Genomic DNA, 57,671 nt, shown 5'->3' on the forward strand with positions numbered 1-57,671 from the left:
GACAAAAAGCAAGCAATGGAGCGGAATCCTCGATGGATTCCGCTCCATTCAACATCTGTTCAAACCGGAGATTCTTCGCTTCGCTCAGAATAACAAATAGTTCTTTGCTTGCGGTAGAACGACTTTTTCGACAGTCTGAAACAGCCTTTTTAAGGCTGTTTTTTTAATACAAATAATCTCTTGGCGAACAATGAAATTCTTTTTGAAATGCTCTGTAAAAGGTGCGAACAGAATTAAATCCGCTTTCAAATGCACAGTAAGTTACGCTGTATTTTTTTGTTTTCAGTAAAAGCAACGCATTCTTTAAGCGGATTGTATTTAAATACTGTGTAAATCCGATGTGGAATACCGATTTGAAATGTCTCGAAATATGGCTTGCGGTATAGCCAAACTCAGAAGCCAGACATGATAATGAGAGATCGGATTTGAAATTTTCGTTTACATAAAACAATATTTTGGATGTTAGGTCGGCATCTATTGGCTCACTGACTGTTTGCAAATCAATGCATTCGAAAACCAACCCCAAAATGTTGTAAATAGCACCTTTTTTCCGCAACTCGTTATTTGTTTTTTGTAATTCACTGATGTTATCCTTGATTTTTCGTACAATTACTTTGTTATAAATAAACGGAGTTGTATTTCGTTTGTGCTCTGTCAAAGAAACAAATTCCTCACACCAATGGGTTGGTATAATTAAAACTGAAGATTTTGAATGGTCAGGGGTAGAATAGGTGTGTGCATCGTAGCTTAAAGCAACCGACATTTCGCCGGCACACAGAACAGTACGTTTATCGTTTATACAAACATCCATTTCGCCTTCATCTATAAAATACAGTTCGATTTGAGAGTGAAAGTGAAAAACGTCTGCATCATTTTCGTATTCTATATATGTAAGTTGATTTTGTTTTTCGCGTTCAATTCCAAAATTTGCTTTCACAGCAACCTCCTGATGTCAAAAAATAGCACAAAACTATATGTTTTTGACAAGTAAATGTCATATTTTTATGTTAGTATTTATCTTAACATATCTAAAAAATTTGTCAATACAGTTTTTGACAGGAAAGGTGCAAAAAATGAAACAGAAAATTTTAAAGGGCTTAACAGATTATTTGTATATTGCAGTGGGTTCGTTTTTATTTTCATTTGCTACAAGTTTTTTCTTGGTACCATTCAAAATATCAACAGGTGGAGTGAGCGGCATCTCAACCGTTTTATATCACTCGATTGGAATACCTATGTCGATTACATCTTTTGTTATAAATGGTATATTATTTCTTTTTGCTTTTCGGATACTAAAAAAATCATCCATTTTAAAAACATTGGTTGCGATTGTGTTGTTTTCGTTATTTTTAGAGGTTACGGCATTTTTGGGATGCTATACCGAAGATGTACTTATTGCATCTTTGTTTGGCGGTGTGCTAGTGGGTTTAGGTATCGGTATTACGATTTTGCGTGACGCATCTACCGGTGGAACTGATTTTGCAGCATTGATGCTTAGAAAATTCTTTCCGCACATTTCGGTTGCGAATTTTATTTTAATGATTGATCTTGTGGTTATTGCAAGTTCAGGCGTTGTTTTTAAAGATTACACCTGTATGTTTTATTCGGCGATTTCTTTATACATAAGTACAAAAGTTACCGATTTTATATTGGTGCGCGGAGACAAAGCGAAATCCGTATATATTGTTTCTAAGCAAAGTAATATTATCGCGGAAGCAATCATAAAAAATATGCAGCGTGGTGTAACCGGTGTGTACAGTAAAGGTTTTTATGACGATAAGGATGGCATGATGTTGATGTGCATTGTACGCAGTAAAGAAATTCCGACACTTTTAAGGATTGTAAAACAAAAGGATAGAAGCGCATTTACTGTTGTTTCCGAGGTTTTAAAAGTAAAAGGAGAAGGATTTTCTGAATTTTAAAAAAGGCAGAAACGGTTTATTCCGTTTCTGCCTGTATTTTTACAGATATTTAAGTAGATGTGCCGTGTCGTAAAAACCGCATTCCTGCGCCACAAAGCTTTTGGAGTTTTTGCCCTCCTGCAGCATTTTTTTAGCATGGCTGAGTCTTAAGTTTCTGAGATACTCAATGGGCGTAGCTGAGAAAAAATGCTTGAAATAGCGGATGTATGAAGAGCGGGACATGTGTGCAACGTTGGACAAATCATCCACCGTGATTTTGTCCGAGAAATTTTCCTTCATAAAATAAATGCTTTCCATAATTGCGGCAAAATTATTGTTTTCATCTTTTTTTACCCATTTTTCATATTGTCTGGAATAAAGATAGCTTAAATAAGACAATATTTTCAATGCTAAAATATTTTTCAGGTTCTCCTGCCATTTTGTATTCATATTGTCATACTCAACCATTAAATCCAGATCGTTCTTCACAATTACCATTTCTGAAGAAGAGAGGTGGAATGAAAATCCGCTCGACTGTAAAGGGGAGTGCAGATACGGGATTCCTTCAATCATTTCGGAAATAGGCGGAATCTGTTCGATTTCGCGTCGGTATTGCTTAAAAAAGTCCTGATGTATGCAAAAGTTATAAATGTAAAAATCGGTATTTTTAAGATAGCCGTGATACGCATCGGGTTGCACAATGAAAACATCACCGACCTTAGCATTGCAGTTGGAATCACCGCGAAAATATTTGCCGTTACCGTGCATAACAAAGTTGATTTCATAAAAATCATGGGTATGCATTTTGGCTTCACAAAAATAGTGCATGTGCGCTCTGACGAGAGAATCTTTGTTCTTCTGACGCAGAAATGAATTGGTCCAACGCTCGGTTTTATCCATGGGAAGACTGTTTTTATTCATGCTTTCACCTCTTTTTTTGGAACTGATTTACAATTTTTTGAAACAGATTTACTATAATTATAACACGTTTTGCGTTATAATGCAAGTAGAAATACTATACAAAAGGAGAGATAGGATATGAAAAAAATAAGCATACTGCTTGTTTTGGTAATGCTTGCCAATGTTTTGGTTGCGGTTCCTTCGTTTGCACAGCCTGCAAATGATAAAATAACCGTACTGTTCAATGGCGAGAAAATGGTGTTTGATGTAGACCCTGTGCTCATCAATGACCGTACAATGGTACCTATGCGTGCTATTTTTGAAGCGCTTGGATGTGTGGTTTCCTGGGATGATGCCTCACAGCAGGCTATCGGCTTTAAAAACGGCAAAAAAGTAGTTGTTGCCATCGGTAACAACACTGCATTTGTAAACGGTGAATTCAAAGAGATTGATCAACCGCCCGTTTTAATGAATGACAGAACTCTGGTTCCGCTTCGTTTTGTCTCCGAAGCATATGATTGTAAAGTAGACTGGGATGATGCAACACAAACAGTTACTATCACGGAAGACAACAACACTCTGGTGCATAACTTAGATGCGCTTTCTTTTGGTGAAACAGGTGACTGGGCGCGTGACGGTTCTGCTTTAAAGGGCAGAACAACCAGAGATGCATTTTGGGAACAGGGAATCACCGATATCCCTGTGGACGAAAGTGCAATTGCAAAAGCCAATGTTCAGTTTACCAGATCCGGCAAATATCGCATCTGGGTTTTGGCGCGCGACTATAAAACAAATCAGCAGGGTAGTCGATTCTTTACCATCAGCGTGGATGATCAGGTTTCTGAAAAAACCTTCGGTCAGCATGGTCAGGAAGGCTTTGTTTGGGAAGATGCCGGCGTTTTTGATGTTTCTGAAGGTAAACACCAGATTAAACTGATTGATACTTCCGCGTTCTTTGCAAGATGCAACGGTGTGTTTATTACCTCGGATTTGAATTTCAATCCTGCAGATTATGGGGATGCACTTGCTGAACAGTATCCGACAAATCCGTCAGTACCGACAGCGCCCATTTCGATTTATCCGACCTGGACAAAGCAGGAAATGCCTGTTTCCAAAACCGATTCGATTGAAAACGATGCATATAAAATTGAATTTTATCAGGGGGAAAGTGTGAACGGTCCCTTGGTTCAGACTGCAATTTATACAAAAGATAATGGCGCATGGGTCAAAGTAAAAGACCGCAGCGACGATTTCGTATACATTCTGCAATATGCAAAGTCCAGTAAATACAGCACGACCGTAAATTATGAATATGTAGCAAGTACAGTTATTGATTACAGCGGTGAAACTGTAAACGTATCTACAGACCATCTGTATGATATGGCACCTATCAGCTGGTGTATTCCTGTGGATTACAAAGTAATTGATGATAAGAAGGTAGAGGTATATTTTACAAACGAGTTCGCAGATTTAAAAGCAACCTTTGCTTTCGACGAGGTTGAAGTTGAACCGCAGGTTACAGCCGATGCAACCTTCAAAAAAGATGGTGCATACTCGTTTATTTTCCATAACGGTGACGGTGTAGCTTATGAAGATTTCGATACCGTTACAGCACCGCTTCTGTTTGTAAAACACGGTTTGCCTTCTAAACCGCTTGTAATTACAGAACCGTTTATGTTCACACCTATGAACACGTTATATTATAAAGCAGAACGTAACAAGGCGGGTAACGGCAAAGAATTTACCAGTGGTCTTGTGGTAGATCCGACGGTTGTTCGTCAGGGCTTTTCATATCCTGAAACCGCAGAATACGCAACAACCTTCTACACCTTCGACAATCAGATTCGTCCGCATTTGATTGCGCCTGTTTTAGGTGACAACAGCAATTTCAAAGCAGGAGATACCTATAGCTTTAAATTCAGACTTTTAAACGATTTTAAGTATTGGTACGATACCTTTACGCATATTGCTACCGATATGTATGATGTTGCGGATATCCGTGACAATTATTACACCTCTTATAACGAAGCGATTTATAATGCAACAGAACTGTGGCTGGATGATTTGTACGGTGGCTGGGATGATAAGGCTATGTCTTATTACAATATGGAAGCCAAAGACGTTACTACCCAGGCTGACCCGTTAGAAGCCGCACAGCGTTATATGCTTACAGATGATTTGACTATTCTGGAGGAAAGAACGGTTCCGACTATTGCATATATGCTTTCCAGAAAGAACATGAGCTTCCAGTATACTGCAGAGGCAGGCGGTTTGACAAGCTCATATATCAAAACCGAAATTCCGTCTCCGATTGGCTCGCCTGTAGATTACAGTGCAGGTGTATACGGCGGTTTATATGAAATGACTCAAGGCAGAATGCCGTTCCTTTTAGAGCATGCAATCAATGGTGCAAACGGTTCAGAAATTGCAAGCTTGTCCGCACTTTATAAGTACACAGGTGATGAAGGCTATTACAATCTGTTGCTTATGAAAGCAGATGACTATCTGGAAAAAACCAGCTGTATGTCCGGTGACAATTACAATAAGATGTTCACAACCGGTTTTGTATATACGGATTATGCCCGACTTTTGAACACACTTTTGCTGGCATATGAATACACCGGTGAACAAAAATACTTAGATGCCGCAGACAAAGCAGGTCAGCTTACCATGACCAGCACATGGTCTACAGGCTATCACAACGGCAATGACTTTAATACATTCCATATTGACAATGAAACAATGGGGCAGAGACCCCATCCGCATGACGGAAACAAGAGCTTCTTCTGGCATGGCAGTCAGCAGTGGCGTTTAGGTAATGTTTATGGCGAATCCAAAGCTGCAAGCGAATTGGGCCTTGAAATTCCGGAAGAAGATGTCCCCGGTTGGTTGCCTGCGCAGGCAGGTCTCGGCACAGAGCATCCGTACACCCCGAAATTCGGTGCAATCAACCAGCTGAACGTATGGGCAGGCTCTATTATGCGTCTTGCAAGATATACCGGTGATGATTACTATGTGACACAAGCGAGAAATGCCATGATTGGTCGATTCGGTAACTATTCCGGTTACGGCAGAGAGCGTTACATTGTTCACAATCAGCACCCTGACTTCCCGTACAAGGGACCTGACTATGTAACACTTTACTATCATCATATCCCTGTATTTATGGGCATGCTTGAAGATTATCTTATTAATGATATCTGGTACCGTTCGGATGCAAATATTGAATTTCCGATGGTATTCCAGCAGGGCTATGCGTACTTTGATATGAACCGTTACGGTCAGGAACCCGGTAAATTCTACGACGAACAGGATATGTGGCTGTGGATTACACCGGATGTAGTTTCGCCTGATAACAGAAGTGTTGACTATATTGCCGCCAGAAAAGAAGGAACACTCGGTGTTGCACTTGTTAACGAAAAAACAGAGCCTGTTACAACAACTGTAACGCTCGGAAGCAAAGTGGAAAATGCAAGTGCCATCAACGGAACCGCAACCTTGTACGATGCTAAAGGCAACAAGAGCGAGGTACAAGTTACAAATGGTGTGTTTACGGTAACAATTCCTGCTAAAGGTATTCAGAGTGTTGTGATTAAAACCGATGGCGTACATAATCCTTCTTATGCACGTGAGTACAAATATTCAACACAGCTCGGACAGACGGTTTCCGAGCATACCAACGGTAAAGGCTATGTAATTCAGCTTAGCGATGAAATGTATCACGCATACACTTATGTAACCGATAAAGATTTGAAACAGCTTGAAATTACATACACAGCTGATGGTCAAACTGTTACCAAAACCTGCGATTCTTATCCTTTTGAATTTATTGTAAAGGTAAATAATGTAAATTCGGATTTCACATACAGTTTAAAGGCAACCAAAGCCGACGGCACGGTTGTAGATATGGGAAGCGGTTTGCTGCGTACGATAGACAATTCCGAAGGCGTTGATCCGAATGCAGGTGTTGTTGTGACTTCAGGAAGCTACTACAGCTCTGACGGAACAAGTGTATATACCCGAGAAGAGACAAATGCGCCCGATTTTGCGCCGACACAGGCAAAAATCAACCGTATCGGCAGAGCGTCCGAGGGTTGGAAATTTATCGTTGAAAAAGATACATTCCCGTTTGAAATCACACAGGCTAATGTAGGCGATTTGGTAAACATCGGTGTTGTTATGCATTGGTCGCACAAGCGCGAAGGAAAGATTATTGATGCAGCAAGCTATGTTGTAAAAGCCGAACTTGCAGATGATGGCAAACGCGTTGCACTTTGTGTAACCCCGACCTTTGCGTTGCCTTCTGCGGTATACTCTTTTGATAACGCTGATTATAACATCACGATGGATGTATACCATGATTCTCCGACAGATGCTAAAATCGGCATCACAACCTATGAATTTGTAGAAGAAAAGCTTGAGTTTGAACCCACCGAAATCAAAATCAATACAAGAGGACGTGACGGTACAAACTGGCGCTTTGTTGCATCGAATGATGCATTCCCGTTTGAAGTGAAGGCGGATAACATGATTGGTTTGAAGGTCTATGCGATTTTCACGCACAAAAACGGCGAGGATGTTCGAGTTCTTGAAAGCACAGTAAAGACGAATGATATCCGTGCTGACGGTGCTTCTACCACATTGGTTGTGCCTGCAACCGATATTGTACCCATGAAAACGGCAAACGGCACCGTATTTGATGATGCACCATACGATGTGAAATTTATTCTCGCTCCGAAAGATTATGCAGGTAAAATTGATTTGCCGGAAAACGCGGCTACAACTCCGCCTGCCGGTGAACAAAAGAAGCCCGAAGCGGCTGTGCCCGAGCTGAAATTTGACGCTTTCGAAGCGGAAATCACCACACGCGGACGTGACAGTGAAAACTGGCGCTTTGTAATTGCAAACGACCAATTTCCGTTCGACGTGACCGAAGGATGCATGGCAGGCTTAGCAGTTAAAGCAGTTTATACGCACAAAAATACAAAGGAAAAGCTTGTACTTTTAAACAATGTGAAAACAAACCAGATGCGTGATGACGGCGTTTCAACAACTTTAGTTGTACCTGCAACAAAAGAAGTGCCGATTCGTACTCCAGATGGTGAGGTTTTTGACGATGCACCGTATACGGTTAAGCTTTACATTGCACCTGTTGGACATCAATTCAAGTAAAAATGAAACAAACGCAAGTAAAGTGCTTGCGTTTGTTTTTTGCATATTCTGTCCGGACTGCACATAGATATGAACAAATATATATGGAATGGCGGGAGAGGGTTGCTTGAAATTGCTGTGCTTTTTCGTTCGGAAACCAAAAAACTTGAAACGGAAACCATGCAACTGCCGATTTTGGATGTGAAAATTGCAGTTTTTAAAATTCCTTTCAGAAAAAGAATTAAAAGAAAGCACAAGAAACAACTGCAATGCATATACAATGATTTTTCGCATATTCTAACTTCAGTTCCTGCATTTTTTCCATATAAGAAAGGGATATGCGAAAAGAATATAATGTACTTTTATCCTAAATCCTGCATAGATGTTCTTACACGAAGCAAATCACACGTCGATATTGCGTTTTGGATTGAGAGTCCCGATAATTACGCGATGGAAGTCTTGAAAGAATTTGGTAAAACTTTTCCGTATATTACACTCTATACCGATAAAACGGACAAAATGTCAGAGTTTGCAGAATCTTTTTTTGACACATACGGTATACCGCTCAGATTGAAAGAGTACATTCCGGACAGTTCGCTGAAAGAACGGTATATTGTTATTATCGGAAAAAAGGTGATGCTGTACAAAACGGCGGAAAAAACAACCGTTGGGGATGTTATGCTTTCGTTTATGACACCACTTAAACAGTATACGCATCTACCAATTTCTGAAATTTGGAAAACAGCAGAAGAAAATGGATACAAAACGGATTTGATAAAGATGCATAAAGTAAAAATAGTGGGGGAAATATCAAAATAAAAGGTATTGACAAAAAACTTTTAAGTGTTATAATAAAGAAGATGTTTTTGAAAAGGAGAAGCTTGATATGAGTCAAACCAAACAAATCAAATTGACAGCCGAGGGCCTCAAGAAAATGGAACAGGAGCTCGAATATTTAAAGGTTGTCAAAAGAAAAGAGGTTTCTGCGCGTATTAAGGAAGCTATGTCTTATGGCGATTTATCCGAGAATTCCGAGTACGACGAAGCAAAAGACGAGCAGGCACGCGTTGAAGCCAAAATTGCCGAAATGGAAAATGACTTGAAACACGCCGTAGTAATTGACGTTTCCAATGCAGATAACAGTACAGTATATATCGGTTGCAAGGTTAAAATTTTCGATTACGAATTTGACGAAGAAGTGGAATACTGTATAGTAGGTTCCAAAGAAGCGGATGTTCGTAACGGCAAGATTTCCGATTCTTCACCAATCGGTAAAGCCTTAATCGGCAGAGCGGTAGATGAAGAGTTTGAAATTACTGTCGGTGATGAAAAATTCAAGTACAAAGTGCTTGAAATTTCCATGGCATAACATTAAAAGCAAAGCAAGAGTGTTCTTGTTTTGCTTTTTTGTTGTCCAAAATTTTCTGAAATATTAAAATATTGTCTTTTTTATATAAAAAATGAAAATAACTATTGACTTTTAAAACTAAATTATATATAATTTAACTGTAAATGCATGTATTACTTTGCTTTAAATTTTTTATAAAAGGAGAGGGAAAAATGGCAAAAAGTAATAACGATGCTATGCTCGACTTTGATGTTGCAGCCGGTGCTGCTTCGGTTGACGCAAGCAAAAAATTAAGAATTGGTATTATCGGTACAGGCTGGATTGCAGATTCTCACATCGTAAACTACAAGAAAATGCCTGATGTTGAAATCGTTGCAGGTGCCGACCTTGTTCCCGGCAAAGCTGAAGCATTCTTCAAAAAGCATGAAATCGAAGGTGCAAAATGCTACTTAAGCCACAAAGAAATGCTTGATGACGAAAGCTTAAAGCTCGACGGTGTAAGTGTATGTACATATAACATGACCCATGCAGAATGTACAATTTACGCTTTGGATAAGGGTGTTAACGTACTTTTGGAAAAACCCATGTGCGTAACCTTAGAAGAAGGTGTCGAAATCTTAAAGGCTGAAAAGAGAAGCGGTAAGATTCTTTCTATCGGCTTTCAGCCCAGATTTGACCCCAATATGCAGATGGTTAAAGAAGTTGTTCAGTCTGGTGTATTGGGTAAAATTTACTACATCCAGTCCGGTGGTGGCCGCCGTCGTGGTATTCCGACTCCGTTTGGTACAACCTTTATCGAAAAGGAAACCGGCGGTTTGGGTGCATTAGGTGATATCGGTTGCTATTCTTTGGATATGCTTCTTAATGCTGTTGGTTATCCGAAACCGTTAACCGTTACCGGTTATGTTTCTGATTACTTCGGAACTGATCCGAATTACAGCGGTTATACAAGCAAAGGTCATCCGGAATATGCTGCGAAATTTGGTGTTGATGACTTTGCTGCAGGTTTCGTTCGTATGGAAAATGACATTATCTTAGACTTCAGAATTTCCTGGGCTATGAACATGGACACTCCCGGTGACGCTTTAATCTTAGGTACCAAGGGTGGTTTGAGAATTCCTTCCACAGACTGCTGGAACGGCACCATTGGCGGCAACCTGAAGCTTTATCAGGAAATTGGTGGCGAACAGGTTTGCACAGAAATCGAAATGAAAGAATCTAACGTTCCTTGCTTTGAAGTTAAGATTCGTTCTTTCCTGGATGCAATCAAAAACGGTGGCACAGCTCCCGTTCCTGCAAGCCAGATTATTATCAACCAGGCTATCCTTTCCAGCATCAAAAAGTCTGCTGATCTGGGTAGAGAAATCGAAGTTGAAATTCCCGAAATCTAAGCTTTACTTTTTAAAAACTGCATTGCGCAAGCGGTGCAGTTTATTTTTTTTGAAAAAAGTTTAATATTTTTCAAAAAAAGACTTTATATTTTTGTTTACTTATGATATAATATATGCAATAATGCATTTTTATAGCTTTTTATTGGTTTGGAGATATAAATACTTTATAGAGGTGAACATAAAATGGGTTTTCTGGAAAAGATTTTTGGGAATTACAGCCAAAAAGAATTAAAAAGATTAACGCCGCTTCTGGAAAAGACGTTGTCTTACGAAGAGGCTTATTCTAAATTTTCGGATGCGGAGCTGAAGGCAAAAACCACCGAGTTCAAAAACCGTTTTAACAACGGAGAAACATTGGATGATTTGTTGCCCGAAGCATATGCAACCGTGCGTGAAGCTGCATGGCGTGTGCTCGGCATGAAGCATTTTCCGGTACAGATTATCGGTGGTATTGTTTTACATCAGGGCAGAATTGCAGAAATGAAAACCGGTGAAGGTAAAACGTTGGTTGCAACACTTCCTGCTTACTTAAACGCGTTATCCGGCAAAGGTGTGCATATTGTAACGGTCAACGATTACTTAGCAAAGCGTGACAGCGAATGGATGGGAAAGGTTTATAACTTCCTCGGCATTTCTGTCGGACTTGTTGTGCATGACCTGGATGCGAATCAGAGGAAAACTGCTTATAACGCAGATATTACCTACGGAACAAACAACGAGCTTGGTTTTGACTATCTTCGTGACAATATGGTTGTTCAGGGAGAAAACCGTGTACAGCGCGGACACAACTTTGCAATTGTAGACGAAGTGGACAGCATTTTGATTGATGAAGCCAGAACCCCTTTGATTATTTCCGGCATGGGTGATAAATCCACAAAGCTTTATGAGCTTGCGGATGCATTTGTTGCAAAACTTTCTTTCAAAAGAATCAAAGAGGAAGATAAAAAGACATTTGATAACGATGAAAATGTTGACTATATTGTAGATGAAAAGGCGAGAAGTGTTAACCTTACACCTCGCGGTATCGGTAAAGCAGAGCATGTATTTGGCATTGAAAATCTCTCTGATCCTGAAAATATGGAAATTTCGCATCATATCAATCAAGCGATGCGTGCGCACGGCATTATGCAACGTGACAAGGATTATGTTGTAAACGACGACGGCGAAGTGGTTATTGTAGATGAATTTACCGGACGTATGATGCCCGGTCGTCGTTATTCAGACGGTCTCCATCAGGCGATTGAAGCCAAAGAAAAGGTTGCTGTTCAAAGAGAAAGCAAAACACTGGCAACCATTACATTCCAGAATTATTTCAGAATGTATAAAAAGCTTTCCGGTATGACCGGTACAGCGATGACAGAAGAGGAAGAATTCCGCGGTATTTATAAGCTCGACGTTATTGAAGTGCCGACCAACAAGCCTCTTGCAAGACAAGACCTCGATGACCAGATATACAAAAGCGAGCAAGGCAAGCTTCTGGCAGTTGTAAAACAAATTAAAGAATGCTACGAAAAGGGTCAGCCGATTCTGGTTGGTACCGTTACTATCGAAAAATCCGAGCTATTATCTGCTCTTCTCAAAAAGAACGGCATTCCGCATAATGTGCTGAATGCAAAGCATCATGAAAAGGAAGCTGAAATTGTTGCGCAGGCAGGTAAAAAAGGCATGGTTACCATTGCGACAAACATGGCAGGTCGTGGTACCGATATTATGCTTGGCGGTAATGCAGAATTCTTAGCCAAAAAAGAAATGAAAAAGCTTGGCTATAGTGATGAAATGATTGTAGAGGCAACCGGCTACGGCGAAACCGATAACGAAGAGATTTTAAGTGCCCGTGCAAAATATGCTGAACTGCACGAAAAATTCAAGGCTGAAATCGCGCCGCAGCATGATGAAGTGGTTGCACTTGGCGGCTTGTATATTTTGGGAACGGAACGTCACGAAAGCAGACGTATTGATAACCAGCTTCGCGGTCGTGCGGGTCGTCAGGGAGATCCCGGGGCTTCCAGATTTTTCATTGCTATGGAAGATGACATTATGCGTCTTTTCGGCTCTGAAAAATATATGGGACTTGTGGATTCGTTAGGAATGGATGATTCTCAGCCTCTTGAAATGAAAATGCTGTCAAATGCCATTGAATCTGCGCAAAAACGTGTAGAAGGCAGAAACTTTGATTCTCGTAAGCATGTGTTGCAGTATGATGATGTTATGAATACCCAGCGTGAGTTGATTTACGGTCAGAGAAATCAGGTGCTCGACGGGGATGATGTACAGCACAATATTACCAATATGATGCATGCTTTTGCCGAAGATGCTGTTGCAAGATTTACTGCAGAAGGCGAGTATCCTGATGACTGGAACTTAAATGGTCTTATCGAGTATCTGCAATCTGTTTTCCTTGAAGAGGGTGAGCTTTCCTTTACAAACGATGATTTGGAAACGATGACAAGAGAATCTTTGACCGAAACGGTTGATGCACTTGTTATGGATGCATATAAAGCAAAAGAAGAAGAGTTCGGTGCAGAACATATGCGTAACTTTGAACGATACATTTTGCTTAAAGTCGTTGACACCAAATGGATGGATCATATTGACGAAATGGATCAGTTGAAGCAAGGTATCTGGCTCAGATCCTACGGTCAGAAAGACCCTGTAATGGAATATAAGAATCTCGGAAGCGATATGTTTGATGATATGGTTGAAGCAATCAAAATTGATACAGCTCGTTTCATATTGAATGCAAAAATAAAGACTGAAATCAAACAGGAAGAAAGAAAAATTCAAATGTCCGAGAGCCGGAATGAAAACTCCGTTGAAAAAAGACCCGTTAAAAAACAGCCCGTTCATGTAGAAAAGGTCGGAAGAAATGACCCCTGTCCCTGCGGATCCGGACTGAAATATAAAAAATGTTGCGGTAAATAAACTGCAATTTTCAAATTTTATTTATAAAAAGGAAGTGAAAGAAATGCTGGAATTTGACGAATATCGTTTGACGCTTGAAAGCATGAAAGGCGGCATTGAAGAACTGAGGGATTCACTTTGACATTGCCGGCACGAGTTTGAAAATTGAAGAATTGGAAAAAGAATCTGCAGACCCTGCATTCTGGGACAACATGGAAGAATCACAAAAGGTGTTGCAGAAAATCAAACAGCTTAAAAACAAGGTAGAACAGTATGACCAGCTTTATACAAGCTGGGAAGACTTGCTTACACTTGTTGAACTTGGCAATGAGGAAGAAGACCTTTCTGTACTGGATGAAGTGAAAACAGGTTTGAAAGAATTACAGGACAAAGTAGAAACCATGACCTTGCAAACACTTCTTTCTGGCGAATATGATGCAAACAATGCTATTCTAACGCTGCATGCAGGTGCAGGTGGCACCGAAGCACAGGATTGGTGCGAAATGCTATACCGCATGTATTCAAGATGGGCTGAAAAGACAGGATATACTGTAACCGTTTTAGACTTTTTAGAAGGTGATGAAGCGGGCATCAAGAGCATTACATTCCAAGTGTCCGGTTTAAATGCTTACGGTTATTGCCGTGCTGAAAAAGGGGTACACCGTTTGGTTCGTATTTCTCCTTTTGACTCTTCCGGCAGACGCCATACTTCGTTTGCCAGTCTTGAAGTTATGCCCGAAATTGAAGATGACACCAGTATCGAAATTGCTGCAGATGAAATCCGTATTGACACCTATCGTGCCAGCGGTGCAGGCGGTCAGCACATCAACAAAACCGACTCGGCGATTCGTATTACCCATTTTCCGACAGGTATTGTTGTATCCTGCCAGAACGAACGTTCTCAGCATAAAAATAAGGATATGGCAATGAAAATGCTCAAATCCAAGTTGATTGAACTGAAAGAGCAAGAACAGCAAGCAAAAATTGATGGCATTAAAGGCGAACAAAAGGATATCGCATGGGGTAGTCAGATTCGCTCCTATGTTTTCCATCCGTATAATCTTGTGAAAGACCACAGAACCGGTTTTGAAATGGGTAACATTGGTGCGGTGATGGATGGCGAACTGGATGGCTTTATTAATGCATTCTTAAAAATGTCTGCACAGAAAAACTAAGTGAGGTTTATATGTTAGAAAAATTAGATGGCATTCTGGTGCGCTTTGAAGAAATCTCTGCAAAGCTTTCCTCGGCAGAAGTGCTTTCCAATCCGCAGGAAATGACAAAACTCTACAAAGACCATGCTGAATTGCAACCTATTGCGGAAACCTATATGCGTTATAAAAAAATTGCACAGGATCAGCAGGATGCAAAGCTGATGCTTGAAGATAATCCTGATCCCGAATTTAAAGAAATGCTGGAGATGGAGATTCTTGATGCAAAAGAGCAATTAGAAGCCCTCTCAGAAGAACTTAAAGTTTTGCTATTGCCTAAAAATCCGGATGATGACAAGAATGTTATTGTGGAAATACGCGGTGGTGCAGGCGGTGATGAGGCAGCTCTTTTTGGTGCAGACCTGATGCGCATGTACACCCGTTATGCGGAACGCAACAACTGGAAAATTGAAATGCTTTCTTCAAACATTACTGAAATGGGCGGTGTAAAAGAAGTTTCGTTTTCCATCAACGGAAAAGGTGCGTACAGTCGTTTGAAGTTTGAAAGCGGTGTACATCGTGTACAGCGAATTCCTACAACCGAATCGGGTGGACGTATTCACACATCCACGGTAACGGTTGCTGTTCTACCTGAAGTAGAAGAGGTAGAAGTGGAGATCAATGCAAATGATTTACGTATTGATGTGTTCCGTGCAGGCGGACCGGGCGGACAGTGTGTAAACACAACCGACTCTGCTGTGCGAATCACACATTTACCTACCGGGTTGGTGGTATCTTGCCAGGATGAAAAATCGCAGCACAAAAACAAAGACAAGGCAATGAAAATTCTGCGCTCCCGTCTGTTTGACCTGATGCAGGAGCAACAACACAGTGAAATTGCAAGTCAACGAAAAAGTCAGGTTGGGACAGGGGACAGAAGTGAACGCATCCGAACCTATAATTTTCCACAGGGGCGTGTGACAGACCACAGAATCGGTCTTACATTGCATCGTCTTGAAACTATTTTAGATGGTGATTTAAACGAAGTGATTGACGCATTGGTGACAGCAGATCAGGCGGAACGCATGAAAGCAGCTGATGTGTAAAAAATGGTGTTGGAGTGGCGTGTATGGATTATAATACGTTAGAAGATGTCGAACTGGTCCAAAAAGCGCAACATGGTGATTTTGAAGCCATGGAGGTTTTGATGGAGCGGTATAAGAATTTTGTCCGCGGTAAAGCGCGCACCTATTTTTTAATCGGTGCAGACCGGGAGGACATTATTCAGGAGGGTATGATCGGTTTGTTTAAGGCTGTTCGGGATTTTGATGCGGAAAAGCAGGCGCATTTCCGTTCTTTTGCTGAGCTTTGTGTAAAAAGACAAATCATTACTGCGATTAAAACCGCGACTAGGCAAAAACACATTCCGCTTAACACCTACGTTTCTTTAAGTCGTCCTGTTTATGAGGATGACTCTGAAAAAACGTTGTTGGATTTACTGAGCACCGAGTATATTTTAGACCCTGAGCAAATTCTGATTAATCAGGAAGCTCTGGGAATTACCGAAAAACGTATATACATGACGCTCAGCGAGTTCGAAAAGTCGGTGCTTACATACTATATTAACGGCAAATCCTATCAAGAGATAGCTGTTTTACTTGAAAAAGAGCCAAAAAGCATTGACAACGCCATCCAAAGAGTGAAACGTAAAATTGCAAAACAACTGGAAAAAGCACGAGAGGAAGACCATCATGCAGATAATCATTGATGCAGATGCTTGTCCGGTTAATGACATTGTTATTAGCTTTGCCAGAACAAATGCGATTCCTTGTATAATGGTCAGCGATATGAATCATGTACTAAAATCCGATTACGCAACTGTTTACACAGTTGACAAAGGACGTGACAGTGCAGATTTTAAAATTATGAAGCTTGCCCAAAAAGGTGATATTGTTGTGACACAAGATTATGGCTTGGCATCCCTTTTGATTTCCAAATCCGTGTATGCAATTCATCCAAGCGGAAAAATCTATGACTCCGACTCTATGGATTTGATGCTTTACGAGCGTTTTATGGCACAAAAAGCCAGAAACGAAGGAAAAAGAACCAAAAACATGAGCAAACGGACAAAACAGGACAATCTGACATTTAAAACAGCGTTTGAACAATTAGTTACAAAAGTTATGACAAAATGAGGCAAAAATATGAGATTGAAATTTGTAACAATCGGTACCGGAAGCATTGTGGATAAAATGATTTTAGGCGCAAAGCAATCTGAACATTTTTCTCTTTACGGCGTGTATTCCCGTTCTGAAGAAAAAGCAATTGCTTTCCGTGAAAAACATGATGCGCAACGCATTTTTACCGATTTAAATAATTTGGCTGTATCGGATGCAGATGTTGTATATATTGCAAGTCCTACATCGTGCCATTATGAGCAGGCTAAGCTAATGCTTCAGCACAAAAAACACGTTTTGTGTGAAAAACCGGCTTGTACAAATACATCTGAATTGGAAGAATTGCTTATTTTGGCAAAAGAAAACGGTGTTTTATTCTTGGAAGCGATGCGTCCGGTTTTCTCACCGGGATTCAAATGGATTGCGGATAATCTACATAAAATCGGTAAAATTCGACAGGCAACATTTACATATTGTCAATATTCATCCCGATATGACAATTTTAAAAAGGGAATCATTGAAAACGCGTTCAGACCCGAGCTTTCCAATGGCGCTTTGATGGATATCGGTGTATATCCCATTCATGTTATGCTTGCGCTTTTCGGAAAACCAATCTCCGTACAAGCCAATGCATTTGTTTTAGAAGACAGCATTGACGGTTGTGGATCCGCGATTTTAAAGTATCCTGATTTCATCGGAAGTGTATCCTATTCTAAAATTGCCGACTCAAAATTGCCTTGCGAAATTCAGGGTGAAGAAGGAATTTTACAGTTTTCACCGGTCGGCACACCTGTTCATGCAGAGCTGATTTTGCGAAACGGCAAAAGGGAAGTGGCAGATATTCCTTCTATGGAATACGATATTTTCTATGAAGTGGATTCTTTTTGCAAGATGATCTTGAACCATGAAACACCCGAATGGTACAATTCCGTTACGCTAAACACATTACGAACCATGGATGAAATCCGTAAGCAATGCAACATCCGCTTCCCGGCAGATGAAAAATGAAAATTAAATCAATTAATATAAATTGGAGGTATTTTTATGAAAATTTTAGTAACAGGCGGTGCAGGCTATATTGGTAGCCACACTGTAGTAGAATTGCAGAACGCAGGCTATGATGTGGTTGTCATCGACAATCTGTCTAACTCCAGCGAAAAGTCTTTGGAACGTGTTTCCAAAATCACCGGTAAGCCGGTTCCGTTCCACAAGGTAGACATTCTTGACCGTGAGGGTCTCAACAAAATCTTTGAGGCTGAAAAAATTGATGCTGTAATTCACTTTGCAGGTCTTAAAGCGGTTGGCGAATCTGTTCGTAAACCTTGGGAATACTACGAAAATAACATCGCCGGTACTTTGACTCTAGTAGATGTTATGCGTAACCATGGTTGCAAAAACATTATCTTCTCTTCTTCCGCAACGGTTTACGGCAACCCTGCGTTTATTCCGATTACTGAAGAATGTCCCAAAGGTCAGTGCACCAATCCTTATGGCTGGACCAAATCCATGTTAGAGCAGATTTTGTCGGATATCCAGGCTGCAGATAATGAATGGAACATCATTTTGCTTAGATATTTCAACCCCATCGGTGCACATAAGAGTGGTACAATTGGTGAAAACCCCAACGGTATCCCGAACAATCTTATGCCTTACATTACACAAGTTGCCGTTGGCAAATTGCCCGAACTTGGTGTGTTTGGTGACGATTATGATACCCATGACGGCACAGGTGTACGCGACTACATCCATGTTGTAGACCTTGCGGATGGTCATGTGAAAGCTTTAAAGAAAATTGAAGAAAAAGCAGGGCTTAAAGTATACAATTTAGGTACAGGTACCGGCTACAGCGTATTGGATATCGTTAAAAACTTTGAAGCAGCAAATGGTGTAAAAATTCCTTATGCAATCAAGCCTCGTCGTGAAGGGGATATTGCTACTTGCTACTCCGATGCAACAAAAGCAAAAGAAGAGCTTGGTTGGGAAGCAAAAAACGGCATCAAAGAAATGTGTGCCGACTCTTGGAGATGGCAGAGCAACAATCCGAACGGATATGACGAATAAGGAGATTTCTGATTATGGCAATTCGTTTTGAAGAAACAACCAAGAATTTCTATTTAGAAACACCGAAAACAAGCTATATCATCGGCGTTGTAGAAGACAAATATCTATTTCACGCGCACTATGGCAAAAAAATTGCATACATGCCCAATTGCGATGCGCTTGCACAAAAGCACACCTCCAATTACGCGGTTGTAAACAGTGATTCTTATGACAAGCTTGGCTTGTGTGGTAATGATGTATTGTTTGAGTTCTCAACATACGGAAGCGCGGACTACAGAACGCCAACCTTTCATGCCCAGTATGAAAGCGGAAGCACCGTTACACAATTGTGGTATGACGGTTACCGTATTATGAAAGGTAAACCTGCATTAAAAGGCTTGCCGGCTACTTATGTAGAAGTTGAAAACGAAGCTACAACCCTTGAAATTGATTTAAAAGACTCGGTTTCGGGTCTTAAAGCAATTCTCAGCTATACTGTATTTGAAAATCACGATGCCATTGCAAGAAGTATTCGTTATATCAACGAAGGTGTTTCCTGCATTAAGTTAAAATCTGTGATGAGTATGAGTGTGGATTTGCCGGACATGAATTTTGATTTTATCAATCTGGCAGGTTCATGGGCGAGAGAAAGACATATCAACAAAACCAAGCTTGCCCGTACTAAAATCGAAGTTTCGAGTGCAAAAGGCACAACCAGCCACATTCAGAACAATTTTATTGCTCTTGCAAGACCCGAAACCACCGAAGAATCCGGTGAAGTGTACGGCTTCAGCTTGGTTTACAGCGGTAATTTTGTGGCAGGTGTGGATGTAAACGGTCAGGATACAACGCGTGTATATATGGGTATCAATCCGCTTGATTTTTGCTGGAATTTAAATCCCGGCGAGGATTTTCAGACACCTGAAGCTGTTTTGGTGTATTCTGCAGACGGTTTAGGCAAAATGTCCCGAATCTATCACAGTTTGTACAGAAGTCGCATTTGCCGAGGCAAATATCGTGATGCAGAACGACCTGTTTTAATCAACAACTGGGAAGCAACCTATTTTGGGTTTGATGAAGATAAAATTGCAAAAATCGCAGAAAAAGCAAAATCAGCAGGCATCGATCTTATGGTTTTGGATGACGGTTGGTTTGGCAAGCGTAATGACGACACCACATCTCTTGGTGACTGGTACGAGGACAAAAACAAGCTTCCGAAAGGTCTGACCAGCCTTGCCAACCGCGTAAACGGTTTAGGCATGCGTTTTGGCTTGTGGTTTGAGCCTGAAATGATTTCGGAAGATAGCGATTTGTTCCGCGCACATCCTGACTGGTGTATTGCAACACCCGGACGTGCAAAGAGTCTTGGCAGACACCAGTATGTTCTTGACTTATCCAGAAAAGAGGTTTGTGATTACATAGTTGAAACTGTTTGCGGTGTTTTGGGACGCGCAAATATTTCTTATGTAAAATGGGATATGAACCGTTATCTTTCCGAATTCGGTTCACTTGCATATCCTGCCGATCAGCAGGGAGAGATTGCGCACCGCTATGTACTGGGTCTTTATGATGTACTTGAAAGAATCACATCCAAATTCCCGGACGTTTTGTTTGAAGGCTGCAGTGGCGGTGGCGGTCGCTATGACCCTGCAATGCTGTACTATTCTCCGCAGGTTTGGACAAGTGATAACTCTGATGCAATTGAACGCATGTACATTCAGCACGGAACCAGTCTTGTTTATCCTGCATCTGCAATGGGTGCGCACGTTTCTGCAGTTCCGAATCATCAGGTGGGAAGAACGACACCCATTACGTTGCGCGGAAATGTTGCTATGGCAGGTCAGTTTGGTTATGAGCTGGATTTGAATAAGCTTTCTGAAAACGATTTTAACGAAGTTGTAAATCAGGTAGCTTTTTATAAAAAAATCCGTAAAACCGTGCATTACGGTGATATGTACAGAATCCGTTCACCCTTTGATAAGTCTACGCAGAATACGGCATGGCAGTATATTTCAGAAGACAAGAAGCAGGTTGTTTTGTTCGACTACACCATGGATGGCAAAGCAAACCCTGTACTTGACCATATCAAATTACAGGGATTAGACGCAGATGCGAAGTATGAACTTGAAGAAACCGGTGAGATTTTCGGCGGTGACTATCTGATGCATTTTGGTATCACAACGGTTCATGCACATGACTATGACAGTAAGGTATACGTCTTTAACAAAAAATAATTGTTTTCTTTCCAAATTTTTAATTTTTTACAAAAACATACTTGTATTTTATTTTTTCGGCTACAGACAATAGTAGTGTGATTTCGGTCACAAATAAAATCAAGGAGTGTTTTAAAAATGGCTAAAAGCAACAACAAAATTGTAGTGCCTGAAGCTAAGGCAGCAATGGAAAAATTCAAAATGGAAGCAGCGAACGAAGTTGGCGTAAACTTGAAGCAAGGCTACAACGGTGACCTTTCTTCCAGAGAAGCCGGCAGTGTTGGCGGTCAGATGGTTAAGAAAATGATTAAGGCATACGAAGAATCTATTAAATAAGAAACCTTAAATTAAAAATAAATTGCAGATTTTGATTGAATCTGCAATTTATTTTTTGCTTTAACATAAAATATCTTGAGGTGATGTTTGTGCGTCTTTTTTGCCGGCAAAAAAGAGTCTATACATTGCGTAAAAAATGGATTAATCTGATGGTTGTTGTTTTTTTCGCCATTGCTCTGTATTTATTTATATATAACACCTGTTATAGCGGGACAATAAAGGAGAAGGCACGTGTTAAAGCCAATTACGTAGCAATTAGTGCGATAAATAACGCAGTTGATACAATTTTACAAAATGAAGCATATGCGGAAAACTCATTTTTCGTTATCGATAAAAAGCAAGACGGTACAATCGCTTCAGTCACACTAAACTCTGTAACAGCAAACCGCTTTAAAGCTGATTTTTCACAGACTGTGCTGGAACAAATAACAAAATACGGAAAAGAAACAATTCTCATGTCACCATTTTCATCTTACGGGTATACCTATGTTCCGTTTGGTATCCGTGTTCCGGTGTTGGTTATTCCGATTGAAATTCTATCGTCTGATTTTGTGAGCGAACTGAAAAGTAACGGGATAAATCAAACGTTGTATAAGCTGAGCATTAAAGCGAAAATCGCAGTAAAACTTTTGTTGCCGGTCGGTTCGGAAAGCTTTGATGTCACAACAACCGTTCCATTGGTTCAGACTGTAATCGTCGGCGATGTTCCGGATGCTTATACCAATGTAGAAGGGGCAGAGGATACGGGTGCAAATACAATTTTGGATATTGCATCTTAGATGAATTTGTGATATACTATTTCAAGATAGGCAGGTGTATAAACATGCAGAAAATTGAGCATCGGATTGAACAGCTCGTTGAGGAGCTGAATGAGCATGCACGAAGATATTATGTTGAGGATAACCCGACCATAAGCGACTATGAATACGATATGCTGTATCGGGAACTTGAAGCATTAGAAGCAGAAAATCCGGATTTGATTTTACCTTTTTCGCCAACACAACGCGTTGGCGACCATGTTTTGTCCGAATTTGAAAAAGTAACACATTCGGTGCAAATGCAAAGCTTAAACGATGTGTTTGATTTTAATGAATTTCGCGAGTTCGACCAACGAGTTTCGGATGCTTTGAATAATTCTTACGAATATGTTACAGAACTTAAAATTGACGGCTTGTCCGTCTCTCTTGAGTATGAAAACGGTGTTTTTAAACGCGGTTCAACACGCGGTGACGGAATTGTTGGAGAAGATATCACGCAAAACTTAAAAACAATCACTTCTATCCCAATGAAATTAAATCAACCGCTCAACATAGAAGTGCGCGGCGAAGTTTTTATGCCTAAAAGCGAATTTTTGCGATTAAACACCGAACGTGAAGAGATGGGTGAGAGCCTTTTTGCAAACCCACGAAATGCAGCGGCAGGTTCTTTGCGGCAGTTAGACAGTCGTATCACCGCTTCCAGAAAACTGGATATTTTTGTTTTTAATATTCAACAAATAGAAGATGTTCAGTTAACAGAACATATGCAATCGCTCAAATTTTTAGAAGAATTGGGCTTTAAAATCAATCCACTTTCAAAAGTTTGTCATAATGGCGATGAAGTTGTTGCGTGTATTGAATATTTCGGAAAAATCAGAACAGAACTGCCATATGATATAGACGGTGCGGTTGTGAAAATCAATAATTTCGCACAGCGTGAAGAACTTGGCGAAACCGTTAAAGCACCTAAATGGGCTGTTGCATATAAATATCCGCCCGAACAGAAAGAAACAGTTGTAGAAGATATTGTGGTGCAGGTAGGAAGAACAGGTGTTTTAACGCCTGCTGCAAATCTTAAACCCGTATTCATTGCCGGAAGTACTGTTTCGCGCGCAACGCTTCACAATATTGATTTTATTACCGATAAGGATATTCGTATTGGTGATACCGTTGTAATTCAAAAAGCCGGAGACATTATTCCCGAGGTGGTACGTGTTCTTCCCGAAAAAAGAAACGGAACAGAACGTATTTTCTTCATGCCTGAAACATGTCCTGTCTGTGGCGGCAAAGCTGTCCGTGAGGAAGGGGAGGCAGCAGTGCGTTGCACGGGATTAGAATGTCCGGCACAGCTTGTGCGCACCATTGAGCATTTTGCATCCAGAGATGCGATGAACATTGATGGATTGGGACCTGCAATTGTACAACAGCTTGTTGAAAATAAATTGATTAAATCCGTTTCCGATTTATACAGCCTTTCGTTCGAAGATGTTGTTCAGCTCGAAGGTTTTGCGGATATTTCTGCAAACAATCTGTTAAAGGCAATAGATGCAAGCAAGCATAATGATTTATTCAAACTTCTATTTGGTTTCGGTATTCGTCACATCGGATTGAAAGCTTCAAAAGTTCTCGCTTTAACATTCCGTAATTTAGATGCACTGTTGCATGCGGAATATGAAGATTTGGTATCTATCGACGACATTGGCGACGTGATGGCGCGCAGTTTATTAACTTTTTTTGCACAAGAACAAAATTTGCATGAAATTCAGGTGTTAAAAGAACAAGGCCTTAATTTTTCGTGTTTGACAGAAATCAAAACAAATGAAAACATTTCCGGAAAAACCTTTGTTCTTACAGGCACTTTGCCTACTATGGGACGGAAAGAGGCTACAGAACTGATTGAATCGGTCGGCGGAAAGGTTTCGGGATCTGTTTCTAAAAAGACAGACTATGTTGTGGCCGGCGAAGCTGCAGGCAGTAAACTGGACAAAGCAAACGCGCTCGGCATCCCGATTTTAACAGAAGCGGATTTGAAAAAGTTAATAAACTGATTGTTTTGATAACAAAATATAGTGTTTTGATTGACTTTTGATGTGTTTATATGGTATAATAATTGCGACCAAAGAAAAAACACTTCGTGTTTTACATTTATGCAATTATTGTACCACGGAGTGATGAAGCAAGCCGACTACGGCTTGCACTTATGGTATAATATACAAAATATAATGTTTCAACAACTTGGTTTTCTATTTTTAAATAAGAGGGAGAGAAAAAGATATGAGTGATCAGAAGAAAAAAGCGCTGGAAAGTGCAATGAAAGATATCGAAAAACAGTTCGGCAAAGGCGCCATAGATCGTTTGGGCAACACCAAACGTATGAACGTAGATGTTATTCCGACAGATATTTTAAGCCTTGACCTCGCTATGGGCGTAGGTGGCTTGCCCAAAGGAAGAATTATCGAAATTTTCGGACCTGAATCTTCCGGTAAAACAACTGTTTCGCTTTGTGCAATTGCAGCAGCACAGCGTCGTGGTGGCGATGTGGCATTTATTGACGCCGAGCATGCATTAGACCCTGAATATGCAGAATTGTTGGGGGTTGACATTGACAACCTGCTTATTTCTCAGCCAAATTCCGGTGAAGAAGCTCTGGAAATTACCGATACATTGGTTCGTAGCGGTGCTGTGGATATGATTGTTATTGACTCTGTTGCAGCACTGGTTCCCAAATCTGAAATTGAGGGCTTGATGGGCGACAGCCATGTGGGGGCACATGCAAGACTTATGGCACAGGCGTTAAGAAAGCTTACCGGCTACATAAGCAAAACCAATACGGTTGTTATTTTTATTAACCAGCTTCGTGAAAAAGTTGGTGTTATTTACGGTAATCCCGAAGTTACCACCGGTGGCCGTGCTTTGAAATTCGCTTCCAGTGTTCGTCTGGAAGTTCGCAAAGCAGAAACACTCAAAGTTGGTGGCGATGTTATTGGTAACCGTACCAAGGTTAAGGTTGTAAAAAACAAAGTAGCTGCTCCTTTTAAAGAAGCATTCTTTGATATTATTTTCGGCGAAGGCGTTTCTACCGAAGGTGTGATTTTGGATTATGCAGTTGAATTTGATATTGTAACCAAAGCCGGCGCTTGGTTCTCTTACGGCGAGCAGAGAATGGGACAGGGTAAGGATGCCGCAAAAGCATTCCTTAACGATAATCCTGAATTACAGGAAGAAATCAAGGCAAAGGTTATGAAAGTCATTGAAGAAAACACCGCTAAAAACCGCAAAGGAACAAAAGATACAACTGACGACGCGGTGACAAACGATGCAGAATAAAATCACAGACATCAAACAACAACAGAAAAATCAGGAACGTTTTTCTGTGTATGTCAACGGTCAATACGCTTTTAGTCTTGATGGCGTTGATTTGTTAAAGGAAAGCTTGTCGGTTGGTCAGATTTTATCTGAAAGCGATATTGAACGCATAATGATGCGTTCCGAGAGTTCTAAATGCCTGCAAACAGCCCTTTCTCTTGCACAGAGCAGAATGTACACAGAACGCGATTTGCGAAAAAAACTCTCTTCAAAAGGTTTTTCTGAAGATAGTGTTGGTTTTTCTATCTCTGAGCTGAAACGCTATAACTATGTAGATGATGCTTTGTTTGCACAAATGTATGTTTCGGAAGTCAAACAGAAGTATGGACCTTTAAAGATTAAACAAAAGCTGTTTGAAAAAGGTATTTCGTCCGAGATTATTGCAGAAGTTCTGCAATATGTGGAGAACACAGACTCTGCAGTGGATGTTCTGCGTACAAAAATGCGGAACCAACCCATTTCAGATGAAGATTATCAGAAAGCACTGCGGTTTCTGGCACAACGCGGTTTTAACTACGAACAAGCAAAAAAAACAATCGATACCTATATGGAGGCATTTTATGAATAAAGTCAACATAATCTCTCTGGGGTGCGCCAAGAATTTAACCGATGCAGAAATTATGCTTGGTAAGCTCCAGGCTGCCGGTTATGAGATTGTTGAAAATCAGAATCATGCAGAAATTATTATTGTAAACACCTGTTGTTTTATTGACAGTGCAAAACAGGAGTCAATTGAAACAATTCTGGATATCGCAGATTTGAAAAAAGATGCAAAATTAAAGCTTTTGATTGTAGCAGGTTGTATGGGGGAGCGGTTCAAGCAGGAGGTTCTCGATGAACTCCCTGAAGTGGACGCGGTTTGCGGTACAGGCGATTTTGCTGATATTTGTGATGTGATTGAACAAGCTGAGAAAAAGAGGGGCTTGTATTTAAAAGGGTGCGAAAATGCACCTCTGGAAGTGGATTGCCGAACCTTGCTCACGCCGCCTTATACCGCATATCTGAAAATTGCTGAAGGTTGCGATAATCATTGTACATACTGTGTCATACCGTCTATTCGTGGCAAATACAGAAGCAGAAAAATGGAAAACATTTTGGACGAGGCGGAACTTTTAGTTCAAAACGGCGCAAAAGAGCTTGTTATTATTGCGCAGGATGTTTCCTGCTACGGGAAAGACATCTATGGAAAATACGCTTTACCTGAACTGATCACAAAGCTTACGACGATAGAAGGGTTAGAATGGCTTAGATTACATTATTTGTATCCGGAGGAAATAGACGACACACTTTTAGATGCTATTGCATCAAACCCGAAAATCGTTCGTTATTTCGATATTCCGATTCAACATATTTCAGATGATGTTCTGAAAAGAATGGGCAGGAAAACGACAGGTGCCGAAATTATCGGGCTTATTCAAAAAATCAGGTCTAAAATGCCTGATGCGGTTATCCGTACATCTCTTATCGTTGGATTTCCAGGTGAAACAGAAGAATCTTTTAACGAGTTGCTTAAATTTGTCAGAACATATAAAATTGAACATCTGGGTGCTTTTACTTTCAGTTGTGAAGAAGGTACACCTGCTGCAAAGTTGCCCGACCAAATTGATGAAGATGTAAAAATCTTCAGACAAGAAAAAGTCATGGAGCTTCAATATGAGATTGTCGAAGCACACAACAATTCAAGAATCGGCAGAACGGAAAAGGTTCTTGTTGAAGGCTATGACCGTGTTATCAAACTTTATTTCGGAAGAACCTACAGAGATTCGATAGATGTCGATGCAAAAGTTTTTGTACATTCTGAGAAAACACTTGACATCGGTGGGTTTTATGATGTAAAATTAACTGATGTGCTTGACTACGATATGCTTGGTGAACTAAGCGAATAGAGAGGAGAACAACTGATGAATTTACCAAATAAATTAACACTGCTGCGTATACTGATTGTTCCTTTTTTTGTGGCAGTTTTACTGATTGATGCCATTCCGTTTAACACATGGATTGCAACAGTTTTGTTTGTTATCGCATCCATTACAGACTCTCTGGACGGTCATATTGCAAGAAAATATAATCTTGTGACCGACTTCGGGAAATTTGCAGACCCCATTGCGGATAAGATTCTTGTGGTTTCGGCATGTGTTTGTCTCGTTGAACTTGGAACAATTCCTGCCTGGTCTGTTTTAATCATTATTTTTCGTGAGTTTGTTGTGTCCGGACTTCGCATGTCGGCGGCGGCTAAAAATGTTGTTATTCCGGCTGACAAACTCGGAAAGTTAAAAACCGTTACACAAATGATAGCTTTAATTCTTCTGATGCCGGGTCTTTTAACACAGTGGTACATACCGCAAATCTTATACTATATCAGTGTAGCTTTAACCTTTATTTCGGGTGTCAGCTACATTGTTAAAGGTAAAGAAATTATATTATAATTATTAGGAGGAATAAACATGGTTTTTGAAAAAATCAAAAGCTCACTTGCTGAACAATTGGGGATTGAAGAATCTACCATCACACTCGAATCAACTTTTATCGAAGATTTAAATATTGATTCACTGGACTTGGTTGAACTGATTCTTGCACTTGAAGAGGAATATCAGATCGTTATTCCGGAAGAGGAAGCAGAAAACTTAACCACAGTCGGAGATGTTGTGAATTACGTCAACAACCACATCTGATTCCAATAGAGTGTGTCTTGTGTTCAAGGCACACTCATTGCTGTTTTAATAGGAGAGATTTATTTGATTAATTTGACAGATTTTGAAAACAAAATCGGATATAAATTCAAAAACAAAGCACTTTTAACCGAAGCACTTACACATACATCTTATGCAAATGAGCATGGCACCAAGTCCTTTGAACGGCTTGAGTTCTTGGGCGATTCCATTCTTGGCTTTGTCGTAGCCGAAAATCTTTATACCATGTATCAAAATAAAGATGAGGGCTTTTTGAGCAAAACGCGCGCCGGCATTGTATGTGAAGATTCTTTATCCGAAATTGCCCGTTCATTAGGGATTCCGGATGTTCTGTTGTTAGGTGTCGGTGAAGAAAAAAGCCGTGGCAGAGAAAAAAATTCAATTATTTCAGACGTTGTGGAAGCGACTATTGCTGCCGTTTATAAGGATAGTGACTTTGAAACCGCAAAAGAACTTATCAATCGAATCATTCCGCAAGACACATATTTAAAATGCGGCATTTCCGATTACAAATCCACGTTGCAGGAAACATTTAAGCAAAGCAAAGTTTCATATGATACAATCCCATTTACGGATGATGACGTCAACATGTTCCGTTCTCGTGTTTTTCTGGATGGAAAATGCAAAGGAGAGGGGACCGGCATAACAAAAAAGGCAGCAGAACAGCGTGCTGCACAACATGCTTTAGAAAAATAAACAGAGGTATACTATGTTTTTAAAATATTTGGAAGTACAGGGATTTAAATCCTTTCCTGATAAGATTAAAATAGAACTGCACCCCGGCATTACCGGTATTGTTGGTCCGAACGGAAGCGGTAAAAGCAATGTTTCTGATGCTATTCGTTGGGTATTGGGTGAGCAAAGTGCTAAAAGTCTTAGAGGCGGCAAAATGGAGGATGTAATATTTGCAGGTACGCAGGAACGTAAGCCTATGGGCTTTGCAGAGGTTTCTGTTTGCTTTGACAACGCCGACAGACATTTTAAAATTGATTTTGATGAAGTTTTGATTACAAGACGTTATTTCAGATCCGGTGAAAGTGAATATTATTTAAACAAAACCTCCTGCCGTCTGCGAGACATTCACGAACTGATGATGGATACCGGTATGGGCAAAGATGGTTATTCCATGGTTGGTCAGGGCAAAATAGATGAAATTATCTCTGCAAAGCCGGAAGACAGACGTCTTATTTTTGAAGAGGCGGCAGGTATCTCAAAATTCCGTTACAGAAAACAAGAATCTGAACGCAAAATGCAGCAAACAGGCGAGAATTTAATTCGTTTGCTGGATATTATCGGCGAAATTGAAGGAAGATTAGACCCATTAGAACGCGAATCTGCAAAAGCAAAAGAATATTTGAAATTGCGTGATGAACTGAAAGAGAACGAAATCAGCCTTTCTCTTTATTTACTGGACGATTTAAAAGTAAAGCTTTCCAAAACGCATGAAAATTTAGAGACCAATCAACGTGACCTGGAAAAAGCGAGAGAAAGTATTGCAGAATTCGAAAAGCAAAACGTAATTTTGACTGATTCTTCCAGAAAACAGCAGGAAAAGCTGGATTCTGCGATTGAAAAAACGTATCAGATAAAAAACGATATTTCTTCCCTTGAAAATAAAATCGATATACTCAATAACAGCAAAGCATTCAATGTTGAAAACATAAACAGAATTCGTGCCGAAATCAGAACCCTTACCGAAAAGTGTGGAAAAGCATCCAAATCCATACTTGAATTGGATGAAGCACAGGAACAGGCTTTTTCTGAAAAAGATAAGCATACAAAATTTCTTACCGAGCTGCAAAATAAAATATTAAGCCTCAGTACAAACAGCACTGAAGATGTCAGACGTATTGAAGAACTTAACACGTCCATTCTGGAAAATCTGAATCTTTCTGCGGAGCTAAAAGCGGATGTATCTTCAGCAAACACATTGATTGAATCAAACAAAAATCGTCTGTTGTCAGTTGAAGAGGATATTCAGATTGCAAAGGAAGACATTGAAATTGCAGACCGGCGACTAAGTACAGAAAAGAAAAACGGTGATTTACTGCAAGCTAAGCTTGCGGATTTACAGAAGAAAAGCGAAAAAGCTGTTGAAGATTACGCAACAACGCAAAACAAACACAAAACAGCGCTGGATGAATTACAGCAATTCAAAAACAATCTTGAACAAACTGTTTCCAGACAAAAAATGCTCTCCGATCTGGAAAACGCTATGGATGGCTATGCTTATAGTGTGAAAACTGTGATCCAGGCTTCCAAAACCGGTCGTTTGCCAAATGTAACATTATATGGCACCGTATCGTCTGTGATTCAGGTACCGGTAGAATATACTACCGCAATTGAAGTTGCAATCGGAAATGCAGCACAAAACATCATCACCCGGAACGAAGAGGATGCGAAACGCGCTATTCAGTTCCTTAAATCTGTAAAGGGTGGCAGAGCGACCTTTTTGCCCGTTTCCGCGGTAAAGGGGAATGCTTTTGATGCAAAAAAATTCAAGGGAAACTATGGATTTGTCGACATTGCATCTAATCTTGTTAACAACGATCCCCGATACGACGGTGTTGTTTCGGAACTTTTGGGTCGCACACTTGTTTTTGAAACACTGGATCAGGCAATTTCTTTTTCAAAAAAAGAAGGACAACGATACCGTCTTGTAACACTTGAAGGTGAAATTTTAACTCCGGGTGGTGCCATTACCGGTGGTCACTTAAGCAAGAACAGCGGTTTTCTCACTCGTAAAAATCAGATTGATGAGCTTAAAAATTCAGCTGTTGCTCTTGAAAGAAAAATTGCAAACTGCGAAGATATAGTTGTAAAACTTGAAGAACAGTGTTCTGCATCCAAAAAACTCTTAGATGATGCCGAAAATGATGTACGCCTTTGTCAAAACGAGCTGTTTAAACTGAACTATAATTTTGAACACTACAAAACGGTTCTTTCTGGACACGAAAATGAACTGCGGGAACTTGAAAACGAAAAGAAAAAGCTTTTACTTTCTTTTGATGCTATTAAAGCAGATGCTGAATCAAAAAAAGAAAAAGCAAAAGAGTGCGAAAAGCTTGTTGCTGAAATGCAGACAGAATTAAGAACTTTACAGGAAAAGAATAGCAACGACCTTTCCGAAACCGCTTCTCTTAACAGTAAAATTGCGGGTGTTCAGATTGAAATTGCCAACATTGATAATGACATCCGTGGGTTTGAAAACGAAAAGAACAGACTGCAAGCTGAAATAGATGAACACCAAAATCAAATTAATTTGAAAAATATGGAGCTTTCATCCACCGACAACGAAGGCGGTTCTTTCCTTAAAAAAATTGAATCTTTCGAATCTGAAATCACACAAAAAAATACCGAGCTTTCTTCAATTGAACAGGATATCCAGAGACTCAGAGCTGAGAAAGAATCAATAGAAACGGATATCGCCAACAATCTTAACGCCTTAAAAGATGCAAACGAAAATACTGTTGCACTTTCTCAGGAACAGGTGCGTATTGAAAACAAAGAAACGCGTCAGCAGGCAGAATTCGACAGTATAACCAACCGCATGTGGGAAGACTATGAACTGACATACATTTCGGCACAACCCTTGCGTAAGGTTATTGAGGATATCCCCGAGGCACAAAAGCTTGTTAACGGCTTAAAAAACAAAATCAAGTCACTTGGCAATATTAATCTGTCTGCAATTGAAGAATTTGCAGAACTGAAAGAGCGTTATGAATTTTTGTCCATCCAACGCAAAGATATGGAAGATGCGAAAGAAACATTGTCCAAGCTGATTGATGATATGGAAGTGCTGATGACAAAACAGTTCCGCGAACAGCTTGAAATCATTAACGCGGCTTTTAAACGTGTATTCAGTCATCTGTTCAGCGGGGGTACAGCCGAACTCGTTTTATCCGACCCTGAAAACATTTTAACATCAGGTGTTGAAATTGTTGCACAGCCGCCCGGTAAGAAGCTGCAGAATATGACATTGTTCTCCGGTGGAGAAAAGGCAATTATTGCGATATCTTTACTTTTTGCACTTTTGGAAGTCAGACCCTCACCACTCTGTATTCTGGACGAAATTGAAGCGGCACTTGACGATGTAAACGTTGCGAGATTTGCTTCTTATTTGCGCAATATCAGTCAAAATTCCCAGATTGCTATTATTACGCACAGAAGGGGCACAATGGAAGAAGCGGATCGTCTTTACGGTGTTACCATGCAGGAGAAAGGTATCTCTAAGCTGTTACAGCTCAATATTGATGAAATTGAACAGAAAATTTTAAAAAAATAACAGGAGGATATAATGGGCTTTTTTGATAAATTAAAAAAAGGATTAGAAAAAACCAAAAACGACTTCTCTGAAAAAATCAATGACGTTTTTGCATCCTTTGTAAAAGTAGACGAAGACCTTTTTGATGAACTTGAAGAAACATTGATTATGGCTGATGTAGGCGTTGAAACGGTTGAGGATGTCCTCGACACCTTGCGTGACAAGGTGAAGCATGCAAACATCAAAGATGCTGAAGCTGTTAAAAATCTTCTGATTGAAACCTTAAGCGAAATCTTAAAGCAAAATGATACTTCGATGAAACTCGACACAACACCTTCCATAATCATTGTTGTCGGTGTAAACGGCGTCGGAAAAACAACAAGTATCGGAAAAATGGCACACTACTACAAAGAGCAAGGAAAAAAGGTGTTGTTAGCTGCCGGAGATACATTTCGTGCAGCTGCAGCAGAACAGCTTCAGATTTGGTCCGAGCGCGCAGGCGTTGATATCATAAAGCATGCGGAAGGAGCAGACCCCGGCGCAGTTATTTTCGATGCAATCAATGCTGCAAAAACAAGACACTCTAATCTCATCATATGTGATACAGCCGGAAGACTTCACAATAAGAAAAACCTCATGGATGAGCTCAAAAAAATTATGCGAATTATTGACCGCGAACTGCCAAACGCTTCAAAAGAAGTTCTTTTGGTTCTGGATGCTACAACCGGTCAGAATGCCTTACTTCAAACCAAAACATTTGATGAATCAGTTGGTCTTACGGGCTTAATTCTGACAAAACTGGACGGTACTGCGAAAGGTGGCGTAATCATCGGCCTTTCCCACGAGCAGTCATTACCGGTTAAATTTGTCGGTGTAGGGGAGCAGATGGACGACTTACAACCCTTTGATGCGGATGATTTTTCGAAAATATTGTTTGAATAATATAAAGGAGCTTATATGAAAGAAAAAGAAATTTATTCTGCACATTTGACGCGGAGAAAGATTCGAAAAGCCATATTTGCGATTTCAGCTTTTGTTTTACTGTTTTTTCTCTTTATCGGTTTTTCTATTTATTCGGAATATCTTGAGATTCAGGAGATTGGTTCACAATTTGTCGGAATATTTTTTAAGCGTCTGCTTACGCAAATATTATTCTCGTCAGCGTTTTTTGTGTTATGCTTTGGTCTTGTTGCTGTAAACACCGGCTTTATCAAGAAAAATTTAAACCGTGCAGGTGTCATCCATTCCATTTTCGAGCATAAGATTCTGCTGATTTTAATTCAACTCGCGATTTCTTTTTTTGTTTCGCAATATATGTCTGCTTCGTTACACGAGAAGTTCCTCGCGTACCAGAATTCAACCGATTTCAATTTAAAAGACCCGATTTTAGGCTTAGAACTGAGTTTTTATATTTTTCAACGTCCCTTTTGGAACGCGTTAGTCGATAGTGTTTTTTCTGTGTTGGTTTTAGTTGAAATATACAGCCTTATAAGTTATATTCTGTTGTACATCAAAATGGGTGAGCGTGATATTTCTGATTTATTCCACGAAAAAAATATCCTGCTTCATATCGCAATCCAGTTGTTTGTTCTTCTTGCTTTTTTGGCAGCATCTGTCTGGTTTGATGCACAGGAAATTCTAACAGGACGGTTTATGCAACTTACAGGCGGCGGATTTGTGGATATAAATCTTTGGTTTAACTTCTACCGTTTTGCACCGCTGTTAATTATATTTTCGGCATTTGTTGCATTATACTTTTTAGTAAAGAAGAGATATATAAAAGCAATCGCGGTTTGTTGCTCTTACTTCGCTGTACTGTTGCTTGTAGGCGTTGTTGCGTGGGTGGTTCAAATGGTTTATGTTTCCCCTAATGAAGTAACGGCAGAGAAGAAATACATCGAGCACAATATTCACTTCACACGTTTTGGTTACGGAATAGACCATGTAGAAGAGTATGAATATCCTGTTTTGGATACAGCTGACGCCTCACAGTTCAACATGGAAAACGAGACCATAAAAAACATCCGGATTATCGATTTCCCTGCAACAATTACCGCAACAAACCAGCTTCAGGGCATTCGTGGATATTACAAGTTCAACGATATGAATGTCGGATACTATGATATAAACGGCAAAAGGAAAGCGGTCGCAATCGGTGTCCGTGAAATTTACAAAGACAACCTCGAGGAATCCTCCAAAAACTATCTGAATGAGAAATTCAGATACACGCATGGTTTTGGTCTGGCAATGGCTGAAATGGATAGTGTAACACCAAAAGGTCAACCCAAATATCTGATTGAGAATTTAGTGCCGGAATCCGCTACAGGAGCACCGGAAATTACACAGCCACGCATTTACTTTGGAGAATTGACGAATGACGATGTAATTGTCAACACGGACATTCCGGAGTTGGATTATTCCGAAGGCACAACCGATGCGGAATTTAATTACGATGGTAACGCAGGCATACAAATGACTTTTTTAAACCGTCTTTTGTTTGCCTTTAAAACCGGAGACCTGCGTATGCTTATCGCCGGTCAGATTTCAAATGAAAGCCGACTGCTCACAAACCGCAATGTGCTACAACGTGTAAAAAAAGTAGCTCCTTTTTTCAAGTATGACAACGATCCGACAATTGCAATTGATGATGACGGCACATTAAAATGGGTTATCGACGGTTACACAACCTCAGATGCATTGCCTTACTCACAGTACACCGACGGATACAATTATATCCGAAATGCATTTAAAGTTGTAGTAGATGCATATTCCGGCGATGTCAAATTCTATGTAATCGATTCTTCCGACCCGATTGTCCGGACTTACCGTAAGATTTATCCGTCTCTGTTTGAAAAACACGATATGCCGGATTCTTTAAAACAGAAAACAAAATATCCCGAATCACTTTTTAAAACACAATGTAATATATATACCCAGTATCATGTTACCAATCCCGGTGTTTTCTACAACAAGAGTGATTTGTATGCGGTTGCTAACGAAAAATATGAACAGAACACACAACCTATTGAGCCATATTACAGTGTGATGAAGCTGGATGAATTTAACCGTGATACAACCGAGCTTGTTCTGATGTTGCCGTTTACGATTTCTAAGCGAGCAAACATGGTTTCATGGATTGCTGTCGGAAATGAAGGGGAGAATTATGGAAAACTTGTTGCGTATAAGTTCCCGAAAAACAAAACCGTTTACGGTCCTATGCAGATAGAAAATATGATTGATAATGATCCGGGGATATCAAAGGAAATGACTTTGTGGAATTCAGGCGGCTCCAATGTAATCCGTGGTAATCTTCTGGTTATTCCTGTAAACGATACGATACTTTATGTAGAGCCGGTATATATTACATCAAACAACGAAGAATCCTTACCCTTGTTACAAAGAGTAATTGTCGGCTTCGGTGAAAACATTGTTATGTCCGATTCTCTGGAAGATGCACTGCTTACTCTTTTTGGCAGTTCTTCTACTCAAAAAGAACAGAATCCTGCATCAACCGATACCGAACCAACTACACCCGATGAAAATGATGTTTCCACAAAAGACGAAAAAATTCAAGCCGTTGCAGACGCATATCATGCGGTTGAAAAAAGTGCTTCTGAAGGGGACTGGACCGCATTCGGGAAATCAATGCAGACTTTAGAACAGGCTATTTCTGACCTAGAAAAATAAATTATTAAAAAGTATTGACAAAACTAAAACTTTGTTGTATAATTAGCTGTAAAGCAAAACGCTTTACAGCTATATTATTTGGAGTGAAGTGTATTGGATGCTTTTTTAGAGTTGTCTCTTTTATATGAGTATTACGGTGCTTTGTTAACCGATATGCAGAAAATGATTTGTGATTTATACTACAATCAGAACCTTACTTTGACAGAAATTGCAGAGGATCTGGGGATTACGAAACAAGGTGTCAGGGATGCGTTGAAAAAATCCGAAAAGCTTCTTTACAAATACGAAGATGCTTTGCACATCCAGTCAAAAAACAATCAATTAGGAGAATTGGTTCAAAAAATTATTTCGTTATTAAATGATTCGACAATTTCCGATACAGAAAAGAAGAAAATGTCGGAACTGGCTGAGCAAATAAACAGTCTTATATAAAATAGGAGGAAACATGGCTTTTGAAAATCTGTCCGAGAAACTCGGGGAAGTATTTAAAAAATTGCGTGGCAAAGGTAAAGTATCCGAAGCAGATGTAAAAGAAGCGATGCGACTGGTTCGCCGTGCTTTACTGGAAGCCGATGTTAACTTTAAAGTTGTAAAAGAATTTATAAACAATGTTTCTGAAAAAGCCGTCGGGAGTCAGGTGCTTGAAAGCTTAACACCCGGACAACAGGTTATAAAAATAGTAAACGAAGAGCTTACAAAACTTATGGGCTCTGATGTTTATAAACCGCAGATTGCATCTAAAGCCCCTACAATTTATATGCTGATGGGATTGCAGGGTGCCGGCAAAACCACAACTTGTGCAAAAATTGCAAAATATTTTAAAAAGCAGGGCAAGAAACCTTTACTCGTTGCCTGTGATATTTACAGACCTGCCGCAATCAAGCAATTACAGGTTGTTAGTGCACAGGTTGAGGCGGATGTCTATACTTTACCGGACGCCAAACCTCTTGCTGTTGTAAAAGGCGCATTGGAATATGCAGCACAAAACCAGAATGACCTTATCATTTTAGATACCGCAGGACGCCTTCATATTGATGAAGAGTTAATGAATGAGCTTAAAGAAATCAAGCTTTTTTCTAACCCTGATGAATTATTGCTTACTCTTGATTCGATGACCGGGCAGGATGCCGTAAATGTAGCAAAGGAATTTGATGAACAAATCGGCATTACCGGTGCGATTCTGACAAAGCTTGACGGTGATACTCGTGGCGGTGCCGCACTTTCCATCAAGGCAGTTGTAGGGAAACCGATTGTTTTTGCTTGCATGGGAGAAAAACTTGACGATATTGAATTGTTTTATCCCGACCGGATGGCTTCCAGAATTTTAGGAATGGGCGATGTGCTTACCTTGATTGATAAAGCACAAAGTGCTTTTGATCAAAAACAGGCTGAGGAACTGGAGAAAAAACTTAGACAAAATACATTTGATTTAAACGATTTTTTAAATCAGATGGAACAAATGAAAAATATGGGTCCGCTTGATCAGTTGCTTGGTATGCTTCCGGGAATGAATAAAGCAGCGATGAAAGGCGTTACGGTGGACGAAAAGCAAATGGCTCGCACCGAAGCGATTATTAAATCCATGACCATGCGTGAGCGCGAACGCCCTGACATCATTGATTTCAGTCGCAGAAAACGTATTGCTGCAGGCTCCGGAACAAGTGTTTCGCAGGTTAATGCCTTGCTCAAACAATTTGAACAAATGCAAAAAATGATTAAGCAGTTCTCAAATCCCAAACAAATGAAAAAATTAAAAGGTTTAAAATTTCCGTTTTAACGGGAAATAATTAATATTTTATTTATATTTAGGAGGAAACTAAAATGGCAGTAAAAATGAGATTAAGAAGAATGGGTTCTAAGAAGGCACCTTTCTACAGAGTGGTTGTTGCAGATTCTAGATACCCCAGAGATGGCAGATTTATTGAAGAAATCGGTACCTACAATCCTTTGACAGACCCCGCAACCGTTAACATTGATGCTGAAAAGGCTCAGAAATGGTTGGGTAACGGTGCACAGCCGACTGATACTGTTAAAGCATTGCTTAAGAAAGCAAACATTACAAAATAAGGAGCGAACAACATGAAAGAACTCCTTACAGAAATCGCCAAAACCTTAGTTGACAACCCTGACGAGGTAACAGTTACTGTTGTGGAAAAAGAGCGTCTTACCGTTCTGCAGTTATCTGTTGCAAAAGAGGATATGGGCAAGGTCATCGGCAGAAAAGGTAAAATTGCACAAGCGATTCGTACCGTTATCAAAGCAGCATCTACACCCGGTGACAAGAAAGTTGTTGTTGACATCTTATGAGCAAAATCGAAGTAGGAAAAATCATTAACGTACACGGGTTGCGCGGCACATTAAAAGTGCAGCCCTGGACAGACTATCCGGAAAAATTCGAAGAGATAGAACGCGTTTTTGTTGATGAAAGTCAATTCATAATTGAAAACGTATCCTATCACAAGCAATCCGTTTTATTAAAGCTCAGTGGAATTGATTTTGTGGATCAAGCTGAAAAAATGCGTAACAAAATCATCACCGCCAATCGTGAGGATTTAGGTCCGTTGCCGGAAGGCGTGTACTATATCGTTGATTTAATCGGTTGCACTGTTTTTGAGAACGATGTTGAAATTGGTGTTTTGGCTGATGTAATCAATAATGGTGGCGTTGATTTATACGAAATCAAACGCAAAGGAATGAAACCTTTGTATTTTCCGGCTGCAAAAGAGAATCTTGTGTCTGTTGACGTTGATGCAAAAAAAATTCAAGTAAAAATTCCGGAAGGATTGTTAGATTTATGATACACTTTGATATTTTAACACTTTTTCCCGAGATTTTTCCTGGTGTATTAGAAACAAGCATTTTAGGGAGAGCGGTTCAAAAAAAACTGCTCTCTTTTAACTATGTAAATATCCGGGATTTTACAACGGATATCCATAACAAAGTGGATGACTATCCATACGGCGGGGGATGCGGTATGCTTATGCAGGCACAGCCCATTTATGATGCATACCAATCGGTTGTTAAAAACAAGCCCAAGCCTTTAACCGTCTATCTTTCTCCGCGCGGCAAGGTTTTTAATCAGGAGGTCGCGAAAGAGATGGTAAAGCACGAACACATTGTTCTGCTATGCGGTCACTATGAAGGCGTTGACCAAAGAGTTATAGATGAAATATCTGATTTTGAGCTTTCAATCGGCGATTATGTTTTAACCGGTGGAGAATTAGGTGCTATGGTTGTTTGTGATGCAGTTTCCCGCCTTGTTCCGGGCGTGTTATCCGAAGAAGCTGGTTTTACAGGTGAGTCCCATTATAATCAACTGTTAGAATACCCTCAGTACACACGTCCTGCGGTTTGGATGGGCAGAAATGTTCCTGAAGTTTTACGCAATGGAAATCAAAAGGATATCGATGCTTGGCGAAAAGAGCAGTCTCTGATTTTGACAGAATCAGCCCGCCCTGATATTTTTTACAACACATCCCATCTTCCTTATGCAGTACGAAATGGTATCAGTAAGGATTACAAATTTAAACTTTTCGGATTTTCTGCCGACATAAACAGTGATACTGTTTTTAAAGAAAAACGGAAATTATATCAGAAGCTGCAAAAAAAAGGCTTTGCTGTACAGGATGTTTTCAAGGTTTATAGTGATTTTAATAAGCTTCAAACAGAACTTTCAAAATGCGAAAAAGCCATTGTTTTAAGCGACGTAACTTTTGATGCCGTAAATACACTTTCTAATCCTGTAATGTGGATTTCATCCGAGAGTGATAAAAACAGCCTGTATCCATATAAAATATCGCAATCCGAAGATTCTGTTATAGATGAAATTCTTACTTTTTTGTCTGTTGCAGAAATTATTTCGAAATTTTCAAAATAATTCAAAAAAAGACTTGCATTTTTAAATAATCTGTGTTATAATAGCATAGTTAAAAGGATGGTCCTCTGGGGGAAGTGCCAAAACCGCCCATGAACATCTTACAAGAGAGGAGGAAATGACAATGAACAAATTGGAAGCAATTGTTAAAGATCAGATCAGAACTGATTTGCCCAAGCTCGTTATCGGTGATACCGTTAAAGTGCACATTAAGGTTAAAGAAGGTTCCAGGGAAAGAATCCAGATTTTTGAAGGTACTATTATTGCTAAGAAGCATGGCGGTATCTCCGAAACATTTACAGTAAGAAGAATTTCTTACGGCGTTGGCGTAGAAAAAGTATTCCCTGTAAATTCTCCTAATATCGACAAGATTGAAATTGTGAGAAAAGGTAAAGTTAGAAGAGCAAAACTCTACTACTTAAGAGATAGAGTTGGTAAGGCTGCTAAAGTTAAGGAAAAGATCTAACAACAAAAAAGCCAGGCGCCGTTTCGGTGCTTGGCTTAATATTTATTTCAGGAAATCATTATTTTTATAAAATATAAAGGAAGAGTACTATGGATGAAGAAAGAATCGTTAACGTTGAAGAAACAGAAACTGTGCCCGAGGAAGGTAAGAAAAAAAGCGTGCAAAGAGAAATTTTAGAGTGGATTGTGGTAATTCTTGCCGCGTTTATAATTGCGCAGCTTATAAACAATTTCGTGTTCCGCTTTGCCAGAGTAGATGGTCCTTCTATGGAACACACATTGCATGATAAAGACTATTTGCTGGTTTGGAAGCTTGGTTATGAACCGCAATGCGGCGACATCATTGTTTTTGAAACAGATATGAATGTACAGGGTCAGATCAAAAAACAATATCTTGTCAAACGTGTAATCGCAACTGAAGGACAGACGGTTGAAGTTAATTACGATACAGATGAAGTTTTTGTTGATGGCAAGCTTATTAAAGAAGACTATATCAAGGAACCGGATATGAGCTCATTTACAGATCAGCAGGTCTATCCGTTAACGGTTCCCGATAACTATATTTATGTGATGGGGGATAACCGAAATAACAGTTTTGACAGCCGTGCAAAAGGTGCTATTCCTGTCTCTGAAATCACAGGTAAAGTTGTATTCAGACTTTTACCTTTTAACGCTATAGGCACTTTAAAATAAAAGGAGTAAATTATGAACATTCAGTGGTTTCCCGGACATATGAAAAAAACGGAACGCCAGATTGAAGAAAACATTCGGTTGGTCGATATTGTCTACGAGCTTGTTGATGCCCGAATCCCGCTTTCCAGTAAAAACCCGGACATTGAACGAATGATACAACAAAAACCGAGAATCATACTTTTAAATAAGTCGGATTTAGCAGATAAAAATGCAACCGATAAGTGGATTTCGTATTATAAATCAGAACACACTGCTGTTATTCCGATTTGTTCTCAGTCCGGCGATGGACTTAAAAACATACAAAAAATAACCGAACAGATGCTTGCTGACAAAATAGCTCGTCAAAAACAAAAAGGCATGGTCGGGAAGGGGATTAAAGCGCTGGTTGTCGGTGTCCCCAATGTTGGCAAATCATCATTTATAAATAAAATTTGCGGCAGAAGCAGTGCTAAAACCGGAGATCGTCCCGGCGTAACAAAAGGTAAGCAATGGATAACCGTAAACCCCTCCTTGCAATTGCTTGACACCCCTGGAATTTTGTGGCCGAAATTCGAAGATAATAACATCGCATATTCTTTGGCATTTACAGGGGCAATCCGAGACGAGATTATCGATGTAGAAGAACTTGGTGTTAAACTTTGTGGTTTGCTGAGAAATTTTTACCCCGATTCTTTACGCGTTCGGTACAAATTAGAAGATTTGTCCGAAGATGATTACGAGCTGTTGCATCAGATAGGAAGAAAAAGAGGCTGTGTTGTCAGTGGAGGCGAAATTGACACGCGCAAAGCAGCGATATTACTTTTAGACGAATTCAGAGGCGGAAAGCTTGGACGTATTACGCTGGAGCTTCCTGCAACACAGAGGTAAAATATGTACGAAATTGAACAGGAAATTTTTGATAATGGCGCAAACTTCATTGCCGGTGTTGATGAAGCTGGCAGAGGTCCTTTAGCAGGTCCCGTTTGCGTTGCTGCAGTGGTTTTGAAAAAGGACTGCTATATTGAAGGCATTAACGATTCCAAAAAACTCAGCGAAAAAAAACGCGAACAACTTTTTGATAAAATTATAGAAGAGGCAGAAGCTTATTCCATTTGTTTTATTTACGAAAAGGAAATTGATGATTTAAACATTTTAAATGCTACCTTCAAAGGTATGAATGATGCGGTAAATTCTTTATCTACAACTCCGGATATGGTACTGATTGACGGTAATGCTATTCGCGGAATGACATTACCACATCAGTGTGTTGTAAAAGGAGATGCGAAATGTAACTCCGTTGGAGCTGCTTCTATTTTAGCAAAGGTTTCGCGTGACAGATATATGATGAAAATGCACGAATTGTATCCCGAGTATTCATTTGACAAGCACAAGGGATACCCGACTAAACTGCATTATGAGTGCCTTGATTTGCATGGTATTTCTCCGATTCACCGCCTTTCTTTTTTAAAGAAATGGAAAAGTGGTGGAGAATCATGATTCCTTTTTACAAGCAAAATATTGGTGCTGTTGGCGAAAACGCAGCAGCAAAGTATTTAAAGAAAAAGAAACATAAAATCATCAAACGAAACTTCAAAAACTATTATGGAGAAGTGGATATTATTACGCAGGATAGAGAATACACTGTTTTTGTAGAGGTGAAAACACGAACGAGTGCTGAATATGGCGAAGCTTCCCGAGCGGTCAATTTACGGAAACAGCAAAAGATAATGCTTGTGGCACAGACCTATTTAAACAATCCTGAAGAAACAAACATTCGTTTCGATATTGTTGAAGTCTATTTAAACAAAGAGAATTTAAAGCTCCAAAAAATCAATCACATTGAAAATGCTTTCGGATTCTAACATATTTTTCGCAAGCAGCGTTTTAAATTCTTTCGTTATTATGCGCAAATAGCGACTAAAATCTGTTTTATATGAATTTTTTATAAAAAGAACTTGCATTTTTTGCATTTTTGTTATAGAATAGAAGCAATTAAAACTTGGAGGTATTCAGATGAATTTTTCAACTAAAAATATGGCAATTGCTCCTTCGCCCACATTGTCAATCGACGCAAAATATAAGCAAATGCTCTCCGAAGGTGTGGATGTTGTCGGTTTTGGTGCCGGCGAACCTGATTTTGATACACCGGAGCACATCCGTAATGCTGCCATCGAAGCAATTCACGGGGGTCAGACCAGATATACACCGGCTGCAGGCACATTAAAGCTCCGTCAGGCTGTTGCAGATAAATTTGCGAAGGAGAACGGTATTTCATACAAGCCTACACAAATTGTCATCAGTAACGGCGCAAAGCATTCCTTAACTAATGCTTTTTCGGCAATTTTAAATCCCGGTGATGAAGTGATTATTCCTGCACCATATTGGGTAAGTTATCCGGAAATGGTTAAAATGGCGGATGGTGTTCCAAAGTTTGTTTATGCTGACGAAGAACACGACTTCAAAATCACGGCAGTTCAATTGGAAGAAGCCATTACCGATAAGACCAAAGCAGTTATTCTTAATTCGCCATCCAATCCTACAGGCATGGTTTATACCGAAAACGAATTGCGTGCATTGGCAGAAACAGCAGTCAAGCACGACCTTATTATCGTGGCAGATGAAATCTACGAAAAATTAATCTACGATGATAATCAGCATGTAAGTATCGCGTCCTTCAGCGAAGAAATTAAAGAACATACCATCACAATTAACGGTGTATCCAAATCCTATGCGATGACAGGCTGGAGAATTGGCTTTGCAGCCGCAAATGATACAATTGCAAAAATTATGTCTAACATTCAGTCTCATGCTGCATCTAATCCCAATTCCATCGCTCAGGCCGCTACATTAGCTGCTTTAGAAGGTCCGCAGGATGAAGTCGAAATGATGCGCAGAACTTTTTCTGAACGCCGTGAACATATGGTTAAAAGAATCAACAGTATTGAAGGCGTTTCCTGTATCATGCCACAGGGTGCATTTTATGTAATGATGAATGTAAAAAAGCTTTTTGGCAAAACATTTTTTGGGAAAACAATACACAACGCAGATGAATTTGCTGAAGTTCTGTTAGAGCACGCAAAAGTAGCTTTGGTGCCCGGCTCCGGTTTTGGTGCAGAAGGCTATGTACGTTGGTCTTATGCAACATCCATTGAAAACATTGATAAAGGCTTAGACAGATTGGAAGCTTTCTTAAAATCCTGATTATTTAGGAGGTAAGTATGAATATTGGCTTTATCGGAACAGGAAATATGGGCGGTGCATTAATCGAAGGACTGTCAAAAAACAACACATACAGTGTCTCCGTTTATGACATTGACCCTGCAAAAGCATCACGGTTCAACAATGTAAAAATTTATGACTCCATTGAGTCTATTGCATCAGAATGTGACGCTTTGGTTTTAACCGTAAAACCATCTGTGTATGATTCGGTATTAAAAATACTTTCTCAGATTCATTATAAAAAAATGCTGATTTCTGTTGCTGCAGGAATTACAACATCATATATTCTGTCAAAGATTCCGAGTGCTGTTGTAATCCGAACAATGCCCAACACGCCTGCATTAGTGGGAGAGGGGATGACGTTGATTGCAGCTTCTTCAAACAAAGAGGCAATACTAGCAACACAAAATATTTTTTCTTCTGTTGGCAAGACCGTTGTTTTGCCTGAAAATCTGATGGAAGCAGGCACAGCGCTTTCCGGCAGCAGTCCGGCTATTGTCTATCACATGATTGATGTTATGGCAAATAATGCGCTTTCATACGGCATCCCTAAAGAACTGGCGATCTCGATAGCTGCACAGGTTCTTTACGGCAGTGCTAAAATGGTTCTGTCCTCATCGGAACATCCGGCATCGTTAACAGATAAAGTTTGTTCCCCCGGAGGAACAACAATTGCTGCAATGAAAACTCTTGCGCAAAAAGGTTTTGAGGATGCAATTCATTCAGCTATGGATGCTTGCGTAGAGAAAACCTTCAAAATGAAAAAATAACATAATTCATACGAATCACTCATATGTTTCTTATAAAAGGGACAAGGCGGTGATTCGTTTGTTTATATATAAAAAAAGATTCCATAAAAAACAAAACAGCGTAAAATCTTTCTATTGGATTATAACAACATTTTGTATGGGTTCGGGAATGATTGCAGGTTTTTTCCTCCCGAATCATGCAAATGACATTTTATATACGACAAATCCACAAGACTCTGTCTTGTTTTCATATTCTCTTTTAAAGAACATTTTTGTCGTTATTTTACTTTTTCTCAATGCATTTTCGTTGGTAGGTTTCCCGCTTTCGGCAATGCTTTTGTTTCTTGCAGGTTTTATGATTTCAGATGCATCAATTTATATATATCTTTTTTCCGATATTTCGCATCTATCCTTTATAATCCGGGCTATGCCACACATAATTATGCAAATTTCCATGTATTTTTTCCTGGCAAACAAGGTATTTCATTATTCCGCCGATCTGTTTGCTACAATACAACTCAACAGAGGAAAAAGAATTATCAGAACGGATTTTTTTAAATTGTTTCTCACGTTTCTATTTTCTGTTCTCCTTGCTTTTTTATCCTCGGCGTACGAAACCTTCATTCTTTAAAAAACACTTTACAAAACACCTTTTTTGATGTAAAATGTGTTTGTGAGGTAATTATTATGGAAGAAAGAAAAAACGAATACTTAACCTACTTAAAAAAGATTAAAAAACTTTCCCAAAATACTCTTATGGCATATTCCAAGGATATAAATGATTACATTTTATACCTGAGCGAACATAAGATTTCACTAAAACGCGTTCGTAAAAATACCATCTTTGGCTTTGAGAATTTTTTGTATCATAAGGGAAAATCAGGCGCGTCTGTCGCCAGAGCGGTTGTATCTGTTCGGGGCTTTCATCAGCATTTGGTAGATGTCGGATTCATGAAATCAAATCCCGCAATAAACGTTGAAACTCCAAAACCCGAACGGTTGCTCCCGGGAATTCTATCGTTAAAAGAAATTGAAATTTTGATGCAACAACCAAACTGCGTCAACTACAAAGGTTATCGTGACAAAGCCATTTTAGAACTTTTATACGCAACAGGTCTTCGTGTTTCTGAGTTGGTACAGTTAAAGCTCTCGCACGTCGATTTTGACAAAGGCACAATATCCTGTACCGACCGTATTATTCCTTTCGGCGCTTTTTCTTCAGAAGCGTTGAAGAAATATGTAGAAAATTCCCCATTTTTAAAAAACGAGAAAACAGATCCTTTCTTGTTTACTAATACAGGTGGTAAGCAGTTAACGCGTCAGGGCGTGTGGAAAATGTTGCGCAAATACAGAACTTTATCCGGCATTCAAAAGGATATCTCGCCACAAATTTTACGAAACTCTTTCGCTGCACATTTGATTGAAAACGGTGCGGATATAAAAATCGTACAGGAACTTATGGGACATACAGCATTATCTTCTACGCTTATATATGCCGAACTAAGCAAAAACAAACTCCGTGACGCATATGACAAAGCACACCCGAGAGCATAATTAAAAACATCTCCACATATAGATGGATGTGGAGGTGTTTTTGTGTATAAAAAGTTTTTTATATGCCTGCTTTGTTTTTTCATGACATTTACAACAGCAAGTGCTAAAGATATCCATTCTATTGAAGCGCAATCCTATGTGCTGATGGATGGTCAAAGCGGAAAAGTTCTTTTAGAGAAAGACAGTGACATGCAGCTTCCACCTGCATCAATAACAAAAATTATGACAATGCTGTTAACCTTGGAGGCTGTCGATAAAGAAGTTATATCTCTGAGCGACATAGTTACAGTAAGCGAAAGTGCCGCTATTCATGAAGGATCACATGTTTTTTTGGAAATAGGCGAGCAAATAAGTGTAGATGACCTGATGAAGGCAGTTGCTGTCGCATCTGGAAATGATGCTGCAAATGCTCTGGCGGAGCACGTATCAGACTCTCAGGATGATTTTGTAAAAGCGATGAACAAACGTGCAAAAGAACTGAAAATGTCAAACACTAATTTTGTGAACTGCAATGGGCTGGACCAGGAAAACCATTACTCTTCAGCAATGGATGTTGCGAAAATGACTTTTGAAATAGCAAAACACCCTGAAATTTTTAAATACACATCCATCTGGATGGATACATTGCGAGACGGAGCATTTCAATTGGCAAACACAAATAAGCTTATTCGTTTTTATGACGGAGCGACCGGCATGAAAACAGGATACACCTCAAATGCCGGTTATTGTTTATCTGCCACAGCAGAAAGAAATGGCATTTCTTTAATTGCGGTTGTCATGAAATCCCCAACCTCTTCGGGTCGTTTTGGAGATGCATCTGCATTACTGAATTACGGATTTGACAGCTATACAATGATAGAATGCGGTAAAAAGGGACAAATTTATGGTGAAATTGCGGTTGAAAAGGGAGAAAATGAATCTGTTCAGGCGGTTTTGTCCGAAGACGTGAATTTAACGGTTTTAAAAGAAGAAAAGGGAAGTGTAGAAGAAAAAATCTTGCTTCCATCAAAGGTTTCAGCGCCGATATACAAAAACAGTACGATTGGAAAAGTGGAGTATCTTATAAACGGCAGAGTAGTGGGGGAAGCGGAATTGGTTGCGTTAAACAATTCCCCAAAAACAACACTTTCCTCATGTTTTAAAAAGCTACTTAAAAATATTATTTCATGTGTATAAATATAAATCACCGCATTGATTGCGGTGATTTATATTTATTCTTCATCGTTTAAACTTGCGAGCGGATTGTTTTTTACAGCATTCCGCCTTTGTTCATCGTCAATATGTGTATAAATTTGTGTTGTTGCAAGCTGATTATGGCCTAAAATTTCCTGCAATGTTCTTAAATCTGTTTCTGCGTATTTATACATCAATGTAGCCGCGGTATGGCGCAGCTTATGTACCGAGTATTTCGTATCATCCAGTCCGGCATCCTTTATATGCTTTTTAACAAGCCACTGAACTGTTTTATTGCTGATTCTGGTTAATCGTTTGCTTAAAAAGAGCGCGTTTTTGTCAATAACACCGTCTGTCGGACGCACACGCATATAATTACGCACCGCAGCAATGCAGGCGTCATTTAAATAAATAACACGTTCTTTGTTGCCTTTGCCGGTTACAATTAAAACATCATCCTTAAAATCATTAATATTTATACCAACCAATTCAGACAAACGAAGGCCGCAATTTAAGAAAAGTGTTAAAATAGCATAGTCTCTGTATTTGTTTTCACCTTCAACAGCGGACAACAGTTGTTTTGACTCATCTAGTGTAAGATACCGCGGGAGCGATTGTTTTATTTTTGGAGAGTCCAATTCTTTCGCAGGATTATCCTTAATATGCTTTGCTTTTGAAGCCATATATTTAAAATAGCTTCTGAGACATGCAACCTTACGCGCTCTGGATGACGCAGTGTTTTTTCTTTCATCTGCCATATACGTTAGGTATGCGTATAAATCAATCAATTCAATGGTTTCAACGAAAGAGTAATCCAGATCAGAGATAGAATCAGTTTTTTCATGTAGCTTGTATTCTTTCATAAACAGAAAAAATATATTCAAATCAGAAGCATACTCTTTAACGGTACTGAAAGACTTACCCTTAATAGATTGCATATACATCAAAAACTCCCGATAAACAAAAGGCTGCTCATTAATATGAAACTCCATTATTTTCTCCCCTCAATTATACAAAATCTTTATTTTGTATAATTATATCATAATTTTCATAGGATGTCAAGTCTTTTTTTTGTAATCAGTCCCCTCACTGTAAAATGTTAAATTATAAATCGAATTACCTCATCAATCGGATTTTTATTTTAACATCTGTTTTTTTGATCCCGATTTATTTCAAATTCTTCAGCTCGGTATTCCATAACACATTTAATCCTACGCTATTTATAAAATTTATAAAAATTTTTCTTCAGGAAATTTCCGAAATGATGTCTCCTCTGTTTTAAAAAATTCCTGAAGATTTTTTTATTTGAATTTTTAAGGCTTTCTTAAATAAATAGAGTTATTTTCTTTTTTTATGCAAAAAATTCTTTTCTTATTTAAAATCCTGTCATTTATGATGTGCCTCCAAGAAATCTTTTCGTTTGGAGTTTTACTTTGTTTTTTACGATACTTGCCTTTGGATGACGGCCTATTCTTTTTTTACTCCGTCCAAATATTTTAACCGGTAAAGTTTTAAAACGCTCTTTCCATTAAAGTAAAAACATTTTATCTTTGTTTTCGGTTGAATTGTAAATTTAAAAATGCTATAATAAAGCAAATACTATATTCGAGGTTTTTTAAGATGAAAAATGACTATATTGCTATTCGACGTTATTTACATCAGCACCCAGAGTTGTCATTTGAAGAATATAACTCTGCAAAAACAATCTCTGATGTTTTAAACAGTCTGTCTATTCCCCACTCTACAGGAATTGCCAAAACAGGTGTTTGTGGTGTTTTACGCGGGAAATATCCCGGAAAAACAATTCTTTTGCGTGCTGATATGGATGCACTCCCTTTGCAGGAAAAAAATCAGTGCGAATATGCATCACAAAACAACGGCGTTATGCATGCGTGTGGACACGATGTGCATGTTGCTGTGATTTTGATGGCAGCAGAATTGCTCTCAGAAAGAATCGATGATATTCACGGAAATGTAAAATTTGTTTTTCAACCTGCTGAAGAAACCACAGGCGGTGCTCTGCCGATGATAAAAGAAGGCATTCTGAAGAATCCCGATGTAAGTGCATGTATCGGATTACATGTAAAGCCCGAGCTTGAAACGGGTAAAATTATCGCTTCCTCCGGAAAAATAATGGCATCTCCCGACTCTTTTTACATCACCTTATCCGGCAAAGGCGGACATTGCGCGACACCGTCACAAAATGACGATTTATTATCAGCACTTGCCGTTCTTTTGACTGAATTAAAGTGTATTTCTTATCCCGATTCGTTGGTAGTGCCGTGCGAAGTTCATGCAGGTACAGCACCGAACATCATGCCCTCTGAACTAAAAATCAGCGGAAGTTTTCGTTCTTTCGATCCGGGCGTTCGTCAAAAGATTGCGCAAAACATATGCAATCTTGTAGAAAAAATCTCCAAAAGTTTCGGTATTCAAGGTGAAACAGAAATCGAATTATTGTATCCGCCACTTTGCAACGATACCCACTTAACAGCTACCCTTCAAAAGGTCGCCGAAACCGTGATTGGCACCGATAACGTAATCAAAACCTTTACCCCAAGTTTTCTCGGAGAAGATTTTTCTTACTTTGGAGAATCTGTTCCGGCATCTTATTTTTATCTGGGATGCAAAAGAAATGACCGCGAAACTGCGTTACACGCAGATAATTTTGATGTAGACGAATCAGCCATCGAGATAGGTGCAAAAATCATAGCAGAAACCGTTCTGGAATATTTAAAATAATTGTCCGAACAGCATCAACAAAAAATCCTGAAGCTTCGGAACAATTTTTACATCACAGCTTTCTTTCGAAACAATATCTGCTTTCATTATCATTTCACCATTTAAATAAAACTCTCTGTATCCAACCACAGCTCCTTTTTCTATCGGAGCTGTGTTATTTTTACTCCAAATCGTTTTGAAGGTAACGCAATCCGAATCTAAAACAGGAATAGAAACTGTGTTCTTGTAGCTTGTTTTAACAAAATTTTTCTCTCCATTCTTAACAACATAATCCTCTGCTGTTAAATTTTCCTGCAGTAAATCTTTTCTTTGTAAAATTGAAAATCCGTAATCCATCAATTTTATATGATCATTCCAATCATCCGGTGCATTCAGTGTCACAGCAATAAGGTGTATCCCGTCTCTTGTGGCTGAACTTACCAAACATCTTCCGCTCTTTTTTGTAAAGCCAGTCTTTCCTCCGCTACACCCTTCATATAACGTTAAGAGCTTATTATGATTATGAATCACACGATTGTACGGATGTCCCTTCCAGGGAATTTCATACTGTTTTGTAGAAGTGATTGTTCGGAACAGCGGATTTTTTTCTGCATAAGCCATAATTTTCGCTAAATCCGCAGCTGTTGCGTAATGCGATTCATGGTCAAGCCCGCTCGGATTGACAAAATTGGATTGATCCGCACCCGACCTTTTAGCGGTTTGATTCATGAGAATAGCAAAATTTTCAACATCTTTTCCGATGTGCTCCGCAATCGCAACAGAAGCATCATTTCCGGATGCGAGCATCAATCCATACAGCAAATTTTCAAGCGTCTGTTCCTCCCCTTCTTCAAGCCAGATTGAAGAACCTTCGATTTCAGAAGCGCTTTTGCTTGTTATAACAACATCAGCAGGGTTTCCGTTTTCTATTGCCGTAATTGCGGTAAGGATTTTCGTTGTACTCGCAATTCCCATTTTTACATCCTTGCTTTTTTCGAATAAAAATCTTCCGCTGACCGGCTCATATAAAGCGGCAGATGCTGCAGACAAGTCAAACCCCATTATAACAACAGGAAAAAGAATAAAAATAATTAAAAATATAAAAAGAACTTTTTTCTTCAAAAAATCACCGCCCTACTTAAAAAGTATGAGCGGTAAACATTTTTATTCATTTTCTTCGTCTTTTTTGGGAATCAAATCCGCAATTTTATTAACCATAGACGGAATATAATCCACAAGTTTTGTTATCGGATCAGAGCCTTGAACCGGCAACAGTTTAACATGTACATCGTTTGCGACCAAAAACGCAACCGGATCAATTGAAACGCCCGCGCCAACACCACCGCCGAAAGGAAATGATTTTTCCGAATCTTCCGCTTTTTTCGAGCTAAATTCTTTACCGAATTCGCATCCGCCTGCCGCAAGTCCGAAGCTTACTTTGGATACAGGAATTACAACAGTACCGTCCGGCGCCGTTACCGGATTACCGACAATTGTATTCACATCAACCATCTGCTTCAGATTTTCCATAGCCGTGTCCATCATACTGTTCACAGGATGTTCACTCATTCTCAACACCATCTTTCTTTTTTAATATATTATTTAAATGCATTAAAGCAACACGCTCCTGCATTAATAAACTTATAACCCAAAAGAGAGAAACAAAAAAACTTATTTCAAACGCAATCTTAGTGTGCGTTTTATCAAAATCCGGCTCAACCGATACATCAAAGCTTTTAACGGTGTAGCGATTCACAATAAATCCTAAAAAGTTATAAACCGCAGTATACAAAATTCCGGTACGAATAGCCGTTTCAGCCGCATCTCCGCTGCCGTGGATAATTTTAAACTTAATACTTGATACAGTAAGCTTCGAACGGATGTGTTTTTCAAGAATTAAAAAAATATCCTTTATCACCTTTAAAAGCATGCGTATTTTCTGAATTTCGAAGTTAAAATTATTAAAAACCGGCTCATGCTTTTTCACATTCCTGTTTTCTGAAATAAAACTGTATACGCGAATTGATAAAAAACGCACCTCAAGTTTAAATTTTTCGTTAAAAGAAATGCACAATCTGAACGGAATAAACAAGATCCCAATCGGAATTAATATTAGAAGCCAAAGAAGATGTAACATATACACTCACTCCCCTTCGACCTGCAAATTCTCCTCATCATCACCCTGCGTTGCTTCAACATCCAAAAGAGAAAGTTGCATTGAATCAAGATCCGGTACATCCTCCAGACTTTGAAGTCCAAAAAGTTTTAAAAATTCCGGCGTTGTCCCATATAAAATCGGGAGCCCCGGTGCTTCCAGACGACCCTGCTCTTCAACAATTTCCCGGTCAAGAAGTTTTTTTAAAGGACCAAAACTGTCAACACCACGGATTTTGTCAATTGTACTTCTTGTAACCGGCTGATTGTATACAATAATAGATAAAACCTCAAGTGCCGCTCTAGATAGAGTGTTCGGTTTTTTTATACCCGCAAATTTGTTTAAATATTCAAATAAATCAGGATTTGTTGAAAGCTGGTAAAAATCACCATAATGCAAAATCTTTAAACCTTTCGATGCGTAATTATACCGATCGGAAAAACCGTTCAGGATTTTTTGCATTTTGCTTCTGGAAAGTTCAAATACTTCTGCCAGTTTTTCAACCGAAACCCCTTCTCCAGATACAAACAGAATTGCTTCTATCGCATTTTCAATACGTTCAATATCATTCATCCCGTGTTTTGTTATCCCCTTCACTTAAAATTATCTTTTCCTCGCTGTATGTAATGGTCAAAGAATCATTCCGGACCATTTCAAGTACAGCAAGAAAAATAGCAACAATTTCACTTCTTGATTCAACAGCCTCAAACAAGTCGTTAAATTCGACCTGACCATCAACCTGCAACCGCGATTTAATTACCTTAACCTTCGTTTTAACAGACACGGGCTCGCGGCCAACTATGCCCGAAAACATATATTTAGAAGGCGGAAGGCTTTTTTCAAAGCGTTCCATCACCGACGCAAACGCCATGGTAAGCTTGTCGACAGGAATTGTTTCGAACTGTGCGTCAGACTTAAACTGATCTGTTTCGGACGATTCTTTAAAATAAATATAATCGCATATAGATTTTCTGTCATCAAAGAAACCTGAAATATCTTTGTATTTTTTGTATTCTGCAAGACTTAAAATTAGTTCTTGTCTCGGGTCATCCTCTTCATCTTCCTCTTCATCATATTGCGGTAATAAAACACGAGACTTAATATATAATAATTTGGCGGCCATGACCAGGAATTCGCTGTTTACTTCCAGATTCATTTCTTCTATCCGCTCAAGATATTCCAAGTATTGTGCCGTAATTAAAGAGATGGGAATATTAAAAATACTGACCTTGTTTTTGGAAATCAAATGCAACAAAAGATCTAAAGGACCTTCAAAAACTTCCAAATGAAAATTCAATTCGCTCATACAAAAATACCTGAAATCCATTCAAATAAATGATAATATATAAAATTTAAAGCTACACCGAGTAAATCGGAGAGATTCAAAAAATAAATCGCTACAAAAAGAATGATACCGCCATAGCGTTCAAAAGAAAGATAATTCCATTTTGCTTTCGCAGGCAAAAACTGTGCTATAACCTTAGAGCCGTCCAAAGGAGGAACGGGTAACAAATTAAAAAGAAATAACCCAAGATTAATCTGCGTAAACACACACCAGAAATCATCAACAAAAGACAGCCCGTTAGCTGTATAAATCATTCGGTCTATAACATAAACATCATTTGATATACAGAATATAAGAATCGAAATCAAAGCCAACAAAAAATTAGACAAAGGTCCGGCGAGACTGACAGCAATCATTCCCCATTTTCTGTTTTTGAAAAAATAAGGATTCACAGGAACCGGTTTTGCCCATCCAAAATGAAAAACCAGCAGACACAACGCGCCAATCGGATCAATATGTTTAAGCGGATTCAAAGAAAGTCGCCCGTCATTCCGTGCAGTCTTGTCTCCCATAAGAAAAGCAACAAATCCGTGGGCTACTTCGTGGAACACAATTGCAAGCAATGCTGCAACCACAGCAGTAATAATCTCTTGTAAAAAAGCCCAATTAATGATAAGTCAACACCTCTTAGCAGATATCATTTTTTAACACATCTTCATACGTTTCACGTTTAATAATAAGTTTGGCCATACCCTCTCTGACCATAACAACAGGCGGTTTTGGGATGCGGTTATAATTGCTTGCCATAGAATAATTGTACGCACCGGTTGAAAGAATCGCAAGTGTATCACCGACTTCAATACGGGGAACAGTTGCATTTTTAATAATCAAATCGCCGGATTCACAGCATTTTCCCGCAACAGTTACCTGTTCAGTCGGCTCAGCAGATGCGTTATTTGCAACAATTGCAGTATATTCCGCATCATACATAATGAAACGCGGATTATCAGCCATACCTCCGTCGACCGAAACATATTTCCGGATTCCCGGAATATCCTTGACTACACCGACAGTATATAACGTAATTCCTGCAGAACCAACAATAGACCGTCCCGGTTCCATTAAAAGCATCGGCATTTCAATGCCTCTGTTGTACGCAATTTTTCTCACAATTTCAGCAACCGCTCCGATGTATTCATCATACCCGATCGGATTATCAGTCTCTACATAACGAATACCGTAGCCGCCCCCGAGATTGAGTTCTTTAAATACAATTCCTGTTTCAGCCGTTGCATCCGCAATAAAGTTTGTCATTACCTCAGCAGCTTCTAAAAACGGCTCTTTGTCAAAAATCTGCGAACCTATATGACAATGCAATCCGACCACATCAATATTCGGGAGTTGTTTTGCAACGTGCAAAATCTCCATTGCATCTCCGGTTTCTAAACCAAAACCGAACTTCGAGTCGACTTGTCCCGTCATAATAAAATCATGCGTATGTGCGTCAATTCCCGGCTTTACACGAAACAAAACTTTTGCTGTTTTTCCCTCAGTACACGCAAGTTTGTTTAAAGTCTGTAATTCATAGCTATTATCTACTACAACACGGCCCACACCAAAATCTATCGCCATTTTTAATTCATCAGGCGTTTTGTTATTACCGTGGAAATAAACCTTTTCCATTGGGAATCCTGCCTTGTGCGCAGTATAAAGTTCACCACCGGATACAACATCAAGACCCATACCTTCTTCCGCAACCAACTTACACATATACATGCAGGAAAAGGCTTTGCTTGCATAAAGAGCAAGCCCTTTATCGCCGCATGCCTCTTTTATAGAATCCAGGTAAAGTCTGCAGTTTTTACGAATCTGTGTTTCGTCCATTACATAGACCGGCGTACCGAATTCCTTGGCAATATTCAAAGTGTCTAACCCGCCAATAGTCAAATGATTTTTGTTGTTTATCCCAAGTGAATCTGAAATCATGCTATGCACCTCATATAAGTCTTATTAGAATAAATTTATTATAATATTATAGCACATTTTGCTTTATTTGTCAATCAAAAGGCTTTCCAGCTGTACACAGAGCATTTCGAACGGATCGTCGAAATACGCATACGGATTCACACCACCGCCATTTGTGCTTTTCAGCTGATTACACGAGTAGCTTTCGCCCGCATCCAAAAAATCTCCCACAGTAACATCAACACCGTGTTTTTGTGCACACAAACAAAAATCAAACATCGCATTTTCACCTTGTAACGTAAAAAGAAGTTCCGTAAGAAAGACTTTATCCGCTTTTGCGTTTTCATAGATTTCGTCCAAAAAATTTTGCATTGTTCTCTTAAGCCTCCGCTTTATATGAGCCATCCAATATACGTTCCCACCATTTTCGGTTATCCAGATACCACTGTATCGTTTTGCGAATTCCGTCTTCGAAATTCGTTTTCGGAACCCAACCAAGCTCACGTCGGATTTTAGTGGGATCGATTGCATATCTTAAATCATGACCTTTTCTATCCGAAACAAAGGATATTCTGTTTTCATCAACATCAAGCGCGTTTGCAATCAAACGCACAACATCAATATTTCTTTTTTCGTTGTGTCCGCCAACATTATACACTTCGCCGACCGTTCCTTTTTGCAAGATCAAATCGATCGCAGAGCAATGATCTTCTACATAAAGCCAGTCCCTGACATTTTCACCCTTTCCGTACACCGGTAAATTTTTTCCCGTAAGCGCATTTGTAATCATCAGAGGAATTAACTTTTCCGGAAAATGAAAAGGTCCGTAGTTGTTTGAGCATCTGGAAATTGTAACAGGCAAGCCATATGTTCTGTGATATGCCAGCACCAGCAAATCCGCACTTGCTTTGCTGGCAGAATACGGACTGGATGTATGGATGCTTGTTTCTTCAGTAAAAAACAAATCAGGTCTGTCTAAAGGCAAATCTCCATACACCTCATCTGTTGAAATCTGATGATATCTTTTGACAGAAAATTTAAGAGAAGCATCCAAAAGAACCTGCGTACCCAAAACATTGGTTACCAGGAAAATTTCAGGATTTTCAATCGAACGGTCTACATGACTTTCTGCAGCAAAATTCACCACAACATCAAAAGCCTCTTTCTCAAAAAGAGGAAAAACAGTATCGCGTTCAGCTATGTCACCATGCACGAAAGAAAAATTTGCATTTTCGCTTGCCTTTAGAAGATTGTCGAGATTGCCTGCGTATGTCAGCTTGTCCAGACATACAATCTGAGCATCTGGGTGTTTATCAAGCATATAATAGATAAAATTGCTGCCAATAAAGCCGGCACCGCCTGTAACTAAAATTTTCATATTTGCCCCTCTGCCAAAGAAATGATATATTGTCCGTAATCCGTCATTTTTAATTCTTCACCAAGTAAACGCAATTGTTTTTTGTCAATAAATCCTTTTCGCCATGCAATCTCTTCAATACACGATACATAAAACCCTTGTCTGGACTGCACAGCTTCGATGAACTCCCCTGCTTTAAGCATTCCTT

Annotated in this window: 55 protein-coding genes (1 of these 55 running past the window's edge); 42 read left to right on the forward strand and 13 right to left on the reverse strand. The window is 39.4% G+C overall.

Annotated elements, in window-relative coordinates; all coding sequences use genetic code 11:
- Positions 1-163: 163 nt before the first annotated feature.
- A complete protein-coding gene (locus tag IJE10_02050) occupies positions 164-937 on the reverse strand; it encodes a helix-turn-helix transcriptional regulator (protein MBQ2966890.1) in 774 nt (257 codons plus the stop codon).
- Between the two features lie 136 nt (positions 938-1,073).
- On the opposite strand from IJE10_02050, the gene IJE10_02055 reads away from it, so the two are divergent.
- Positions 1,074-1,922, forward strand: coding sequence for a YitT family protein (locus IJE10_02055; protein MBQ2966891.1), 849 nt, complete (start codon positions 1,074-1,076; stop codon positions 1,920-1,922).
- 39 nt (positions 1,923-1,961) lie between these two features.
- Here IJE10_02055 and IJE10_02060 read toward each other — a convergent pair whose 3' ends face one another.
- Positions 1,962-2,822 (reverse strand): helix-turn-helix transcriptional regulator, encoded by an 861-nt coding sequence (locus tag IJE10_02060; GenBank protein ID MBQ2966892.1) that lies wholly within the window; start codon positions 2,820-2,822, stop codon positions 1,962-1,964.
- Positions 2,823-2,939: 117 nt separating this feature from the next.
- On the opposite strand from IJE10_02060, the gene IJE10_02065 reads away from it, so the two are divergent.
- The 40 genes from IJE10_02065 to IJE10_02260 all read left to right on the forward strand — a co-directional run bounded on the left by IJE10_02065 (position 2,940) and on the right by IJE10_02260 (position 47,983).
- Positions 2,940-7,973: a hypothetical protein gene (locus tag IJE10_02065; GenBank protein ID MBQ2966893.1), complete on the forward strand. Its 5,034-nt coding sequence runs from the start codon at positions 2,940-2,942 to the stop codon at positions 7,971-7,973.
- A gap of 429 nt (positions 7,974-8,402) precedes the next feature.
- Positions 8,403-8,771 carry a hypothetical protein gene (locus tag IJE10_02070; protein MBQ2966894.1) on the forward strand — a complete coding sequence of 123 codons (369 nt, stop codon included), beginning with the start codon at positions 8,403-8,405 and terminating at the stop codon, positions 8,769-8,771.
- A 67-nt stretch (positions 8,772-8,838) separates the two neighbouring features.
- On the forward strand, positions 8,839-9,321 hold the full coding sequence (gene greA, locus IJE10_02075; GenBank protein ID MBQ2966895.1) for a transcription elongation factor GreA: 483 nt from the start codon (positions 8,839-8,841) through the stop codon (positions 9,319-9,321).
- 215 nt (positions 9,322-9,536) lie between these two features.
- On the forward strand, positions 9,537-10,691 hold the full coding sequence (locus tag IJE10_02080) for a Gfo/Idh/MocA family oxidoreductase (GenBank protein ID MBQ2966896.1): 1,155 nt from the start codon (positions 9,537-9,539) through the stop codon (positions 10,689-10,691).
- 183 nt (positions 10,692-10,874) lie between these two features.
- Complete coding sequence (secA, locus tag IJE10_02085; protein ID MBQ2966897.1) at positions 10,875-13,613, forward strand: preprotein translocase subunit SecA; 2,739 nt, start codon at positions 10,875-10,877, stop codon at positions 13,611-13,613.
- A 43-nt stretch (positions 13,614-13,656) separates the two neighbouring features.
- Positions 13,657-14,767, forward strand: a protein-coding gene (gene prfB, locus IJE10_02090; protein ID MBQ2966898.1) for a peptide chain release factor 2 whose coding sequence is annotated in 2 segments (ribosomal slippage) — positions 13,657-13,731 and positions 13,733-14,767 — 1,110 coding nt in all. Because the reading frame shifts where the segments join, the coding sequence is not laid out codon by codon here.
- 11 nt (positions 14,768-14,778) lie between these two features.
- A complete protein-coding gene (gene prfA, locus IJE10_02095) occupies positions 14,779-15,849 on the forward strand; it encodes a peptide chain release factor 1 (protein MBQ2966899.1) in 1,071 nt (356 codons plus the stop codon).
- A 23-nt stretch (positions 15,850-15,872) separates the two neighbouring features.
- The gene (gene sigH, locus IJE10_02100) at positions 15,873-16,511 is read left to right on the forward strand and encodes an RNA polymerase sporulation sigma factor SigH (GenBank protein MBQ2966900.1); all 639 of its coding nucleotides are present in this window, start codon (positions 15,873-15,875) and stop codon (positions 16,509-16,511) included.
- Positions 16,495-16,938, forward strand: coding sequence for a YaiI/YqxD family protein (locus IJE10_02105; GenBank protein ID MBQ2966901.1), 444 nt, complete (start codon positions 16,495-16,497; stop codon positions 16,936-16,938). The genes sigH and IJE10_02105 overlap by 17 nt, the downstream gene beginning before the upstream one ends.
- 9 nt (positions 16,939-16,947) lie before the next feature.
- Positions 16,948-17,928 (forward strand): Gfo/Idh/MocA family oxidoreductase, encoded by a 981-nt coding sequence (locus IJE10_02110; GenBank protein MBQ2966902.1) that lies wholly within the window; start codon positions 16,948-16,950, stop codon positions 17,926-17,928.
- Between the two features lie 36 nt (positions 17,929-17,964).
- Positions 17,965-18,981 (forward strand): UDP-glucose 4-epimerase GalE, encoded by a 1,017-nt coding sequence (gene galE, locus IJE10_02115; GenBank protein ID MBQ2966903.1) that lies wholly within the window; start codon positions 17,965-17,967, stop codon positions 18,979-18,981.
- 14 nt (positions 18,982-18,995) lie between these two features.
- Positions 18,996-21,194, forward strand: coding sequence for an alpha-galactosidase (locus tag IJE10_02120; GenBank protein MBQ2966904.1), 2,199 nt, complete (start codon positions 18,996-18,998; stop codon positions 21,192-21,194).
- A gap of 117 nt (positions 21,195-21,311) precedes the next feature.
- Positions 21,312-21,509 carry an alpha/beta-type small acid-soluble spore protein gene (locus IJE10_02125; protein MBQ2966905.1) on the forward strand — a complete coding sequence of 66 codons (198 nt, stop codon included), beginning with the start codon at positions 21,312-21,314 and terminating at the stop codon, positions 21,507-21,509.
- A 125-nt stretch (positions 21,510-21,634) separates the two neighbouring features.
- Positions 21,635-22,288 (forward strand): hypothetical protein, encoded by a 654-nt coding sequence (locus IJE10_02130; protein MBQ2966906.1) that lies wholly within the window; start codon positions 21,635-21,637, stop codon positions 22,286-22,288.
- Positions 22,289-22,332: 44 nt separating this feature from the next.
- Complete coding sequence (gene ligA, locus IJE10_02135; GenBank protein MBQ2966907.1) at positions 22,333-24,315, forward strand: NAD-dependent DNA ligase LigA; 1,983 nt, start codon at positions 22,333-22,335, stop codon at positions 24,313-24,315.
- 226 nt (positions 24,316-24,541) lie between these two features.
- The gene (gene recA, locus IJE10_02140) at positions 24,542-25,594 is read left to right on the forward strand and encodes a recombinase RecA (protein MBQ2966908.1); all 1,053 of its coding nucleotides are present in this window, start codon (positions 24,542-24,544) and stop codon (positions 25,592-25,594) included.
- Positions 25,584-26,201, forward strand: coding sequence for a regulatory protein RecX (locus tag IJE10_02145; GenBank protein MBQ2966909.1), 618 nt, complete (start codon positions 25,584-25,586; stop codon positions 26,199-26,201). The genes recA and IJE10_02145 overlap by 11 nt, the downstream gene beginning before the upstream one ends.
- Complete coding sequence (gene rimO, locus IJE10_02150) at positions 26,194-27,519, forward strand: 30S ribosomal protein S12 methylthiotransferase RimO (GenBank protein ID MBQ2966910.1); 1,326 nt, start codon at positions 26,194-26,196, stop codon at positions 27,517-27,519. Before IJE10_02145 ends, rimO begins: the two co-directional genes overlap by 8 nt.
- A gap of 15 nt (positions 27,520-27,534) precedes the next feature.
- Positions 27,535-28,059, forward strand: a complete 525-nt coding sequence (gene pgsA / locus IJE10_02155; GenBank protein MBQ2966911.1) for a CDP-diacylglycerol--glycerol-3-phosphate 3-phosphatidyltransferase — start codon at positions 27,535-27,537, stop codon at positions 28,057-28,059.
- An 18-nt stretch (positions 28,060-28,077) separates the two neighbouring features.
- A complete protein-coding gene (gene acpP / locus IJE10_02160) occupies positions 28,078-28,305 on the forward strand; it encodes an acyl carrier protein (GenBank protein ID MBQ2966912.1) in 228 nt (75 codons plus the stop codon).
- A gap of 63 nt (positions 28,306-28,368) precedes the next feature.
- Complete coding sequence (gene rnc, locus IJE10_02165) at positions 28,369-29,019, forward strand: ribonuclease III (protein MBQ2966913.1); 651 nt, start codon at positions 28,369-28,371, stop codon at positions 29,017-29,019.
- Between the two features lie 13 nt (positions 29,020-29,032).
- Positions 29,033-32,608 carry a chromosome segregation protein SMC gene (gene smc / locus IJE10_02170; GenBank protein MBQ2966914.1) on the forward strand — a complete coding sequence of 1,192 codons (3,576 nt, stop codon included), beginning with the start codon at positions 29,033-29,035 and terminating at the stop codon, positions 32,606-32,608.
- A 12-nt stretch (positions 32,609-32,620) separates the two neighbouring features.
- Complete coding sequence (ftsY, locus tag IJE10_02175; protein MBQ2966915.1) at positions 32,621-33,529, forward strand: signal recognition particle-docking protein FtsY; 909 nt, start codon at positions 32,621-32,623, stop codon at positions 33,527-33,529.
- Between the two features lie 15 nt (positions 33,530-33,544).
- Entirely contained in the window at positions 33,545-36,274 is a 2,730-nt protein-coding gene (locus IJE10_02180; GenBank protein MBQ2966916.1) for a UPF0182 family protein, read from the forward strand.
- A gap of 93 nt (positions 36,275-36,367) precedes the next feature.
- Positions 36,368-36,706, forward strand: a complete 339-nt coding sequence (locus IJE10_02185; GenBank protein MBQ2966917.1) for a hypothetical protein — start codon at positions 36,368-36,370, stop codon at positions 36,704-36,706.
- A gap of 13 nt (positions 36,707-36,719) precedes the next feature.
- Positions 36,720-38,051, forward strand: a complete 1,332-nt coding sequence (ffh, locus tag IJE10_02190) for a signal recognition particle protein (protein ID MBQ2966918.1) — start codon at positions 36,720-36,722, stop codon at positions 38,049-38,051.
- 44 nt (positions 38,052-38,095) lie between these two features.
- Entirely contained in the window at positions 38,096-38,341 is a 246-nt protein-coding gene (gene rpsP, locus IJE10_02195) for a 30S ribosomal protein S16 (protein MBQ2966919.1), read from the forward strand.
- Positions 38,342-38,353: 12 nt separating this feature from the next.
- Positions 38,354-38,581 carry a KH domain-containing protein gene (locus tag IJE10_02200; GenBank protein MBQ2966920.1) on the forward strand — a complete coding sequence of 76 codons (228 nt, stop codon included), beginning with the start codon at positions 38,354-38,356 and terminating at the stop codon, positions 38,579-38,581.
- On the forward strand, positions 38,578-39,072 hold the full coding sequence (rimM, locus tag IJE10_02205; GenBank protein MBQ2966921.1) for a 16S rRNA processing protein RimM: 495 nt from the start codon (positions 38,578-38,580) through the stop codon (positions 39,070-39,072). Before IJE10_02200 ends, rimM begins: the two co-directional genes overlap by 4 nt.
- On the forward strand, positions 39,072-40,151 hold the full coding sequence (trmD, locus tag IJE10_02210) for a tRNA (guanosine(37)-N1)-methyltransferase TrmD (protein ID MBQ2966922.1): 1,080 nt from the start codon (positions 39,072-39,074) through the stop codon (positions 40,149-40,151). Before rimM ends, trmD begins: the two co-directional genes overlap by 1 nt.
- Positions 40,152-40,272: 121 nt before the next feature.
- Complete coding sequence (gene rplS / locus IJE10_02215; protein MBQ2966923.1) at positions 40,273-40,614, forward strand: 50S ribosomal protein L19; 342 nt, start codon at positions 40,273-40,275, stop codon at positions 40,612-40,614.
- An 89-nt stretch (positions 40,615-40,703) separates the two neighbouring features.
- Positions 40,704-41,306: a signal peptidase I gene (lepB, locus tag IJE10_02220; protein ID MBQ2966924.1), complete on the forward strand. Its 603-nt coding sequence runs from the start codon at positions 40,704-40,706 to the stop codon at positions 41,304-41,306.
- 12 nt (positions 41,307-41,318) lie between these two features.
- Positions 41,319-42,173: a ribosome biogenesis GTPase YlqF gene (gene ylqF / locus IJE10_02225; GenBank protein MBQ2966925.1), complete on the forward strand. Its 855-nt coding sequence runs from the start codon at positions 41,319-41,321 to the stop codon at positions 42,171-42,173.
- Positions 42,174-42,176: 3 nt separating this feature from the next.
- Positions 42,177-42,782, forward strand: coding sequence for a ribonuclease HII (locus IJE10_02230; protein ID MBQ2966926.1), 606 nt, complete (start codon positions 42,177-42,179; stop codon positions 42,780-42,782).
- Positions 42,779-43,147, forward strand: a complete 369-nt coding sequence (locus IJE10_02235; GenBank protein MBQ2966927.1) for a YraN family protein — start codon at positions 42,779-42,781, stop codon at positions 43,145-43,147. Before IJE10_02230 ends, IJE10_02235 begins: the two co-directional genes overlap by 4 nt.
- A 151-nt stretch (positions 43,148-43,298) precedes the next feature.
- Entirely contained in the window at positions 43,299-44,486 is a 1,188-nt protein-coding gene (locus IJE10_02240) for a pyridoxal phosphate-dependent aminotransferase (protein MBQ2966928.1), read from the forward strand.
- 17 nt (positions 44,487-44,503) lie between these two features.
- A complete protein-coding gene (proC, locus tag IJE10_02245; protein ID MBQ2966929.1) occupies positions 44,504-45,274 on the forward strand; it encodes a pyrroline-5-carboxylate reductase in 771 nt (256 codons plus the stop codon).
- 148 nt (positions 45,275-45,422) lie between these two features.
- Positions 45,423-45,884 (forward strand): stage II sporulation protein M, encoded by a 462-nt coding sequence (locus IJE10_02250; GenBank protein ID MBQ2966930.1) that lies wholly within the window; start codon positions 45,423-45,425, stop codon positions 45,882-45,884.
- A 56-nt stretch (positions 45,885-45,940) separates the two neighbouring features.
- A complete protein-coding gene (locus IJE10_02255; protein ID MBQ2966931.1) occupies positions 45,941-46,807 on the forward strand; it encodes a tyrosine-type recombinase/integrase in 867 nt (288 codons plus the stop codon).
- Positions 46,808-46,849: 42 nt separating this feature from the next.
- On the forward strand, positions 46,850-47,983 hold the full coding sequence (locus IJE10_02260) for a D-alanyl-D-alanine carboxypeptidase (GenBank protein MBQ2966932.1): 1,134 nt from the start codon (positions 46,850-46,852) through the stop codon (positions 47,981-47,983).
- A 35-nt stretch (positions 47,984-48,018) separates the two neighbouring features.
- On the opposite strand, the gene IJE10_02265 is transcribed toward IJE10_02260, so the two are convergent.
- Positions 48,019-48,972 carry a tyrosine recombinase XerC gene (locus IJE10_02265; GenBank protein MBQ2966933.1) on the reverse strand — a complete coding sequence of 318 codons (954 nt, stop codon included), beginning with the start codon at positions 48,970-48,972 and terminating at the stop codon, positions 48,019-48,021.
- 628 nt (positions 48,973-49,600) lie between these two features.
- On the opposite strand from IJE10_02265, the gene IJE10_02270 reads away from it, so the two are divergent.
- Positions 49,601-50,722 carry an amidohydrolase gene (locus IJE10_02270; GenBank protein ID MBQ2966934.1) on the forward strand — a complete coding sequence of 374 codons (1,122 nt, stop codon included), beginning with the start codon at positions 49,601-49,603 and terminating at the stop codon, positions 50,720-50,722.
- Here the strand turns inward: IJE10_02270 and IJE10_02275 are convergent.
- The 10 genes from IJE10_02275 to rfbA all read right to left on the reverse strand — a co-directional run.
- Positions 50,714-51,823: a D-alanyl-D-alanine carboxypeptidase gene (locus tag IJE10_02275; GenBank protein MBQ2966935.1), complete on the reverse strand. Its 1,110-nt coding sequence runs from the start codon at positions 51,821-51,823 to the stop codon at positions 50,714-50,716. The two genes, IJE10_02270 and IJE10_02275, sit on opposite strands and share 9 nt — an antisense overlap.
- Positions 51,824-51,865: 42 nt before the next feature.
- A complete protein-coding gene (gene ytfJ, locus IJE10_02280; GenBank protein MBQ2966936.1) occupies positions 51,866-52,270 on the reverse strand; it encodes a GerW family sporulation protein in 405 nt (134 codons plus the stop codon).
- Positions 52,263-52,688, reverse strand: a complete 426-nt coding sequence (locus tag IJE10_02285; GenBank protein ID MBQ2966937.1) for a DUF2953 domain-containing protein — start codon at positions 52,686-52,688, stop codon at positions 52,263-52,265. Before IJE10_02285 ends, ytfJ begins: the two co-directional genes overlap by 8 nt.
- Before the next feature lie 156 nt (positions 52,689-52,844).
- Positions 52,845-53,429 (reverse strand): SMC-Scp complex subunit ScpB, encoded by a 585-nt coding sequence (gene scpB, locus IJE10_02290; protein ID MBQ2966938.1) that lies wholly within the window; start codon positions 53,427-53,429, stop codon positions 52,845-52,847.
- Positions 53,422-54,162 (reverse strand): segregation/condensation protein A, encoded by a 741-nt coding sequence (locus IJE10_02295; GenBank protein MBQ2966939.1) that lies wholly within the window; start codon positions 54,160-54,162, stop codon positions 53,422-53,424. Before IJE10_02295 ends, scpB begins: the two co-directional genes overlap by 8 nt.
- Positions 54,159-54,776: a site-2 protease family protein gene (locus IJE10_02300; protein MBQ2966940.1), complete on the reverse strand. Its 618-nt coding sequence runs from the start codon at positions 54,774-54,776 to the stop codon at positions 54,159-54,161. Before IJE10_02300 ends, IJE10_02295 begins: the two co-directional genes overlap by 4 nt.
- Positions 54,777-54,828: 52 nt before the next feature.
- The gene (lysA, locus tag IJE10_02305; GenBank protein ID MBQ2966941.1) at positions 54,829-56,127 is read right to left on the reverse strand and encodes a diaminopimelate decarboxylase; all 1,299 of its coding nucleotides are present in this window, start codon (positions 56,125-56,127) and stop codon (positions 54,829-54,831) included.
- Between the two features lie 63 nt (positions 56,128-56,190).
- Complete coding sequence (locus IJE10_02310) at positions 56,191-56,478, reverse strand: hypothetical protein (protein ID MBQ2966942.1); 288 nt, start codon at positions 56,476-56,478, stop codon at positions 56,191-56,193.
- Between the two features lie 7 nt (positions 56,479-56,485).
- Positions 56,486-57,484, reverse strand: coding sequence for a dTDP-glucose 4,6-dehydratase (gene rfbB / locus IJE10_02315; GenBank protein MBQ2966943.1), 999 nt, complete (start codon positions 57,482-57,484; stop codon positions 56,486-56,488).
- Positions 57,481-57,671: the 3' end of a glucose-1-phosphate thymidylyltransferase RfbA gene (gene rfbA / locus IJE10_02320; protein MBQ2966944.1), read on the reverse strand. It continues 685 nt past the right edge of the window; 191 of the gene's 876 nt are visible here — the last part of the coding sequence; its start codon lies off the right edge, out of view — the gene reads right to left on this strand; it ends in the stop codon at positions 57,481-57,483. The genes rfbB and rfbA overlap by 4 nt, the downstream gene beginning before the upstream one ends.

The sequence above is a fragment of the Clostridia bacterium genome (assembly GCA_017410375.1).
GTDB lineage: Bacteria > Bacillota > Clostridia > RGIG6154 > RGIG6154 > RGIG6154.

Coding starts and splice junctions, on each gene's coding strand:
- IJE10_02055 (MBQ2966891.1), top strand. CDS start 1,074: ATGAAACAGAAAATTTTAAAGGGCTTAACAGATTATTTGTATATTGCA.
- IJE10_02060 (MBQ2966892.1), bottom strand. CDS start 2,822: ATGAATAAAAACAGTCTTCCCATGGATAAAACCGAGCGTTGGACCAAT.
- IJE10_02065 (MBQ2966893.1), top strand. CDS start 2,940: ATGAAAAAAATAAGCATACTGCTTGTTTTGGTAATGCTTGCCAATGTT.
- IJE10_02070 (MBQ2966894.1), top strand. CDS start 8,403: ATGGAAGTCTTGAAAGAATTTGGTAAAACTTTTCCGTATATTACACTC.
- greA (MBQ2966895.1), top strand. CDS start 8,839: ATGAGTCAAACCAAACAAATCAAATTGACAGCCGAGGGCCTCAAGAAA.
- IJE10_02080 (MBQ2966896.1), top strand. CDS start 9,537: ATGCTCGACTTTGATGTTGCAGCCGGTGCTGCTTCGGTTGACGCAAGC.
- secA (MBQ2966897.1), top strand. CDS start 10,875: ATGGGTTTTCTGGAAAAGATTTTTGGGAATTACAGCCAAAAAGAATTA.
- prfA (MBQ2966899.1), top strand. CDS start 14,779: ATGTTAGAAAAATTAGATGGCATTCTGGTGCGCTTTGAAGAAATCTCT.
- sigH (MBQ2966900.1), top strand. CDS start 15,873: ATGGATTATAATACGTTAGAAGATGTCGAACTGGTCCAAAAAGCGCAA.
- IJE10_02105 (MBQ2966901.1), top strand. CDS start 16,495: ATGCAGATAATCATTGATGCAGATGCTTGTCCGGTTAATGACATTGTT.
- IJE10_02110 (MBQ2966902.1), top strand. CDS start 16,948: ATGAGATTGAAATTTGTAACAATCGGTACCGGAAGCATTGTGGATAAA.
- galE (MBQ2966903.1), top strand. CDS start 17,965: ATGAAAATTTTAGTAACAGGCGGTGCAGGCTATATTGGTAGCCACACT.
- IJE10_02120 (MBQ2966904.1), top strand. CDS start 18,996: ATGGCAATTCGTTTTGAAGAAACAACCAAGAATTTCTATTTAGAAACA.
- IJE10_02125 (MBQ2966905.1), top strand. CDS start 21,312: ATGGCTAAAAGCAACAACAAAATTGTAGTGCCTGAAGCTAAGGCAGCA.
- ligA (MBQ2966907.1), top strand. CDS start 22,333: ATGCAGAAAATTGAGCATCGGATTGAACAGCTCGTTGAGGAGCTGAAT.
- recA (MBQ2966908.1), top strand. CDS start 24,542: ATGAGTGATCAGAAGAAAAAAGCGCTGGAAAGTGCAATGAAAGATATC.
- IJE10_02145 (MBQ2966909.1), top strand. CDS start 25,584: ATGCAGAATAAAATCACAGACATCAAACAACAACAGAAAAATCAGGAA.
- rimO (MBQ2966910.1), top strand. CDS start 26,194: ATGAATAAAGTCAACATAATCTCTCTGGGGTGCGCCAAGAATTTAACC.
- pgsA (MBQ2966911.1), top strand. CDS start 27,535: ATGAATTTACCAAATAAATTAACACTGCTGCGTATACTGATTGTTCCT.
- acpP (MBQ2966912.1), top strand. CDS start 28,078: ATGGTTTTTGAAAAAATCAAAAGCTCACTTGCTGAACAATTGGGGATT.
- smc (MBQ2966914.1), top strand. CDS start 29,033: ATGTTTTTAAAATATTTGGAAGTACAGGGATTTAAATCCTTTCCTGAT.
- ftsY (MBQ2966915.1), top strand. CDS start 32,621: ATGGGCTTTTTTGATAAATTAAAAAAAGGATTAGAAAAAACCAAAAAC.
- IJE10_02180 (MBQ2966916.1), top strand. CDS start 33,545: ATGAAAGAAAAAGAAATTTATTCTGCACATTTGACGCGGAGAAAGATT.
- ffh (MBQ2966918.1), top strand. CDS start 36,720: ATGGCTTTTGAAAATCTGTCCGAGAAACTCGGGGAAGTATTTAAAAAA.
- rpsP (MBQ2966919.1), top strand. CDS start 38,096: ATGGCAGTAAAAATGAGATTAAGAAGAATGGGTTCTAAGAAGGCACCT.
- IJE10_02200 (MBQ2966920.1), top strand. CDS start 38,354: ATGAAAGAACTCCTTACAGAAATCGCCAAAACCTTAGTTGACAACCCT.
- rimM (MBQ2966921.1), top strand. CDS start 38,578: ATGAGCAAAATCGAAGTAGGAAAAATCATTAACGTACACGGGTTGCGC.
- rplS (MBQ2966923.1), top strand. CDS start 40,273: ATGAACAAATTGGAAGCAATTGTTAAAGATCAGATCAGAACTGATTTG.
- lepB (MBQ2966924.1), top strand. CDS start 40,704: ATGGATGAAGAAAGAATCGTTAACGTTGAAGAAACAGAAACTGTGCCC.
- ylqF (MBQ2966925.1), top strand. CDS start 41,319: ATGAACATTCAGTGGTTTCCCGGACATATGAAAAAAACGGAACGCCAG.
- IJE10_02230 (MBQ2966926.1), top strand. CDS start 42,177: ATGTACGAAATTGAACAGGAAATTTTTGATAATGGCGCAAACTTCATT.
- IJE10_02235 (MBQ2966927.1), top strand. CDS start 42,779: ATGATTCCTTTTTACAAGCAAAATATTGGTGCTGTTGGCGAAAACGCA.
- IJE10_02240 (MBQ2966928.1), top strand. CDS start 43,299: ATGAATTTTTCAACTAAAAATATGGCAATTGCTCCTTCGCCCACATTG.
- proC (MBQ2966929.1), top strand. CDS start 44,504: ATGAATATTGGCTTTATCGGAACAGGAAATATGGGCGGTGCATTAATC.
- IJE10_02250 (MBQ2966930.1), top strand. CDS start 45,423: ATGATTGCAGGTTTTTTCCTCCCGAATCATGCAAATGACATTTTATAT.
- IJE10_02255 (MBQ2966931.1), top strand. CDS start 45,941: ATGGAAGAAAGAAAAAACGAATACTTAACCTACTTAAAAAAGATTAAA.
- IJE10_02265 (MBQ2966933.1), bottom strand. CDS start 48,972: ATGGAGTTTCATATTAATGAGCAGCCTTTTGTTTATCGGGAGTTTTTG.
- IJE10_02270 (MBQ2966934.1), top strand. CDS start 49,601: ATGAAAAATGACTATATTGCTATTCGACGTTATTTACATCAGCACCCA.
- ytfJ (MBQ2966936.1), bottom strand. CDS start 52,270: ATGAGTGAACATCCTGTGAACAGTATGATGGACACGGCTATGGAAAAT.
- scpB (MBQ2966938.1), bottom strand. CDS start 53,429: ATGAATGATATTGAACGTATTGAAAATGCGATAGAAGCAATTCTGTTT.
- IJE10_02295 (MBQ2966939.1), bottom strand. CDS start 54,162: ATGAGCGAATTGAATTTTCATTTGGAAGTTTTTGAAGGTCCTTTAGAT.
- lysA (MBQ2966941.1), bottom strand. CDS start 56,127: ATGATTTCAGATTCACTTGGGATAAACAACAAAAATCATTTGACTATT.
- IJE10_02310 (MBQ2966942.1), bottom strand. CDS start 56,478: ATGCAAAATTTTTTGGACGAAATCTATGAAAACGCAAAAGCGGATAAA.
- rfbB (MBQ2966943.1), bottom strand. CDS start 57,484: ATGAAAATTTTAGTTACAGGCGGTGCCGGCTTTATTGGCAGCAATTTT.